Source organism: Mesorhizobium sp. B1-1-6 (assembly GCF_006443035.1).
In the GTDB taxonomy this organism is placed as follows: domain Bacteria; phylum Pseudomonadota; class Alphaproteobacteria; order Rhizobiales; family Rhizobiaceae; genus Mesorhizobium.
Map to the genome: position 1 here is coordinate 112,098 of NZ_VFWR01000012.1, position 54,568 is coordinate 166,665.

The following is a 54,568-nucleotide window of genomic DNA, read 5'->3' on the forward strand; positions in this document are numbered from 1 at the left end:
GCCGAGCTCGCCGGCGCGCGCCTGGAGCGCCTTGTTGGCCGGCGTCGCATAGGCATGCGAATCCGCGGCCGTGACGTAGCAGACCGTCTTTGCACTGGCCCAGCCCGTCGAGGCCAGTATTACCGCCATGGCGGTAATGTGGAGCATGCTTTTCTTGCCAACCATAGGTTTCCTCCCGATCATGTATTTCCTCCTTGAGTGATTGGATTGTCGCGAATGAGCGCGGGGCCTGTGCCCGGCGCCCTCCCCTTGGTAGTCACGGCCCGATCGAGCACGACGAGCAGGATCAGGATAAGCCCCGACACGACCTGCTGGACGTATGCGGGAACGGATTGGAACTCCATCGCGATGGTCAGCGAGCCGATCGTCAGCACGCCGCCAAGCGTGCCGAGCGCGGATCCCTTGCCGCCTTCGAGGCGGGTTCCGCCGACCACGACCGCGGCAATGACGGCGACCGTCAGTTCCGAGCCGAAGACGGGCGAACCGGTGTTGGTGACGAGGCTCTGGAGAACGCCTGCGAGACCGGCGAGCGTCCCGGCGAAGACGAAGCCCAGAAAAACGATGCGATCGGAAGCGATGCCGCTCTCCTTGGCTGCCGCCGGATTGGACCCCACCGCAAAGACATTTCGGCCCGGTATTGTACGCGTCAGCCAGACATGCAGCAGCACGATCAGAACGATGAACAGCGCACTGCGGATGGTGAAGATTTCGAGATGGATCTTGGCGAACGCCAGCGAACGCATGATGTCGGTGCCGGTCACCGGCTGGCTGTTGGTGATCCAATGCGCGAGCGAGCGGAAGATCAGCATCGTCGCCAGCGTCAGCACCAGCGAGTTCACCTTCAGCCCGACGACCAGCGCGCCGTTGATGGCGCCTGCCAGCATGCCGACCAGGATACCGACAAGTGCGGCAGGCAGGATGCCGATCTCGCGCTGCAGGATTACCGACATGATCCCCGCCAGCGCGAACACGGCGCCGCCGGAGAGGTCGATCTGGCCGGCGACCAGAAGTACCGTAAGTCCAATGGCGATCAGGCCGATCGTCGCCGCCCGGTCGAGGCCGAGTCCGAGGGTCGATGCGGAGAAATAACCCGGAACCACCAGGGCGGAAATGATCAGCGTCAGGCCGAGGATGATCACCACCCTGTGCCGCGAGGCAAGCGCCAGGAAGCGCATCACGCCACGCCCCGCTTGCGCAATGCCACATCCATGCCGACGGCGCCGACGATCAGGATGCCGAGGACAAAACCCTGGATCGGCGTGCGCACGCCGTCGAGCACCATGACGTTGGTCAGAAGCTGCACGAAGATCAGGCCCGCGATCGCCCTCGGCACCGAGCCGAAACCGCCGATGATCGACACGCCGCCGACCACGACCGCGGTGATGGCGCTGAACTCGTAGCCGGCGCCGATCAGCGGCCGCGCGCTTTGCAAGGTCAGGCCCAGCAGGCCGCCGCTGACGCCCGAAGCCAACGCCGTGATCACGAACGCACCGGCCTTCACTGCCTCCACCGGCACCGCGCTCGCCTCGGCGGCGCTGTAATTGCCGCCCGTGGCGAGCGTCCACCTGCCCCAGAAGGAGCGCGAGAGGACGAAATGGCCTATGAGAGCGATCAGCAGGAAAATCAGCACCACGACCGGGACGCCGAAGAGCCGGCCCTTGGCGAATTCGGCCGAAGCGGGATTGTTGCCATAGACGATGACGCCGCCGACGGCCGCCTGCACGATGCCCAACCCGATGGTGCCGATGCCGAGCGTAGCGATGATGGGATTGATACCGACATAGCCGACCAGCACGCCGTTGAGCAGGCCGATAAGGCCCGCAAGCGCCACCGCCAGGACGAAGGCAGGAACCGGCCCGATCATTGGCTGCAGCCCGAGCGAAAGGATGGCCCCGCAGGCGATGGTGGCCGGCACCGACAGGTCGGCCAAGCCGCCTGCCACAAGCACGAAAGTCATGCCGACGACGACGATGCCGACAATGGACATCGAGGTCAGGACGTTGAGCAGATTGCCCGTGGTGAAGAAGGCGGGGCTGACGAATGAGCCGTAGAGCATCACTGCAAGGATGGCAAAGCCAAGCCCCGCCTTGGACAGGACATCGGCAAGCCTGCTGCCGCGCGTGAAGCGGTCATTGCGGTTCGCCCCGCTGGTCTCCATGGCCGCATCAGTCATGCCGCCTCCCCCGTCGCCAGCGCCATGATGCGCTCCTCGCTCAGTTCGGCGCGGGCGAGCGGCTCCGATGCGCGGCCGTCGCGCATCACAACGACGCGATCGCAGACGCCGAGGATTTCGGGGAGTTCCGACGAGATCATCACCACCGCCATGCCGTCGGCGACAAGCCGGCCGATGATGCTGTGGATTTCGGCCTTGGCGCCGACGTCGACGCCGCGCGTCGGCTCGTCGAGGACGAGCACAGAGGGCTTGGCCGCGAGCCATTTGGCGATGACCGCCTTCTGCTGGTTGCCTCCCGACAACAGGTTGATGCGCCGCTCCCCGTCGGGCGGCGAAATGGAAAACTGCTTCACATAGGTCGCCGCCAGCGAACGGTCGGCGCTGCGCCTGATGCGGCCGAAGCTGGTCAGACGCCGCAATATCGGCAGGCTGATGTTCTCGCGGACCGACATGCCCGGAACGATGCCGTCGCCCTTGCGGTCCTCGGGGACGTAGGCGATCCCGGCTCGCACCGCCTCGGAAGGAGAGTTGATGGCGACCTTGCGCCCGTTGACGCTGACCGTTCCCTCCACCAGCCGCGACAGGCCGAAGATGGCGCGCGCTACCTCGGTGCGCCCCGCCCCGACCAGTCCGGTCAAGCCCAGTATCTCGCCGGCGCGCACATCGAAGCTGACATCGCGGAAATGCGCCCCGTCGCCGATGCGTTCGACACGCAGCACGGACTTGCCGATCGCGGCCGGGCTTTTCGGGAACACGTTGGCGACCTCGCGGCCGACCATCAGCCTGATCATCTCGGCCGCGGTTATGCCGTCGATCGGACGGGTCTCGATCATTGAGCCGTCGCGCAGCACGGTCACCTCGTCGGCGATCTCGAGAACCTCCTTCAGCCTATGGCTGATGTAGACGATGGCGATGCCGTCATCGCGCATCTTGCGAAGGATCCGGAACAGCGCCGCGGTTTCGTGCTCGCTCAGGCTCGATGTCGGCTCGTCCAGCACGATGATCCTGGGCTGCGCCGCGTAGGCCTTGGCGATCTCGACCAGTTGCTGCTGGCTGATCGACAGGTCGCCGAGCCGCGCGCGCGGGTTGATGGCCGCGCCCAACTCGTGGAGGACGGCGGCGGCCTTCCTGACCATTTCGCCCTTGTGCAGCCAGCTCCATTTGCCGGGCATGCGGCCGAGATAGACGTTCTCCGCGACGGTCAGGTCGGGAACAAGATTGATCTCCTGGTGCACCATGCGGATGCCGAGCGCCTGGGCGTCGGCGGGACGCCGCATGCGCACTTCGGCGCCGCCGACGAGGATCGTGCCGGCGGTCGGAGCGTAGGATCCGTTGAGCACCTTCATCAGCGTCGACTTGCCGGCGCCATTCTCGCCAACGACCGCATGGACGGTGCCGAACCGGACGGCGAAATTGACGTTCGACAGGGCCTTCACGCCGGGAAAAGTCTTGGAGATGCCTCTCATGTCCAGGGCACAATCGGCGGCGGCACTCATCTAGGCTTGGTCCTCCCTGGTAGCACGCGGCTGGCAACGTTATGTTAGTATAATGCATTTCCAGGCACGGTTCGGCCCACCTCGAGCCCGCCCGAAGGCCCCTTTCAGCGCATCCGCACCAGGCACTTCACCATAGGCGGAAAATCACGCAACGGGCGGCACTATTGCACTAATATAATAGTTCTGGCAAGCTGGATCTGACCGCTCCCGTCACTGGCGTCGGATCGCAACGAACCCCGCGTCGCAAGCAGGTGCATTCCGTTTGACATTCGAATAATTTTGCCATTTCAGGTGGACGAACGATGGGATTTTCCATGGATCTAGATCCTTCGACCCTCAATCGAGCCCTCCCGCTGCGCGACCAGATCTACAACAAGATCCGCAACATGATCGTCGTCGGACGGCTGAAACCGGGTGAGGTCATCAATGAGATCGCAATTGCCGAAGCGCTGGGCGTCTCGCGCACGCCCGTGCGCGAAGCGGTCAAACGCATCAGCGACGAAGGGCTCGTCAAGATCCTGGCGCAGACCGGCACCTACGTTGCTCCCATCAGCCGGGCCGACCTCGAGGAAGCCTATGTCATCCGGCGTGCATTGGAGATGGAGAGCGCCAGGCGCGCCGCCGCCAAGCTGACGCCGGCTGCCTGTGAATTGCTGGAAGACAACATGGCCGCGCATAAGCTCGCCATTGCGCGCGGCAGGTACGCCACAGCGATTCAGCTCGACGACGTCTTTCACCGCACCATTGCTGAAATATGCGGCTTGCCGATGATCTGGCGCGCCGTCGACATCTCAAAGGCGCAGATGGATCGCGGCCGCTATCTCGCCATTCCGAAGCCCGGCTATGGCGAGCAGACGATCGAGCAGCACGAGGCCATTCTGGACGCGCTGAAGCGTCACGACGCCGAGGGCGCCGCACAGGCAATGGAGCATCACCTCGAGACGTCATTTCGCAACACGCTCGAAGTCGCCGCCGAGCTTCTCGACTGACGACCTCGACTGAGCGCTGAGACGGGCGGCGCAGGTTTGAAGTCCCGAACCTGGCATCCGACCGGCTTGCCGATGCCCGGCGAGCAATGTTCGCAGCTTGACCGTTGACGTTCTATTATATTAGTATTCCGATCCATTCGGCGGCATTGTGCCGGCGGGGCTTTTTCAGAGTTCGTAATGGCGCGGTTCATCCAGCTTTCGCATGCCGACAACATCCTTCTGGCGGTCGATCCGTTGATGATCGGCGACAAGGCAGGCGACATCCCCGCGAAGGCGCGCATACCGCGCGGCCACAAGATGGCGATCCGCGACATCGCTTCGGACGAGCCGGTCGTGAAATACGGACAGACCATCGGATTCGCCCGCGGGCCGATCGCCGCCGGCGATTGGGTTCACGAGCACAATGTATATCTGCGCAATTTCGAACGCGACTATCTGTTCGGCACCAACGCCAGCCAAACGCCTGTCGTCCCTGAAGCCGAGCGCGCGACCTTCATGGGTTACCGCAGGCCGAGCGGCAAGGTCGGGACGCGCAACTTCATCGCTGTCCTGACCTCGGTGAATTGTTCGGCCAGTGTCGCCCGCTTCATCGTGGAAGAGGTCAACCGCTGCGGCATCCTGCGCGACTATCCCAATGTCGACGGCGTGATCTCACTCGTCCATGGCACTGGCTGCGGCATCGGCACCAAAGGCCTCGCTTACGACCTCTTGAAGCGCACGCAGTGGGGTTTTGCCACGAACCCCAATGTCGGCGGCGTGCTGATGGTTGGGCTCGGCTGCGAGGCGTTCCAGATTCCGCGCTGGATGCAGTCCTATAATATCGAGGAGAGCACGACCTTCCGCACGATGACGATCCAGGAGACTGGCGGCACACGCAAGACGGTCGAGGCCGGGGTCAAGGCGATCGTCGATATGCTGCCCATGGTCAACGCCGCGCAAAGGACGCCACAACCGGCCTCCGAACTGGTGCTCGCGCTGCAATGCGGCGGGTCGGACGGCTATTCCGGCATCAGCGCCAATCCGGCGCTTGGCGCCGCCGTGGACCTGCTTGTCGCGCAAGGCGGCACGGCGGTGCTGTCCGAGACGCCGGAGATCTACGGCGCCGAACATCTGCTGACCATGCGCGCGGAAAACCGCGCGGTCGGCGAGAAGCTGATCGAGCGCATCCGCTGGTGGGAGGACTACACAGCCAAGCACGACATGGAGATGAACAACAACCCGTCTCCCGGCAACAAGCTCGGCGGGTTGACGACGATCCTGGAGAAGTCGCTCGGCGCGTCCGCCAAGGGCGGGACGACCAATCTGCGCGCGGTGCTGGAATATGCCGAACCGATCAACGAACGCGGCCTCGTCTTCATGGACACGCCCGGCTACGATCCGGTTTCGGCAACCGGCCAGGTCGCCGGCGGCGCGAACATATTGTGCTTCACCACCGGGCGCGGTTCGGCCTTCGGCTGCAAGCCGACGCCCTCGATCAAGCTTGCCTCCAATTCCTTCATTTTCGAGCAGATGCGCGAGGACATGGACATCAATTGCGGGGACATCCTCGACGGCGTCACGCTGGACGACAAAGGCCAGGAGATCTTCGCAGAGATCCTGCGCGTGGCATCGGGCGCGCGTACCAAATCGGAATCGCTGGGCTACGGCGACAATGAGTTCGTGCCCTGGAACCTCGGCGCTACCATGTAGCGACATCGCCCGCCCGCAACGGGCAACGTCAATTCACTCAACCAGAAAGAACGCTCGGCATGAACAGGATCGATCTTGACGGCCAACACGCCGTGGTCACCGGAGGCGCGCAAGGCCTCGGCTTCGCGATGGCCAAACGTTTCGTCGCCTCCGGCGCGACGGTCACCTTATGGGACGTCGACGAGGCGCGCCTCGAAGCGGCCAAGCGCGACCTTGGCAAGGCCGCCAAGACCCTGGTCGTCGACATTGCGGATTGGGAGACGGTGGACGCCGCGCGGGCAAAAACCGAGGAGAGCGCCGGCAAAATCTCCATCCTGGTCAATTCCGCCGGCATTGCCGGTCCCGCCGCCCCGCTTGACAGCTACGATGTAGAGACGTGGAAGAAGATCATCGACATCAACGTCAACGGCACCTTCTACGTCAACCGCGCCGTCGTGCCCGGGATGAAAGCGCGCAATTACGGGCGCATCGTCAACATCGCTTCCGTCGCCGGCAAGGAAGGCAATCCCAACGCCGCCGCCTATTCCGCTTCGAAGGCGGCGGTCATCGGCATGACCAAGTCGCTCGGCAAGGAACTCGCGCAGTATGACATTGCGGTCAACTGCATCTCGCCGGCCACCGCGCAGACCCGAATCCTCGAACAGCTCACGCCCGAGCACATCGAATACATGCGCTCGCGCATTCCACGCGGCCGTCTGCTGGAGGTCGACGAGGCCGCCGCCATGGTCGCCTGGCTCGTCTCAAAGGAAAACAGCTTCACCACCGCCTCGACCTTCGACCTGTCGGGCGGGCGCACGACCTATTAGTCGAATACCGGCGCGCCGCGAAGCGTCTGCGCCGCGGCACCCCGGTACACCGGCACTTGCTGCGTCACGGAGATGCGGCCGTGTCGCCTGCGAAGACTCGAGCTGCCTGGAACTGGGGGCGCAGCATCAGGTAGAACGCGACGGCGTGCGTGATCAGCAGCAGCGGGACATAGATTACGGGGATCGCGTATGCAGCGCCCAACTGCCCCGCCAGCTCAGGAAGACCGGCTTGGCTGCCGTGATAGTAGTCGACGGCGATATCGATCGTCCCCACGAGATTGAACGCGACGACGAACAACCAGAACAGCGGACGTATCCTCGTCGTCAAAAGCGCCAGCATGGCCAACACTCCAGTTGCGAAGTCGCCATAGGCGGCGAAGGTGGCGAAATCAGCCGGCAAATCGCGCCCGACGACGCCTGGAACGATGAAGACAAGCCCGAAGAAGCGGAAGCTGTGCAGCGTGGCGATGGCACGTTGCGCCTCGACCAGGTTGACGGATCTGAGCCGGGGCAAGACATACACGCCGACGCAGAGCAGCCAAGGCACGTAGCCTAGAGCGAGATGTAACAGGAAAATGGTTGCAGGCGACATATGGCCTCCCAAGAGATGTAAGGCGCAATTTACGCCCGCTTCCAGCGGTCGACTATTCGCGATAATGTTGACGGGGCATGAAGCAGAACTTCACAATCCGGAAAGGTGCGCTCGACGGCGTGGAGGCGTTCCTCGGCGTCGCGCAACACCGCAGCTTCCGAAAAGCGGCCGCGGAGCTCGGCGTCACGCCATCGGCGATCAGCCAGGCGGTGCGCGCGCTCGAGGTGCGCGTCGGTGCGGCGCTCTTCATGCGCACGACGCGCAGCGTCGGCCTGACCGAAGCCGGCGAACGGTTCCTTTCGCGCGCAAAGCCCGCTTTCGAGGAACTGGTCGCAGCAAGCGAAGTCGCACGTGAACTTGGGCAGCGGCCGACCGGGCTGTTGCGCCTCTCTGTGCCGCGCGCCGTGGTGCCGATCCTGCTGGAGCCGCTGGTGGCATCCTTTTGCCAGGCCTATCCCGAAGTAGAGGTGGAGATCGCCGCAAGCGGTGAACTGGTCGACCTGGCGGCCGAGGGGTTCGACGCCGGCATCCGGCTCGGCCAGTTCATCGCCGCCGACATGGTCGCGGTTCGGCTGACGCCGCCGTTCCCGCTCGTGGTCGTCGGCAGCCCTGGCTATCTGCGCCGGCAGAAGCGGCCGGAGCGCATCGACGATCTGCGCGGCCATGCCTGCCTGCGCATGCGCCGCTCCAACGGATCGATCGCGCCCTGGCCCTTCATCGACGGCAACAAGACGGTCGAGGCAATCGTCTCCGGGCCGCTGGTCGCGCATGATTACCCGACACTGCTTGGCGCGGCGATCCAAGGTGTCGGACTTGCACAGGTGCCCGGCCCTCTCACCGAAGCCCCGATTGCCGATGGCCGGTTGCAAGCGTTGCTCACGCCCTTCGCCGTCACGACGCCTGGCGTTTTTCTGTATTATCCCGACAGACGCCAGGTCTTGCCCAAGCTGCGCGCGTTCATAAAGCATGTGAAATATCGGGGGACGGACGCCGAAGGCGCGCGAACTCCCTGAGGCCACGCCCTCGATGACATGCTTGCCTGCTCGTGCCGCGCTATCTCTTTGTTGCGCAATTCCACAGGGAAAGCGCTACGCGCTTTTCCCGGGAAAACCGTACACACTTTTCCTGGAATTACTCTAATTGGCGCGAAGGGCCGCGATCACCGCGGCGGTAACCTCGGCGGTGCTCGCGGTGCCGCCGAGATCGGGGCTGAGATATTCCGCCCGGTCCGTGACAAGCTCGATCGCAACCATGAGGCGCCGCGCGGCGGCCTGCTCGCCGAGATGCTCAAGCATCAGGCTCGCCGTCCAGAACGATCCGAGCGGATTGGCGACGCCCTTGCCGGTAATGTCGAAGGCCGAACCGTGGATGGGTTCGAACATGGACGGCCGGCTGCGCGAGGGATCGATGTTCGACGTCGAGCCGATGCCGAGTGATCCACCCAGTGCGGCGGCCAGGTCGGAGAGGATGTCGGCATGCAGGTTGGTCGCCAAAACCGTGTCGATGCTGCCGGGCTTGTTGACCATGCGCTGGGTCATGGCGTCCACCAGCATCCAGTCGACGCTGAGACCGGGATAGTCGCGAAGCACGCCGCGCACGACTTCGTCCCACAGAACCATGCCGTGACGCTGCGCATTCGACTTGGTGACAACCGTCAGAAGCTTGCGGGGGCGCGACAGCGCAAGCTCGCAAGCGAAACGTGCGATGCGTTCTATCCCGGCGCGGGTAAAGACGGCGACATCCATGCCGACCTCGATAGGCAGTCCGCGATGGGCGCGACCACCGACGCCGGCATATTCGCCTTCGCTGTTTTCGCGCACGATCACCCAGTCAATCTGCTTGCCGAGATCGGGCCGCAACGGGCCGGTCAGCCCGGGCAAGAGGCGCGTCGGCCGCACGTTGGCGTATTGGTCGAACCCCTGGCAGATGGCCAGGCGCAGCCCCCAGAGGGTGACGTCGTCGGGAAGGTTCGGATCGCCGACCGAGCCGAAATAGATCGCATCGAAACCCTCCAATTGCCCGAGGCCGTCCTGCGGCATCATGCGGCCGTTGCGGCGGTAATAATCGGAACCCCAGTCGAAGCGCTTGAAGTCGAAGGCCAGACCCGGCTCGACAGCGGTCAGGGCTTCCAGAACCTTCACGCCGGCCTCGACGACCTCCGGCCCGATACCGTCACCACCGATGACGGCGATCCTATGCGAGGACATTTTCAGTCTCCTTCTCGATGGCAGCGACGATGGCGCCGCGGTTGTGGCCAAGCCATTGCAGCAGCATGCGGGTGGATTCGATCATCGCGTAGGGATTGACGATACCCTTGCCGGCGATATCGGGCGCGGACCCGTGCGCCGCCTGCGCCATGGCTATGTCGCCTTCGCCGATGCACAGGTCCTACCGCTGATAATGCCCGGCGGTTCTTCAGCCTAGCCGCGCGGCGTGCCACTTCAGGTGATCGTCCATGAAGGTCGAGATGAAGTTGTAGGAATGATCGTAGCCTTCCTGCATGCGCAAGGTGAGGTCGATGCCGGCCTTCTTGCAGGCTTCATCGAGCAGCCACGGACGGAGGCCTTCGTCAAGGAACCCATCGGCCGTGCCTTGATCAACCAGGAACTCGCCAAAACGGCGGCCGTCCTCGATAAGCAGCGTGGCGTCATAGGCGCGCCAGTCCCTGTCGTCGGCGCCGAGATATTTCTCGAGCGCAGGCCGCGACCAGCCAGCAGTCGTCGGCTGAACGATCGGCGCGAAGGCCGAGCAACTCCTGAAGCGGTCGGGGTTCTTCAGCGCGATCGTCAACGCGCCGTGTCCGCCCATCGAATGCCCCGATATGCCCTGGCGCGCCATGTCGGCAGGAAAGTTCGCGGCGATTAATCCCGGCAGCTCGTCGAGGACGTAGGAATACATACGGTAGTTCCTGGCGTAAGGCTGCTGCGTCGCATCGACATAGAAACCGGCGCCGCAGCCGAACTGCCAATTATCCTTCTCGTCCGGCACATCGGCACCGCGCGGGCTGGTGTCGGGGCAGACCACGATGAGACCAAGCTCGGCCGCCAGGCGCCGGTACTCGCCCTTGTCCATGACATTGGCATGAGTGCAGGTGAGACCCGAAAGATACCACAGCACCGGCACCGGCCTATCGTTGACCTGCGGCGGCACGAAGACGGCAAAGGTCATGTCGCAGGCGCAGACCTCTGAAGCGTGCGAATAAACACCCTGGACGCCGCCATGCGACTTGGACGTGGAAACGACTTTCATCAACTCTGCCTTTTCGTCATGACCTTTCCGTCCGACATAGCTGCCGGCCGCCGCACCCGCAACCTTCAGCCCTGCAAACAGCACCGGCGGCGTAACCGAGGTGCACCTTGGTCACGCCGCCGGTCGACGCCGGACTTTGGGAACACGCTGACCTGGCCGGGAGGCTGGAGGTAGCGAAAAGTCCGGGCATTTCTGTGGCCCGCCTTCTCAAGCCGACAGGGCTCCTGTCGGTCCAAGCGGGGATGTCCTCGGGCCCGCGGCGTGTGGCCGCCCTCAATAAACCACGACACTCCTGATCGACTTGCCCTCATGCATGAGGTCGAAACCCTTGTTGATGTCCTCGAGTTTCAGCGTGTGGGTGATCATCGGGTCGATCTCGATCTTGCCGTCCATGTACCAGTCGACGATCCTGGGCACGTCGGTGCGGCCGCGCGCGCCGCCGAAGGCGGTGCCTATCCAGGTCCGCCCGGTGACCAGCTGGAAGGGCCGCGTCGAGATCTCCTGGCCGGCGCCCGCGACGCCGATGACCACCGACTTGCCCCAGCCGCGATGCGAAGCCTCCAGCGCCTGGCGCATCACCTTGGTGTTGCCGGTGCAGTCGAACGTGTAGTCGGCGCCGCCGATCTGGTCGGCGCCGCGCTTGGTCATGTTGACGAGATGGGGAACGATGTCGCCGTCGATCTCCTTCGGATTGACGAAATGCGTCATGCCGAAGCGCTCGCCCCAGGCTCGTCTGTCGTTGTTGAGATCGACACCGATGATCATGTCGGCGCCGGCAAGTCTCAGGCCCTGGATGACGTTGAGCCCGATGCCGCCGAGGCCGAAGACCACCGCGGTCGCGCCTTGCTCGACCTTGGCGGTGTTGATGACCGCGCCCACGCCGGTGGTCACCCCGCAGCCGATGTAGCAGATCTTGTCGAAGGGCGCGTCGGGATTGACTTTGGCCACGGCGATCTCCGGCAGCACCGTAAAGTTGGAGAAGGTCGAGCAGCCCATATAGTGAAACAGTTTTTCGCCCCCGATCGAGAAGCGCGAGGTGCCGTCCGGCATCAGGCCTTGCCCCTGCGTGGCGCGGATGGCGGTGCACAGATTGGTCTTGCGCGACAAACACGACGGGCACTGCCGGCATTCGGGCGTATAGAGCGGGATCACATGGTCGCCCTTTTTGACCGAGGTGACGCCCTTGCCGACATCGACTACCACGCCGGCGCCCTCATGGCCGAGAATGGCGGGAAACAGGCCCTCGGGATCGGCACCCGACAGCGTGAACTCGTCGGTGTGGCAGATGCCGGTCGCCTTGATCTCGACCAGCACCTCGCCCTCGCGCGGGCCGTCGAGGTCGACCTCCATGATCTCAAGCGGCTTTCCGGCAGCAACGGCAACAGCGGCGCGGGTTTTCATTTCTTTCTCCCAAACTTGCTTGCCGGGACGATCGATCGCCCGGCGTTGCGGTAGAAATCATGCGGCCTTGGCCGGCCCCGCCGGGAACACGCCCGACATCACGGTAAAGCCTTTGATGCGTTTGACGCGATCGCACCAGCGCCGGACGGCGGGATAGTCCTGGCGCGCGATGCCGCCCTCCTCCGACAGCATGATATAGGGAAAGCAGGCAATATCGGCGATGGTCGGATGATCGGCCGAGCAGATCCAGCCGCGGCCCTGCTGCTCGCCGAACCACAGATGCTCGTCGAGGATACGGAACAGCCGGTGCGCGCCGGCGCGCGCGGCATCGATGTCGAAATCGTAGAACAGCGCGTCGTGCAAGCGGGCGGCCGACGCCGTCGAAGTGATGCCGTCGGCGAAGGCCAGCCACTGGCTGATCTCGCCGAGCAGGGCCGGTCTGTTCCGGGGATACCATGTGCCCGACGGATCGTATTTCGACGCGAGGTAGACCAGGATCGCCTGGGCGTCGCGCAGGATCAGCCCTTCATCCTCGATGACCGGCAGCTGGCCAAGCGGATTGAGCTTCAGGAACCATTCCGACTTGTGTTCGCGGCCGGGGTAGAAGTCGACCGGCACTGTCTTGTAGTCGATGCCGAGAAAACTCATCAGCAGCCGCAGCTTGTAGCAATTGCCCGAAAGTTCGTAATCGTAAAGCGTGATCATCGGGAGTTCCTAAACGTCGAGCACGAGGCGTGCCGATTTGGCGCGCGAGACGCAGGTCATGATCCTGGTTCCGGCCTTGCGCTCGGCATCGTTGAGGTAGACGTCCTGATGGTCCGGCTCGCCTTCGATCACGGTGGCGACGCAGGTGCCGCATGCGCCCTGCTCGCAGGACGACGGAACATCGATGCCATTCTCGCGCATGACCTGCATGATCGTCTTGCCGGCCGGCACCTGCAGCGTGACGCAGGAGCGGGCCAGCGCTACTTCGAAGCTCGAACTGTCGTCGATCTTGTTGGTGTTCTTGAAATATTCGAAATGGATGGCGGTATCCGGCCAGCCCTGCTCGGCGGCGATCTTGCGCGCGGCTTCCAGCATCGGTCCGGGACCGCAGATATAGAGATGCATGCCGTCCCGGTAACCGGCGAGAATCCCTCGAAGCTCGGCGCCGGTCGCGTCCGGCGACAGCCCGAGATGCGGCTTCAGCGCATCGCCGAGATGCTTCAGCCGATCGGCGAAAGCGAGGTGTTCCTGCCCTTGCGCAAAATAGTGCAGTTCGTGCGCCAGTTCCTGGTTCTTCAGCGCCTGCGCCATTGCGAGCAGCGGCGTGATGCCGATGCCGCCGGCGACGAACAGCGTCTTGATCGCGTCACGGCGCAGCGGGAAATTGTTGCGCGGCTCGGAAATCGCCAGCACGTCCCCCTCGCGCACAGTCTCGTGCATGCATTTCGAACCGCCCTTGGAATCGCGCTCCAGCTTGACGCCGATGATGAAGCTGTCGGTTTCACCAGGGCCGTTGGTGATCGAATACTGCCTGATCTCGCTATTGGGCATATGGACGTCGATATGGGCTCCAGGCTGGAACGTCGGCAGGATGCCCTTGATCGGGCGGAGCTCGAAACCGGCAACGCCGTCGGCCGCCTGCCATTTCCTGGCCACGCTGACGCGCAGCGCCGCCTTGCGGCCATGCGCGGTCACTTCGGGCATTTCGGCGAGTTCGGCCGACACCCTTTCGTAGACCGGCTCGATCGGTGCGGGCGCCGGTGCGTTCGCGACGTCGCGCTCGACCTTGTCGCGCAGCTTGGAAAGCCGCTCATTGTGGTGGCGCAGGATGGCGATGCGGGTGGCCCCTTCGGCCTCCTGATCGAGCACGCCACGGATCACCGAACGGTTTGAATCAACCGGCTGCACGAAGAACACGCCGCGCGTCTCGGCACCACCATCGCGCGAGTGCAGCGCTACGGCAAAATCCTGCGCGGCCTCGATGATGGTTTCCGCGCCCTCGCCTTCGATCGCTGCGTTGGGCTGAAAGCGATAGGCCTTCAGCCTTTCGACGACCTTGTCGGCCGGCGCGTTGACCGCGATGCCGCGCAAGGCGAGCAGCTTGCCTTCGATCAGCGCGGCAACATCCGGCACCTCGCCGCGAGGCTCCTCGGAGGACCAGACCAAGCCGTAGCGCTCGACCCCGGGGAAGGTGCGGTTGGTGATGGTGCGGGCCGGCGCGTCGGCAGGATGCGCTGGAATGTAGGTGCAGCCGGCGGTGCGGTTCGAATAACGCCAGCCGTGATATTGGCACTTCAGCTCGCGCCCGTCATTGATGCCTATCGACAGCCTGACGCCGCGATGCAGGCAGCGGTTTTCCCAGATGTTGATGTAGCCGTCATCGGCCCGCCAGACGGCGAATTCCCGGCCGAGCAATTGACCATGGAAAACGTGGCGGTACGGCAAATCATGGGAAGCGGCGATCGGATGCCACTGGCTTCTGGCTTCTTCCAACATCAATCGTCTCCAAGAATCTCGTCAGGCCGCAACCGGAATGACACCGTAGGTCACGCCCTTCTGGCTGAGCCAGCGCCGGTAGGCGATGGCCGACTTGTCGGCCCGGATGGGCGTTTCGGCGCGCGGATCGAGCGGCAGGCGTTTGGGCACTTGGTTTTCCAGGATCGGCTTGTCCTGGCCGAAGATCGTCTGCTGGAAGCGCTTGATCACCTTGTCTTCATTGTCTTCGTCGAGCACGCAAAGCAGCATGTGGGCGCGCACGTGCTCCTGGTCGACCGGCTGCAGGAAGATGGCGATGACGTCGCGCCGTGCCTCGTCGACCGGGCTCGATTTATAGAGCACGGAGCAATAGGGGTGCGGCACGCGATAGACATAGTCCACGTCGGCGCCGCCACCGGAAGCGGTCGAAGCCATCGGCTGGAAGAAGCGGCAGCGCGTGGCCAGGATCTCGTCACGATCTACCGAGATCTCGACGTCGTATTCCTTGACCTCGGTGTGCGGCTCGACACCCAATATGTCGGTATGGACATAGGGAAAGTGGCCCATGTCGAGAAAGTTCTCGATGGCGCGCGGTGCCGAGACATTGACGCCAAACGTGGCCGCGTTGAGCTTGCGGCGGTCCGGCTCTTCATATTCCGGGATCGGGAACAGCTCGGCCGGTGGCGAGCCGAGCGAAGTCCAGACATAGCCGTAGGCGCTTCTTGCCGGCAGTCTGCCGGCGCCTGGAACACGATCCACCCCTTCTACATCGGGACGTGAGCGCCAGACGACGGGCTCACCATCCATATCGACCGCAAAACTGAGGCGCTCCTCGAGCAGAATGGTGTCCTGGACAGCGCCGGGAATGGTCTCGGTGATCGCCCCTACGGGATGCCAGAGATTGAGGATCACAGGATCCGAGCATTTTGTCATCGTTTTATCCTCTGGAAGCCCTCAGACGTCATCAGGCTTGTGCCGGTATCGCGCCATAGGTGACGGCCCGATCACGCAACCAGCGCCGGTAGGAAACCGACACGGCATCGGCACGGATCGGGGTCTCGGCACGTGGATCGAGCGGCAGGCGCTTGGGTACCTGGTTCTCCAGGATCGGTTTGTCCTGGGCGAAGATCAATTGCATGAAGCTGCGCACCGTTGCCGCCTCCATGCCTTCCTTAAGATAGCAGAGGTAAGGATGCGCGATGCAGTTTTCCTCGTCCACCGGCTGCACGAACAGGGTAATGACGTCGAGCCGGTCCTTCTGGATCGGGTTGCTCTTGTAGAGAGCCACCGTGTAGGGCCGAATCACCTTGTAGATGTAGTCGACGACAAAGCCTTCCTTGGCGGTCGGCGAAGCCACCGGCTGATAGAATTTGCATTCGGTCGCCAGCACCTCGTCCTGCGCTGTGATCTCAACCTTGTAGGGCGCGACCTCGGTATGCGGCTCCTCGCCGAGCCAGCCGGTATGAATGAAGGGGAAATGCCCCATATCGAGAAAATTCTCGACCGCGCGGAGGCCCGACACCTTGACCGCGATCGAACCGCCGCTGACAAGATGCCGGTCTGCCTCATTGGCCTCGGGGATATAGATGATGTCGCGCCAGGGCTTTTCCAGACACGTCCAGATGAAGCCATAACGCTCGGCGCTTTTCAGCGTGGCGCCCGTATCGCTGCGAACGACTTCGATCTTGTTTGAACACTTGTGAACGGTGAGAGCGACCCCAAGCAGGCATGTGGCAAACCGCGTATCCTGGCTTAGCGATTCCTGATCCGCGACGATGTGCCAATCGTTCAAAAGCTCGCGGTCAACGCAACGGGTTGCCATCGGCTTCCCTCCCAACTCGGCTAGCCCTTCACCATGAACCTAGCCCGACGTTTCGGGATGACGAAACCACAAGATTGGATACCAATCAACATTTTTTTGTCGTCCAAAATCCTTTTTTGTGTTGACAGATTATGATGATTGAATTCCGATATGAGAAAGCTGAACCTGGGATATGTCGTGTCCTGACGAGGCATGTCGCCATCACGAAAGCCCGCTGATCATGTCGTCGAAATGGCGGAGAACCATGCCTTGAGCAGCCGTTCCCAGACCATCGCGGATACGCTGACCCGCGCCATCATCGACCATCGCCTCGTGCCCGGCTGCAAGCTCGGCGAACGCGAACTCTCCGAAATATTCAACGTGAGCCGCATCGTGGTGCGCCAGGCCCTGATCCGGCTCGCCGATGACGGGCTGGCCCAGATCGAACGCAACCGCGGTGCCTTCGTCGCCAAGCCGAGCATGCAGGAGGCGATGGAGATCTACGACGCGTTGACGCTCGTCGAACAGGGCGTCGCAGCACAGCTCAGCGATCGCCTCGGGCCGGCCGGCTGGGCCGAGCTGCGCCAGCATGTCGAGCGCCAGCGCCAAGCTGTTGCCGCGGGAAACGATGCGCTGGCCGACGTGCTTGGCCAAGAGTTCCATACCGTATTCGTACGCCTCAGCCGCAACAAGGTCATGCAGGAAATCCACGCGCAGCTGGTGCGCCGCACGACGCTGCTGCGCTCCCTCATTTCAGCCGATTTCGACTATTGCAATCTACTGGACGACCACTCGCGGGTCGTCGACCTGCTGGAGAAGGGCCGGCTGAAACCGGCCATGGACCTGATCGACACCCACCACCGCGCGGTGGTGCGCGGGTACATCATGGATCGCGCAGTGTTTCCAGAGATGACGCCTGCCGAAGCGCTGGCACCCTATCTCGACGGCAAGGCCGACGGCGCGACTGTGCCGCTGCGAAGATTGTCGAATGCATCCGGCGGCGGCGACGCGGCAACGCATCTCCACCTCCATATCCCCAGAACAGACCGGGCACCGACAAGCCGGGCATCAACAAAAAAGACCAACAGAGGGCTACCATCATGAAGAAACTGACGAGACGTGAATTCCTGAAACACAGCGGCGCGGCCGGCGCGGCTCTTGGCGCGGGAGCGCTGAGCACCATCGCACAGGCGCAGGAGGTGCTGAAGATCGGTGCCGTCTACGTCTCGCCGGTCGCCGAGATCGGCTGGACCAAGCAGCACAGCCTCGGCGTCGAGGCCATCAAGGCCGAATTCGGCGACAAGGTCGAGCTCACCGTCATCGACAACATCTTCATGCCGCAGGACGCCGAGCGGGTCTTCCGCGAACTGGCCAGCGCCGGCAACAGGCTGATCTTCGGCACAAGCTTTTCGCATGGAACGCCGATGCAGAAGGTGGCGCCGCGCTTTCCCAAGGTGGCGTTCGAACACTGCTCAGGCATCGTCCACCTAGCCAATCTGGGAACCTTCGAAGCGAAATATTACGAAGGCACCTTCGTCGCCGGCGCGGCGGGCGGCTACATGTCCAAATCGGGCAAGATCGGTTTCATCGGCGGCTTTCCGATCCCCGACATCGTCGGTCCGGCAAATGCGCTGCTGCTTGGCGCGCAGAGCGTCAATCCAAACGCGACCTGCAACACCATCTTCCTGAATTCCTGGTTCGACCCGGGCAAGGAGAAGGAGGCGGCCAAGACGCTGATCTCTCAAGGCTGCGACGTGGTCTGCTCGATGACGGACACCGCGACCGGCGTACAGGTCGCCGGCGAAGGTGGCGCCTGGTCGATCGGCTATGCCAGCGACATGTCGAAATTCGCCTCGGGCAAGCAGCTGACCTCTTTCGTTCTCGATTGGACCAGCGACTATGTCGGCGCAGCCAAGGCCGTGGCCGCCGGTACCTGGAAGCCGGAAGTACGCTGGGACGGATTGGCGGCCGGGGTGGTGAAAATGGCCCCCTACAATGAGGGTATCCCCGCCGATGCGCGCGCCAAGCTCAAGCAGCTCGAGGCCGACATCGGCAGCGGCAAGCTTCATCCCTACGCCGGGGAGCTGAAGGATCAGGACGGCAACGTCAAGGTTGCCGCCGGTTCGGTTCTGGCCGATGACGACATTCGCGGCATGAACTGGTTCGTGAAGGGGATGATCGGCAGGCTGAGCTGATCGCCGTAAAAGTGCCGGGAGACGCCCAAGTCCATATCTTCGGCGTCTCCTTGCCTGGTTCCCGTCCAACCTCGCTTCACGCCACGGCAGGACCCGCCATGCATCCGCGACTAGAACTGCGCAACATCTGCAAGCGTTATCCCGGCGTCGTCGCCAATGACGATGTGTCGCTGTCGATTCAACCCGGCGAGATCCATGCCGTGCTGGGCGAAAACGGCGCCGGCAAATCCACCCTGATGAAAATCATCTATGGGGCGACGCAAGCCGATTCCGGCGAGATCTTTTGCGATGGCAATCCGATCGCCACGCACACCCCGGCGATGTCGCGCGCGCTCGGCATCGAAATGGTCTACCAGCATTTCGCGCTGTTCGAATCCGTTTCGGTGGTCGAGAATATAGCGCTCTCGGCCAGCAGCGCGTACGACCTGCCCTCGCTCGCCGAGAAGATCCGCGATCTGTCACGCCGCTACGGCATGCCCATCGACCCGCATCGCCAGGTGCACGACCTGTCGGTCGGCGAGCGCCAGCGGGTCGAGATCGTGCGCTGCCTGCTCCAGTCGCCGAAACTGCTGATCCTCGACGAGCCGACCTCGGTGCTGACGCCGCAGGCGGTGGTGAAGCTGTTCGAGACGCTCCGCCAACTTGCCGCCGAGGGCTGCAGCATCGTCTATATCAGCCACAAGCTCGACGAGGTCCAGGAGCTCTGCGACACCGCCACCGTGCTGCGCAACGGCAAGGTCACCGGTACCGCGCGTCCGAAGGAGACGACGTCGCTGGAGCTTGCCCGCATGATGGTGGGTTCGAAGCTGCCTGAAATGCATGTCGGCCCGCCGACGCCAAGCGACAGACCGGTGCTCGAGGTCAACAGACTTACGGTGAAGTCCCGGGATCATTTCGGCGTCGACCTGAAGGACATTTCTTTCAAGGTGCATGGCGGCGAGATTGTCGGCCTGGCCGGGGTTTCCGGCAATGGCCAGGCCGAGCTGATCGCCTTGCTCAGCGGCGAGCGCACGCATGAGCGCAGCGACGCCATCCGGATTTGCGGAACCGGCGCAGCCCGCCTTCGCCCGCACGAGCGCCGCAAGCTCGGCGTCGCCTTCGTTCCCGAAGAGCGGCTCGGGCGCGGCGCCGTGCCCTCGCACACGCTGTGGGAGAATGCGGTGCTGACCGCGCACCGCTTCGGCACGGTGCGCAACGGGCTGGTCGACCGGCGCCGGGCCAAGGCGTTCGCCGCCGGCATAATCGATAGGTTCAAGGTCAAGGCCAACGGGCCGCAGGCGACCGCGCAAAGCCTGTCCGGCGGCAATCTGCAGAAATTCATCGTCGGGCGTGAGATCGCGCTCCAGCCGAAGCTCCTCCTGGTGTCTCAGCCGACCTGGGGGGTTGACGTCGGCGCGAGCGCCTTCATCCGGCAGACCATCGTCGATCTCAGCCGCGCCGGCGCGGCGGTGCTCGTCGTCTCCGAGGAACTCGACGAGTTGTTCGAGATCTGCGACCGGCTGCTGGTCATTTGCCAAGGGAAGGTTTCCCCACCGCTGGAGCGCAAGACGACCGATCGCGAGGAGATCGGACTTCTGATGACGGGCCGCGGCATGGGCGACGGCGCATTGGCGAACGGAGGTGGCAACAATGCGCTTCAGGATTGAACAAAGGCCGGAGCCCTCCTCGCTGATGCGCGTCGCCGCGCCGGCACTGGCGACGCTGTTGACCGTCGTCGTCGGATCGATTTTCTTCGCCTCCCTCGGACATGATCCGCTGGCGACCCTCCATGCCTTCTTCATCGAGCCGCTCTCTTCCATGAACGGCCTGTCCGAATGGCTGCTCAAGGCCTCGCCGCTGATCCTCATCGCTTGCGGGCTGGCGGTCGGCTTCCGCGCCAATGTCTGGAATATCGGCGCCGAGGGCCAGTTCACCATGGGGGCAATCGCGGCCAGCGGCGTGGGGCTTTTCTGGCCGAACCCCGAAAGCGTGCTGCTGTTGCCGCTGATGTTCATCGCCGGCATGGGCGCCGGCATGGCCTGGGCGGCAATCCCCGCCTTTCTGCGCGCCCGCATGAACACCAACGAGATCCTCGTCACGCTGATGATGACCTATATCGCGACGCTGTTCCTGTCCTATCTCGTGCACGGACCGTGGCGCGATCCGGCCGGCTTCAACTATCCGCAGACGGCACTTCTGCCGACGGCGGCCCTGTTCGAATCCTTTGACCCCGCCTATCGCCTCAACCCGTCGATATTCATCACGGTCGTCGCCGTGCTCCTGATATGGCTGTTCACCGACCGCAGCTTTCTCGGCTACAAGATGTCGGTGAGCGGGGCTGCACCGCTTGCCGCCCGCTATGCCGGCTTTCGCGAATCGGCTGCGGTCTGGATCGGACTGCTGGCGGGAGGTGCCGCGGCCGGCATCGCCGGAATGGCGGAAGCCGCCGGGCCGCTCGGGCAGCTCTCGCCGCAGATTTCGCCAGGCTACGGCTTCGCGGCCATCATCGTTGCCTTCGTCGGACGGCTGAACGCCTTCGGCATCGTGCTTGGCGGGCTGTTGATGTCGCTGCTTTTCCTCGGCGGCGAAGGTGTGCAGATGACGCTCGGCCTGCCTTCGGCCCTGACGCGGATCTTCCAGGGCATCCTGCTGTTCTTCCTGCTCGCCGCCGACTTCTTCATCTTCTATCGCGTTCGCCTGGTGCGACCCGTCCGGGACACGCATGCGCTGGAGACGGCACGATGAGCGGGTTTCGGATCGTGCGGGAGACAGCCTGATGGATCTGTTCATCGCCATCTTCACCGGCACCGTCATTGCCGCCACACCGCTGATATTCGCCGCGCTCGGCGAGCTCGTGGTAGAGAAGTCGGGTGTCCTCAATCTCGGCATCGAAGGCATGATGCTGATGGGCGCCGCATTGGCATTCTGGGCCGTCACCGCGGGCTATCCGATGCCTGTGGCGATCCTGGCCGGCGCGTTGGCGGGTGCGGCCGCCTCGCTGCTGTTCGGCGTTCTGGCGCTGACGTTCCTGACCAACCAATATGCAGCCGGCCTGGCGCTGGCGATCTTCGGTTCGGGCGTCTCCGCCTTCCTCGGGCGCGGCTTCGGCAGCGAGCCGATCGAGGCACTGCGCCGCCTCGACATCCCCGTTCTGTCCGATCTGCCGCTGATCGGTCCGCTACTGTTCCGCTTCGATCCGATGGTCTATCTGGCCCTGCTGATGTTCGTCGCCATCAGTTGGTTTCTCTACCGCACGAAAGCTGGCCTGGTGCTGCGCACGATCGGCGAGTCGCCGCAGACGTCGCATGCGATCGGCTATCCCGTGATCAGGATCCGCTACATGGCCGTGCTGTTCGGCGGGCTGATGGCAGGCCTGGCAGGCGCCTATTTGTCGGTCGCCTACACGCCGCTCTGGGTCGAGAACATGACTGCCGGCAAGGGTTGGATCGCGCTTGCGCTGGTGGTCTTCGCCACCTGGCGGCCGCTGCGCATCCTGCTTGGCGCGTGGCTGTTCGGCGGGATGACGATCCTTCAGTTGCAAGGTCAGGCGCTGGGGCTGGACGTGCCATCCGAACTGCTCTCGGCCCTGCCTTATCTCGCCACCATCATCGTTCTGGTGCTGATCTCACGAAACCGCCAGATGCTGGCCCTGCACTTCCCGGCCTCGCTGGCAAAACCCTTTCGCCCGACGAGTTGACCTTCTGCGAAATGCTACTTCCCTTGCTGGAGAAGGCTCAAGTCGATCTCGGTAATATGCCAGCGACCCAGATTGGCGGTATAGAGCTTGTCGCCCTTGAAGGCGATGTTGGTGGGGTGCGCCAGCGTGGTTGCGGCGGGATCCTCGATCAGCACTTCGAGACCTTTGTCCTTTTGCCAGCGATAAATACGGCTGGGCTCATAACATGAGATGAACAATGAGCCGTCAGGCGCAAAGGCCACTCCGTCCGGAACATTGTGCACGCCCTCGACGACGATCTCACGAGGCCCCGCCGATCCGTCAGCAAGGATCGGCACATAGCTGATGCAGGGTGCGTCGCTTTCCACGACATAGAGGCCGTTGCCGTCCGGCGCCATCGCCATGCCGTTGGCGAACGACATCGCCTCCCGGCACCACAGGCCGCCCTCGCCCGTCTTGAGATCGTAGCGGAAGATGCCCGAGCGATTGTCCTGGCCAACGCTGTCCGAAACGAGGAGCCAACCCCTCGCCTCGTCGACGATCGGGTAGTTCGGCACGCGAATGCCGGCCGACGCGAAGCGCTCCATGCGCGCTGTCGCGGCATCCCAGCGGAAAATCGCGGCATGCCTGAGGTCGCAGGCAAAGCAGTTTCCCGCGCTGTCGAAAGCGATGCCGAGCAGAAAACCGTCGGTGCCGCCCATGCGCTCGACCGAGCCGCCATCGGCGGCCAGCCGCAGCAGGTCGCCGGTTTCGGTGCCACACCAGATCGAGCCATCGCGGTGAACGGCCACGCCCTCCGGATGCGCGACGCGCGGGCTGGTGAAGATGCCGTCGAAGAAAACGCGCGCGGCTGACATGTCGAGCAACGGCTTGGCCATGGGATCTCAGCTTTCGACAAGCGCCGTCTGCGCGGCGATGCAGCGTTCGACCATCGCGCGGTCGGCTTCAAGAATCTCGGCGATCAGCGCGCCGCGCTCCTTGGCGCTGACGAACTCCAGACGGCGCAGACCGAGCGGGTCGATGCGGTTTCGCAAGATGGCGAGCGTGCTGTCGGAAGGCAGCGAGACCTCGCGGCAACAGGCGTCGAACGACACCGCAAATCCGGTGGCGTCACGGATCTGCTGCTGCGTAACGCCCGGCATGGTTTCGATGACGATCAATTCCCTCGAAGTCTCGTCGAGCCGGAAGACGCAGAGATCGGTGAAGACCAGCGCCCTGCCGGTGCGATAGCCCATCGGCTCGCGTTCGGCCGCCGTCAGCAACCCCCGGGCGGAACTGACGATCTCGACCTCGTCCACCAGCGACTGGATCGAGTGGCGGGGGATGTAGAGCAGGTAATCGCGGTGCATGTTGGCGACATCGGCCATGCCGCCTTGCCCCGGCAACCGGATGAGGCCGCCGCTTGGTTTGCGCAGTGCGATCGTGTTGACGCGGCCGCGCCGGTCGACCTGTGCCGCGCCGACGATCTCGTGCGTCACCGCGCCGGCCTGGTAATAGGTCGAGTAGGTATCGTCGCCGCCGGCATGCGCGACGGCCGTTTCGCAATCGAGGCTTTCGATCAGCGACAGGATCATCGGGCTCGGCGCGATGTCGAGATGGCCGCAGCTCATCGTCGCGATGATCATGTCCGGCGCGTGCGTTGCCTTGGCCAGCCGGTAGGCGACGTTGGCCAGCGGCGAGACCGCACCCGCGCTGGCGAAGCTCTCATTGGTGAGTTCGGCGGCGATGCGGGCGGCGATGATCTCGTCGACGGATGCTTTCTCTTCGGCGCGCGCAAGCGCCGGCATGGCAAGCACTGTGTCAGCTCGAACCTTCGCAGCTCTTTGCAACGGCTTCGGCACGCCCTCGGAAGGCGGGCGCAGATTGTCCGCCAAAGGCGTTTGCCGGTCGGCGAACGCCTCCGACAATCGCTGATAATCCGTGACGTAAAACGGCAGGCACGAGGCCGGATAGGCGCCGGCCGGCGCCAGCGCAATCGCCGAAACCTGGTTGCGGGTCAGCACGCTCTGGCGGCCGTCCTGGCGCAGCGTCCCGCCCGGCACGATTTCCTCGACCGTGACCAGCACCTTGCGCGCCGCACCCGCCATGGCGAAGTCCAGCGCGCGGGGCCCGATGATCTGCACATTGCCGCTTTCATCGGCGCGCTGGGCATGGACGACGAATGTGTCGAGCCGCAGCGGCGGGACGAATCCGTTTTCGGTACCGGCAATCGGATCAGGTCTGGCGCTCGCACCCGGCACGCGCGCCAGCATGCCCGATCCCAGCGGAAGCTGGAACGGCATCGAGGGCAGGTTCTGCTGCGCCGCCCGCAGCGCCTGGATCATGGCCAGCGCCGTCCAATCGCGAACCGGTATCGCGCCGCTTTCGGCGGCTGCGCGGAATTTTGGCGGCAAGCCGAAAATGTCGAGGCTGGAGAAACAGAGGTCGATCTCAGCCACGGCATGCGCTTCGAGCAGCAGTTCGAGGGGCAAGCCGCCGGCCCAGCAGATGTAATGCAGATCCTTGACGCCCGACCGGGCTATCGCACGCAGCAATGCGATCGGCAGCCGGGCGAAATGGTGGCCGCCGACACCAAACGATTCGCCATGGCCGACCATCGCGGCCAGTCCTTCGACATCCGTGAAGCGCGGCCGGTTCGGCTTGACCAGGGACATTGCGGCACGGTTCGTCACAGCGCGGATGCCTCGATGCGATAGCGGGTCACGAACTGTTTTTCAGGCGAGAATTCCTGCGCCGTCGCAATGCCGGATTGCGCGATCGGATTGTCGGCCAACGCTGTCGCCGGGCCGAGCCCGAAGGGCGAGCAGATCGGCTCGATGCCGATGGCGACATGGCGCCCGCTCCAGGGTGCTGCTTTGCGGCCACGATTGGAGTACCAGAGCAAAAGGCTCGGGAAATGCTCCTTCTGCCAGGAAAGTTTCACGCGGTACCCGTCCGCATGATTGGCGAGCGCCACCGTGCCATCCAGGCCCTCGATCTGCAACAATTCCTCCGTGTCGGCCACCAGCGGCGGTCGCGAAGCATCAGCCATGCCGCCCGCGCGGGCCGGTACGCTCGACAAGTCAGTGAAGGACGCGTTCCGGGCGAACAGTTCAGCGCTAGTTTCGACATCGTGTGGATAGGTGCGACCGTGATCGAAGGAACCAAGTTCCAGCGCGGCGGCGCCGATCTCCGCTGGCAGCCGGAACACCGGATGCAAGCCGATCGGCAATCGGCAGGCATGGCGAACGACGATCTTGAATTCAACGTCGACGGCTGGCATCGACGGATCGGGCGTCACCGTCCGCTCGACGCGCCCGACCGGGCTTCCGGCTGGATAGGCGAGTGTCAGTGACAACGACCCTTTGGCGCTCTCGCGCCATCGCCAGTCATGGTTGGAGCTATGGCCATGGGCTTCCTCGCCCTCCTCCGGCGAGCCCATCACCCGCGCCCAGTCCTCCGGCCACCCTTCGGCAGGCACAGAATAGCCGAAGGGCACGCAGGGCCATTCGCCGCGCAGCTTGCGCAGGATGCCTGGCAGCGCTTGCGCCTGCGGGTCGTTCGACCACGGCGCAATGTGCATCGGCGAAACCTGCCGACCGTCCTCCAGAATGAACGTAACCGGCGCCAGCATCGCGCCAAGCCGCTGGACAGTCAGCGCGCCATGCGCCCAGCCCAATCCGCGATAATCGTCGCCCGCGTTCACGGCCCGCCCTTCTTTGCCTTTGTCGTGCTCCGCTCGGCGAACTCCTTGACGCGCTGCTGGCCGATCTCGCTGCGATAGAGCTCACCCAATATGTCGCGCTCCATGGTGAGCCCATCGTCCAGATCACCGGACACGGCATGCGCCGTCAGCGCCTTCAGTCCCTCGATTGCGGCAGCAGGCTCGGCGGCGATCATTTCTGCCAGTTCCAGCGCGCGCGGCATCAGCCGGTCGACCTCGACGATCTCGTTGACCAGACCGGCAGCGACGAATTCCGAGGCCGGGACGATGGCGCCGGTCATCAGCAGGAAATTGGCGCGGTTGCGGCCGAGCTTGGCCACGCTGCGTTGCGTGCCGCCGCCGCCGGGGATCAGCCCGAGCTTGATTTCCGGCAGGCCGAGCTTGGCGAATTGGTTGGCGATGACGAGGTCGCAGCACAGCACCAGCTCCATGCCGCCGCCCAGCGCGAAGCCGTTGACCGCCGCGATCACCGGTTTGCGGTTGTTCTCGATGGCCGCGTACATGCGCATGCCGGCAGCTTGGAAAATGTCGAATTCCGGTCCGGTCTGGGCGGCGTATTCCTTGATGTCGGCGCCGGCCATGAAGCCGCGCCCTTCCCCTGTCACCACGATCGCCCCGATGCTTGCATCGCCGGATAGCGACTCGAAGGTTTCAGTGATCTCGCCTTGCATCAGCCGGTTCATGGCGTTGAGCTGATCGGCGCGGCGGAAGGTGACGATCGCGACGCGGCCCGCGGTTTCGACCGTGAGTGTCTGGTAGGCGCGCATCGTCAGGCGGCGTCCACGGTCATGTCACCGGACGCCTCCAATGCGGCGATCTCGTCCTTGGAGAGGCCGAACTCGGCCAGGATCTCGCGGCCGTGCTGGCCGACCAGCGGCGCCGGCCGTTCTATGGTCGCGGGCGTCTCGCTCATCTTGACCGCCGGGGCGACCACCTGCACCTTGCCGCCGCGCGGATGGTCGTAGCTGGTGATCATGCCCATGTGCTTGACCTGCGGGTCCTCAGCGGCGCGGCGGATATCCTTCACCTCGGCGCACCAGATGTCGGCTGCCAGCAGCCGCGCCAACAAATCCTGCGTGGCGAATTTCCTGGTCTCGGCATTCACCTTCTCGAAGACTTCATCGCGCTTGTCGAACAAAGTCTTGAGATCGTCGTAGACGGCAAGCTGCGGCGCCTCCAGCACCTCGTAGAGCGTCTTGAACGGGCTCATGGCGATCGACACGTAGCCGCCGTCGCTGGTCTCGTAGATGCCAAACGGCGCCTGCATGCCGGGATGGCCGATCCCGGAATTCGGCCGCACGAAGTCCTCACCAAGGTTGAGCACCGCGACATATTCCTGGTTGAGGTGCGCCAAGAGGCCGGCCAGCAGGTTGACCTCGATCTTCTGGCCCCTGCCGGTCTTCTCGCGATAATAGAGCGCCGACAGGATGCCGTAGACCATGTTCATGGCGCCGATCTGGTCAGCGAGGCCGGCGCCGGCGGGAACCGGGGCTTGATCGCCGCGGCCGGTGTTGGCGATCAGCCCTGCGAGCCCCTGGATCAGCATGTCCTGGCCGGGGCGCTCGACATAAGGCCCTTCCTCGCCATAGCCCGAGCCCGAGCAATAGATGATGCGCGGATTGACGGTCTTGAAATCCTCATAACCATAGCCGAGCTTGGCCAGCACGCCTGGGCGGAAGTTCTGCACCACCACGTCGGCGCTTTTCGCCATTTCCATGATGATGGCATGCACCTTGCGGCTCTTCAGGTTGAGCGCGATCGAACGCTTGTTGCGGTTCCAGGCGAGGAAGTTCGGGCTCTCCGAGCCGCCGACCCATTTGGCGAAGAAGGTCATGCCACGGAACATGTCGCCGGCGCCGGCGCGCTCGATCTTGATGACATCGGCGCCCATGTCGCCGAGCAGCTGGGTAGCGAACGGCCCCTGCAGCAGATGGCTGAAATCGAGGATGCGGACGCCTTCGAGGGCCTTGTTCATGTCATGTCTCGTTTCAAAATTTTCAAAGCAGTTCGGGAACGTAGCGCGGCGCCGCCGTCAGCCCGCCATCGACGCGCAGGTCGGTGCCGGTGGTGAAGCCGGCGGCATCGGAGGCAAGATAGACGGCGGCCTCGGCCACTTCCGAAGGCTCGCCGATACGGCCGAGCGGATGCATCTTGACCCAGGCCTTGGCAAGATTGCCGCCGATCTCCTTGATGAGTTTGTCGTTCATCGGCGTGTTGATGGTGCCCGGCGAGATCGAATTGACGCGGATGTTCAGCGGCCCGAATTCAACCGCCATCTGGCGTGTCATCGCCATGACCGCGCCCTTGGCACCGGCATAGGCGGTCCAGCCATCAAGCCCGATGTGGCCTTGCGCGGAGGCCATGTTGATGATCGAGCCCGATTTCTGCGCGATCATGTGCGGCAGCGCGTATTTACAGCCGCGAAACACGCTGGTCAGGTTGACTGCTATCAGCCGGTGCCACTGCTCGTCGGTCATCTCGTGCACCGGCATGCCGCCAATGGCAATGGCCGCGTTGTTGACGAGGATGTCGAGGCGTCCCGTCTTTTTGACGGCACTGTCGATGAGGCCTGAAATGTCGGCCTCCTGCGAAACGTCGCAATGCAGATAGTCGGCGCGGTGGCCGGCGGCGCGAAGTGCGGCCGCGAAATCCTCACCAGCGCTGTCGGCGATGTCGCCCAGGAAGACATGCGCCCCTTCGCGCGCCATCGCTTGCGTGATCGCGTGGCCGATCCCGTCGGCCGCACCAGTGATGACGGCGATTTTTGCTTCAAGACGAGCCATCTTCAGCCTCCATTCGCAAGCCGGCGTTTCGCTTCATCAAGGGCGACCGCGGCAATGATGATCATGCCGGTGATGACCAACTGCCACTCGGTCGGCAGGCCAAGTCCGCGCAGGCCGTTGGACAGGAATTGCAGGATCAGCACGCCCAGCGCCATGCCGGTCAGGCTGCCGATGCCCCCCGCAAGGCTGACCCCGCCGAGCACGGTGGCGGCAACCACCTGGAATTCGAAATTGAGCCCCGCCGTATGCTGTGCCGAGCCGACCCGCGCGGCCAGGATGATGCCGGCGACCGTCGCCAGCAGCGCGCTGATGATGAAGCAGATGAACTTGACCCGCCGCACGTCGTAGCCTGCAAGACGGGCCACTTCCTGATTGCCGCCGACGGCATAGATTTGCCGTCCGAACGGCCGGTGCTGCATCATGTAGGCGAAGGCGGCGAGCAGGACGATGGCGATGACGGCCGAATAGGGGATGACGTTGAACAGGCGGCCATCCGACAGCGCGATGAAGCTGTCGAGGCTGGCATCGTCAGGGATCGCCCGCTGACCAGTGTAGAGATAGACGCCGCCGCGCATGATGAACATCGTGCCCAGCGTCACGATCAGCGAGTTGATGCCGGCATAGGCGGTGAGATAGCCGTTGACGACACCGATGATCAGCCCGAACAACAGCGCGCCGCCGACGCCGAGCAGCAGCGAATTGGTGTCGTTCATGATGATGATCAGCGGCAGTGCAATGGTCGCCAGCAGCGATCCGATCGAAATATCGACCTCGCCGGAAATGAAGACGATGGCGCAGCCAATGCCGGCGGTGAGCGCGAGCGAGGCCTGGCCGAGCACATTGGTCATGTTGCGCACGGAGAAGAAATTCTCGACGGTAACGGAGAAGAAAGCCAGCACCAGCACGAGGCAGACCAGCAGCGCCAATTCCTGCCGGGCAAAGAGCCGCGCCAGCATGGACGGCCGGGCTTTCGCGGAGACTGTATTCACAACGCTCATGTCTTATCCGATCGCCGCATTGAGGATCTTCTCCTGCGTGGCTTCGTCGCGCGGCATGATCGCGGTCAGGCGGCCTTCGCACATCACCGCGACCCGGTCGGCAAGACCGAGCAGTTCCGGCATTTCCGACGTCATCATGATGACCGCCAGGCCTTCGCCGGCGAGCCGGTCGATCAAGGCGAATATCTCCGACTTGGCGCCGACATCGATGCCGCGGGTCGGCTCGTCGACGACGATGACCTTGAGGCCACGCATCAGCCAGCGCGAGATCAGCACCTTCTGCTGGTTACCGCCTGAGAGGTTTTTCACCTCTTGGAACAGGCTGGGCGTCTTGATGCGGAAGCGGTCGACGTAATCCTGCACTGCTTTGTGTTCCCTGGCCTTATCGACGAAGCCCATGCGGGCGAAGGCGCCGAGCGAGGCGAGGCTGGCATTCTGGTAGACAGGCAGCTCGCCCATCAGCCCTTCGCTCTTGCGGTCCTCGGTGAGCAGACCGATGCCTAACCTGACGCCGGTGCGCGTATCGTGCGGCGAGAGGCGCTGGCCGTCGACGGTGATCGTGCCCGAAGTAATCGGATCGTAACCGACGATCGCCTTGGCGAGCTCGGTGCGACCGGCGCCCATCAGCCCGAAGAAGCCGAGCACCTCGCCGGCGCGCGCCTCGAAGGACACGCCGTTGAGCTTCTTCGCCGTGCTGAGCTTGTCCACTGACAGGGCTACCTTGCTAGCCGGTGCGCCACGCTTGCGGGGAAACAGATTTTCGATGCGCCGGCCGATCATGTCCTGGATCAGCGTGTCGTTGGTGTGCTCGCCGATCGGCTTGGTCGAGATGTGGCGCCCGTCGCGCAGCACCGTCACCGTGTCGGCGATCTCGAACACTTCGTCGAGCTTGTGGCTGACATAGACCACCGCGATGCCGAGGCCGGCAAGCCGGCGGATGACGGTGAACAGCAGCGAAACCTCGTTCGGCGTCAGCGAGGATGTCGGCTCGTCCATCACCACCACACGGGCTTCATGAGCGAGCGCGCGGGCGATCTCGACCATCTGCTGCTGGCTGACCGGCAGCGAGCCGGTGCGCGCCGCCGGATCGACGTTGAAGCCGATGCGGTCGAAGAGCGCGGCTGAATCGGCGCGGATCTTCTTCCAGTCGATGGAGCCCGTCCTGCCGGTCGGATAGCCTTCCAGGAAGATGTTCTCGGCAACGGTGAATTCGGAGATCAGCGCGATCTCCTGGAACACGACCTTGATGCCTTGCTTCAAGCTGTCGCGCGGCGACTTGATGTCGACCTCGCGTCCGCGCATGCGAATGGAGCCGGCGTCCTTGCCGTAGACGCCGGCCATGATCTTGATCAGCGTTGACTTGCCGGCGCCGTTCTCGCCCATCAGCGCATGGATCTTGCCGGGCTCCAAGGTGAAGTCGACATTGTCGAGCGCCACGACGCCGGGAAAGCGCTTGCCGATGCCGCGCAGTTCCAGCGCCGGCACATCGGTATCGATGGCCGCGCCTTCGCCGGGATGCAGGAAATCAACGGACATTGGCTCTGTTCCGGATGATGTCGAGATAGGTTGCCAGGATGATGACGATGCCCGGCACCACCATCTGCAAATCCTGGTTCCAGCCGAGGATGATGATGCCGTTGTCGATCACCTTCAGCACCAGAACGCCAAGCAAGGTACCGAACAGCGAACCGCGGCCACCAAGCAGGCTGGTGCCGCCGAGGATGACGGCGGCAATCACCGTCAGCTCGAAGCCACGGCCGGCGGTAGGCTGGCCGGCATTCATCAGCGACGACAGGATCATGCCGGCAACACCGACGCACAGGCCGGTGACGACGAAGGCCAACAGCTTGAGCCGTTCCGAGCGAATGCCTGACAGGCGCACCGCCTTTTCGTTGGCGCCGACCGCGTAGAGGTAGCGGCCGAGCGTGGTGAAGCGCAGCGTCACATAGGCAACCACGAAGATCAGCGCCGCCAGGATTACGGGAACCGGCACGGGGCCGACATAACCGGCGCCGAGATCGGTGAAGTTTGCCAATTGGTTGTGGTTCTGCACCGCCTCGCGCGTGAAGAGATAGACGCCGCCCTGCAGCATCATCATCGTGCCGATGGTGGCGATCAGCGAATTCACCCTGAGCCTGGTGACGACCAGCCCGTTGAACAGGCCGACCCCGCCGGCAAAGGCGAGCGCCGCCAGCATGCCGAGCGTAAGACTATGGGTGGAATTGAGCACTGCCATGCCGATGCAGCCGACGAAGGCGAGCGACGCGCCGACCGACAAGTCGACCTCGGCGGTGATGATGAGCATGGTCATGCCCGAGGCGACGATCAGCACCAGAGCGCATTGGCGCAGGATGGCGATGATGTTGGCCTCCGAATAGAATTGCGGCGCCGCGATCGAGATGGCGATGCACAGCACGGCCAGGATTGCGCCCAGCACGAGCTGGCTGCTGCCCAGAAGGTTGCCGCCGATGAAACGCTTCGACGCGGAGGCCTGTGTAAGCTCGCTCATTTCAGTCCATTCCCGGCCGTTTGCCTGGTCCCTCTGGAACCTGTCGTGTCGAACCCGGCATTTGTCTTGGCCACCGAAAGGTCCTGGCCGCCTGCCCTTCCCGCAACACGGGAAGGGCGATATCGGCCGGCCTTATTTCTTCAGGTCGGCGGAGGTCTTCATGCACTTTGCCGGCGGCTGCAGCGCGTTGACGGCATCCCATTTGATGGTGCGGGTGGTGCCGTCATAGTCATAGAACTTCTTCCAATCGTCGCCGTTCATCGGCGCGGTCGGGCTGACGATGTGCTCCGGCACTTCCTCATTGTTGAAAAGCTTCACCGCGGCATCGATGGCGGTAAAGCCTTCCTTCTCGGGGAACATCGCGGCTTCGATGCGGTAGGAAGGCTCGTTCTGCATCGCGTTGATGAAGGCAAGCCCTTCGCCGCCCGTGCCGACCGTCAACAGGCCATCCTGCGACTTGCCCGCCGCTTTCCAGGCCTGCAGGCCACCCAACGAAGACGAATCATTGATGCCGTAGATGATGTTGATATCGGCGTTCTTGGCCAGTGCCGCGGAGGACACTTCGAGAGCGCGGTCCGGATTGCCGCCGCCGTCGAGATCGTGGACCATGACCGCATCGGGGATGATGGTCTTCAGCCCGTCCATGAAGCCGTGCGAGCGCAGCACGGTGGCGGAAAGCAGCGGCAGGCCGACATTCATCACCTTGGCAACGCCGCCGAGCTTTTCCTTCGCGTATTTGCCGGCCTCGACGCCGGAGAAATAGCCGGTGTCGTAGTCGCAGATGGCGACCATGGTCGTCATGCCCTTGACCGGATTGCCTTCCAGCACGACCGGCACGTTGGCGGCCTTGGCCTGGCGCAGCAGCGGCACCACGCCTTCTTCGTTCACCGGGGTGATGATCAGCACGTCGACGCCCTTGGCGATGAAGTCTTCGGCCGCGGCGACCTGCTTGGCTATGTCGAGATTGGCATCCTGCACCTCGACCTCGATGCCGAGTTCCTTGCCGTGAGCCTTCATGCCCTTGATGACGTTCTGATACCACTCATGGGTGGCGTAGTTGGTGACGTAGCCGATGCGCTTGGGCATGTTCTCGGCATGCGCGGCGGCGGCGCCGAGCGCCAGCACGGCGGCGGACGCAAACAGGATTGACTTGGACCAGAGCATTTTCTTCTCCCAGATTTATCGCTTTTGTTAGTCGCTGAACGGATAGTCCCGCCGTTCCGGGTCGGCACGTAAGGAGTTGGTGGCTTCGCCCCAGCCGAGTGCCGCCGATATCTTCTCGGCGGCGGCGCGGGTGCGTTCGAAGACGGTTTCGCTGTCGAACCGCGCCGCCTTCTGCGGCAGCAGCGGCACGGTTAGCGCGGCGATGACGGCACCGGTGTGATCGTGCACAGGCATGGAGATGTTGGTGCAGGCCGCAACGGCCAAGGAAGCGCGCATCTCGTAGCCGAGCCTGGCGACCTCGTTCAGCCGCGCCTCGATTTCGGCCCGCGTGCCCTGGCCCTCACCGGCGGCCACGATGCGCTCGACGATGCGGTCGCGCTCGGCCCGGTTCGAATGGGCGAGCAGCACGGCACCCGAACTTGTTTCGAGGATCGGGAAATGCGACCCAAGTGCTACCGAGTAGCGCATCGGCAGCGGCGAATCGATCTGCAAAACCACCAGTGCGTTCTGGCCCTCGCGCACCACGAGATGGCAGCTCTGGTCGGCATTGGCGGTCAATTCGCGCATCACCGGCAGAGCGCATTCCACCAGCCGGTTTACCGGCGGATGCATGTGCGCCAGTTCGAACAGCTTCAGCGACAGCCGGAAACGGTCCGATTGCGTGCGAAAGATATAGCCCCGTTTCTCCAGCAGAAGCAGGATGCGGTAGATCTCGTGAATGGAGCGGCCGAGGCCGGTCGCGATCTCGGTCTGGGTCAGCGTTTCGGCGCTGGAGGCCATGAATTCCAGAACGTCGAGCGCCTTCTCCACCGCCGGCACGCGATAGCCGTTGCGGCCGCTTTCGCCCTCATCGAGCGTCTCGGCAACGCTGGCGGCCATCAGGCGACGCTCCGTTCCGGCTGCACTTGCCTGGTTTCGCGGTAGAGGCTGTTGACGTGGCCTGCGAGTTCGGTCGCCGACATGTCACCGGCTATGGCTGCGGCGGCATGCGGCGCGCATTCGCGGAAGAAGGCGATGAAGCCCGGATGGGTCGGACGCAGATAGGACGAGGCGATCGTCCGCAGCGTCGAGCCGAAGAAATCGCCGGAAAGACCATTGACCCCGCCATCCTTCCAGGCAGCCAGCGAACCCGGTTGTCCGCCAGATTTCACATAGTCGCCGCGCTGGTATTCGGGCGAGCACAGGAACAGTGCGTAGTCGATCGCGGCCTGCTTGTGCTTCGATTGGGCGCTGACGCCGATGCCGGCACCGCCGAGCAAGGCGCCGGCGGCTTGCGGGGTGGGCACGTCGGCGAAGCGCAGATGGGGCCTGTCGGGTTTCGAGGCGTAATTCACATAGCCGAAGGCGAACGGCACGTAGACAACGTCGTCATGCGCGATCATGTGGTCGTAGCAGCGGATCGGATTCCACTTCGACGAGTCCGGGTGCGAAAGCGCGACAAGCTCGCGCAATTGCGCAATCGCCTGCTCGACCATTTCCTTCGCGATGAATTGCTCGCCATCTTCCTGGGGACGGCCAAGCGTCAGAAGCAGACACATGGCGTCGGTCGGCACGAAGGGCAGGCCGAGCCACTTGCCGTCGCTGCGCGCGCGCCGGCCAAGCTCCAGCACGTCCTGGTGCGTGCTGGGCACCGGCCCGTAGCGCTCCAGCAAATCCGGCCGATAGGAGGCGACCTGGCAGGCGGCATCGATCGGCAGCGCCCACTGACGGCTGTTCTTCTGGTAGGAGCGCCAGGACGCCCCGACTGAGTCACGTTCGAAGAAATGGATCTGTTCGGCCGACAGATAAGCGTCGAACGGGACCATCAGTTCATCCTGGGCGATATCGCCGATGAAGGGATGGTCGAACACGACCAGATCGTAAGTGCCGAGCACCGGACCGAGGGCGCCCTCACCGAATTCATAGAGGCTGCGGCGGTCCCATTGGATCTCCAGGCCGGGATGCGCGGCGCAATAGGACTCGATGCTGGCGTCCAGCGGACCCCAGCATCGTCTATGATCCCACGCCAGTCCGCGCAGCTTCGTCATGCCACTCAAATCCTCCCGGCACCGGCAATAGCCGGCTCGCCATCGACACTAGCACCATTTTTCATATGCGCAACTTGTTTTCATTCGCGCAAGCGCACACATCCTCCCGACTGGCCGATGCAGGGTTCAAGCCAGATCGAAACGCTCCACGGCGCGCATGATGCCGCGCAGTTCAGCCAACCCCTTGAGCCGTCCGATAAGCGAATAGCCGGGGTTGATCTTTTTCTTGCCGATGTCGTCGGCAAGCAGATGCCCATGGTCCGGCCGCATCGGGATTTGCCAGTCGGCCCGGCCTTGCTCGCGACGGCGCTTTTCTTCCTGCATCAGAGCGAGGATGACGTTCGCCATGTCGGTGCCGCCTTCGAGATGCTCGGCTTCATAGAACGAGCCGTCCTCCTCGATGGTGATGTTGCGCAGGTGGACGAAATGGATGCGGTCGGCGAATTCCTTGACCATGGCGACGATGTCGTTGTCGGCGCGCGTGCCATAGGAGCCGGTGCAGAAGGTCAGTCCATTGGCGGGACTGTCGACGGCGTTGAGGATGAAACGCGCGTCCTGTGCCGTCGAAACCACGCGCGGCAGGCCGTAGAGCGAGAATGGCGGGTCGTCGGGATGGATGCACATGCGCACCCCCTCCTCTTCGGCCGCCGGAATGATCTGGCGCAGGAACCAGGCGAGGTTGTCGCGCAACTCCTTCGGCCCGATCGAATCGTATTCAGCCAGGGCTTCGCGAAAACTGTCCCTGTTATAGCTGCGTTCGGTCGCCGGTAGGCCGGCAATGAGGTTGCGCTCGATCCGGTCGATCTGCTCTGGCGTCAGCATCTTCAGCCGCTTCTCGGCCTCGGCGATACGCGCCGGCGTATAGCTTGCCGCACCGTTCTTGCGCTGCAGCACGAAAAGATCGTAGGCCGCGAAATCGATCGCATCGAAGCGCAGCGCATAGCCGGTTGTCGGCAGGCGATACATTAGGTCGGTGCGGGTCCAGTCCACCACCGGCATGAAATTGTAGCAGATCGTCTCGATGCCGGCCTTGGCGAGCGCCCGGATGCTGTCGCGGTAGTAGCCGGCATAGCGCTCGCGCTCGGGCGCGCCGATCTTGAAGGAATTGTGGACCGGAATACTCTCGACGACCGACCATTTCAGGCCAGCCGCCTCGATGATCCGCTTGCGCTCGAGCACATCGGCCTCAGGCCAGGCGCGGCCGTCATAGATCTGGTGCAACGCGGAGACAACGCCGGTGGCGCCGGCCTGCCTGACATGTTCAAGCGTCACCGGATCATCGGGACCATACCAGCGCCAGCACTGTTCCATGAAGCCTCCTCAGGGTTGGCGGCGACCATATTGTCGGACCACAAGCCTGTCAACAGAACCTTTCCGTCGCCATACAGTTGATTTCCTGTGGATCGAGCCCTAGGGTGGTCCAACAAATAGCAAGGAGTTCTGCGGTGGAACAGGCGAGCCACGATTCGATGGAGGCGGCAGACGAAGCCGGGATCAGCAGTTCCGCCGTCGACCAGACCGTGCGGCAGATCCTCGACCTCATCCGCAATCGCGCCATGTCCATCGGCGATGTGCTGCCCACCGAACGGGAGCTTGGCGAACTGTTCGGCGCCAGCCGCAACACGATACGCGAGGCGCTGCGCACCATCCGAACCTATGGGCTGATCGATCCCAAGCCGCGCGTCGGCGCGGTGCTCGCCGATCGCCAGAATGTCGCGATCCAGAATTTTTTCGCCGCGCAAATGGACATATCGAAAACGTCCTTTCACGACATACAAGGATTTCGCCGCATCATCGAAGTGAGCGTCGGCGACCACATCATCCTCAATGCCAGCGCCGCCGAACTTGAAGCCCTGGACGAGGTCAATGGCCTGATCGAGACCAGCAAGGATGTCCAGGAAGCCGCGCAACGCGATTTCGATTTCCATCTGGCGCTGATGAAGCTCGCCGGCAACCGCATGCTGGTGCAGACTTATCAGTTCCTGTCGCCGGTCATCCTGCACATCATGACCGTCGGCAAATCCATCCGGCCGGTGCTGAGCGAAACACGCCACGCGCATGGCGAGATCATCGCGGCGCTGCGCGCGCGCGACCGCATTGCCTACTGCTACCTGATGAGCCGGCATCTCGATTTCGGCTTGCGCTTCGTTCCCGACGACCTCGAAAACGCCCGTATGTCGGCGGCAAACCCGGTGCATCCGGGTCCGGCATCTTCCAAGGATTTGCATCATGTCTGATTTTGAGAACAAGGTGGCGCTGATCACCGGCACGACCGGCATCGCGCTCGCCACTGCGAGTCGCCTGGCGCGAGGCGGCGCTGCGATCATCGCCTGCGGCATCGACCGGGCGGCCAATGCCGCCATGCAGGAGAGCCTCGCCAAGGCCGGAGCGAATGCGCTGGTGCAAACGGTGGATGTCTCCGTTTCCGACCAGGTGCGCGACGCGGTCGCAGCGGGCGTCGCGAGGTTCGGCGGCATCGACATCATCGTCAATTCGGCGGCGGTCCACCCCTACGGCACGGCGACCACCACCGACTGGGAAACCTGGAACCGGGCGATGACGGTCAATGTCGGGTCGATCTACCTGACCGCGCATTTCGGCATTCCCGAAATGATCCGCCGAGGCGGCGGTGCCATCGTCAATGTCGCCTCGGTGCAGGGGTTCGCCTGCCAGCAGAACGTCGCAGCCTATGCCACGACCAAGGGCGCCATCCACACGTTGACGCGTTCGCTGGCGCTCGACTATGCCGCGGCCGGCATCCGAGTCAATTCGGTCAGCCCGGGCTCGATCCGCACGCCAATCCTCGAGAAGGCAGCGCGTGGCGACAATGGCAGCGACGCCGATGTCGAAGAAGCCTACAGGCGCTTCGGCGCCGCCCATCCGCTCGGCCGTATCGGCGAGCCGGAGGAAGTGGCGGAACTCATCGCTTTCCTGTGTTCATCGAAAGCCGGCTTCTGCACCGGCGCTGATTACAAGATCGATGGCGGCCTCACCGCTGGCATCGGCGTCAAGTAGGGCGACGCGGATGAAGATCGGACTTGGCCTCTATCGCGATTCGCTGACGCCGGAGAATTTCCGTTTTGCCCGGCAGGCCGGCGCAACGCATGTCGTTGCGCATCTCACCAACTATTTTCGCGGCCGCGATCCCTCGCTGTCGGCCGGCACCGAAACGGATGGCTGGGGCGATTGTTCGACGGATGGATTGTGGAGCTACGAGGATTTCACCGGACTGGTGAAAACCGTACGCGACAACGGCCTGGAGATCGCCGGCATCGAAAACCTGTCGCCGCGCTTCTGGTCCGACGTGCTGCTCGGCGGCCCCGATCGGTCGAGGCAGCTCGACGGCCTCAAGCGCCTGGTGCGTGACGCCGGCCGGGCCGGCATTCCCTGCATAGGCTACAACTTCTCGATCGCGGGCGTGTGGGGCTGGCAGCGCGGGCCATTCGCGCGCGGCGACGCCATGTCCGTGGGGCTCGATTTGTCCAATATCGATCCCGACCTGCCGCTGCCCGACGGAGTGGTCTGGAATATGCGCTACCGGCCGGGCCGAGCCGGCGCCGCGCCTGTCAGGGTCTCGCAAGAAGAACTGTGGGAACGGCTTGGCGTCTTTCTGCGCGAAATCGTACCGGTGGCCGAAGAGGCCGGCGTCGTGATGGCTGCGCATCCGGACGATCCACCCGCCGAGGCGCTGCGCGGCACGGCGCGCCTCGTCAACCGGCCGCAGAAATATGATCGGCTGATGGATATCGTCGACTCGCCCGCCAACGGGCTGGAGCTCTGCCTCGGCTCGCTGCAGGAGATGCCGCAGACCGAGGAGATCTACAGCCATGTGCGCCGTTTCGCGCGGCGTGGCCGCATCGGCTATATCCATTTCCGCAATGTGCGGGGCAAAGTGCCGAAATATCACGAAACCTTCGTCGACGACGGCGACATCGACATGGCCGAGATCGTGCGCATTCTGCGCGACGAGAATTATCAAGGCGTCATGATACCCGATCACACGCCTGAGATGGCCTGCGACGCGCCATGGCACGCCGGCAAGGCCTTCGCATTGGGCTACATGCGCGCACTGGTGCAGAACGCCGACGCGCTAGGCCCGGTACGAAGCCGGCACCCGACATGGCAGCGGAGTGAATAGGGGACGCACGACTGACATTTTTCGAGCCCGAAGGCGCCGCAAAAGCCCGCTTTCGATGGAGAGCGGGCTTTTGTTAGTCGGCTCGGTTCCTAACTCAGGATAGCGACGATCTCATATGAGTTCGGATCGACAATAACAATCCTGCCATCGGCCAGGAGGAAATATTCATAGCTCTCATAGGCAGGAACGATTTCGACGATCCGGTGCGGAAGTCGATGCAGCCGCACCTTCTGCTTCGGCACTTTCACGCCGACCGAAATGTCCACGTCGAGGTTCGAGACCGGTTCCACCTTCGTCTCGCGGATGACGTTGGTGATTTCGGTCTTCTGCTCGACGGATATATTGTTGATTGAAGCGGTTGAACTCTGGTCGGTAGTCGTACCGGCCTTGCCCTGCGCTTGCTGGTCGGTCGTCATACCGGCCTTGCCCTGCGCTTGCTGATCGGTCGTCGTACCGGCCTTGCCCTGCGCTTGCTGACCGGTAGTCGTACCGGCCTTGCCCTGCGCCTGCTCGTCGGTCTTCATGCGGGGCTTGCCTTGCGCCTGCTGATCGGTCTTCACGCCCGCCTTGCCTTGCGCCTGCTCGTCGGTCTTCGCTCCGGCTTTGCCTTGCGCCTGCTCGTCGGTCTTCTTTCCGGCCTTGCCTTGCGCCTGCTCGTCGGTCTTCATGCCGGCCTTGCCTTGCGCCTGCTCATCGGTCTTCATGCCGGCCTTACCTTGCGCCTGCTCGTCGGTCTTTACGCCCGCCTTGCCCTGCGCCTGCTCATCGGTCTTCGCTCCGGCTTTGCCTTGCGCCTGCTCGTCGGTCTTCATGCCGGCCTTGCCTTGCGTCTGCTGCTCGGTGCTGCCGCCCTTCTGGCAATTGGCCGAGCCGGCTGCGCAAGTGTCTGCCCCACCCGATTGGGCCGCTTCGCCCGACTGCTGCTGGGTCTGCGCGATTGCCGCCCCACATCCGAGGGTAAGCGCTAACATGCTGGTGATCAGAGTGGTTCTCATGGGAAATCTCCTAGGATGGCAGTCCCTTCGCGGCAAAACTTTGCCACCCCGTGATTGTTCCACCGAAGGCTAATATATTCCGGAGCGGATGGAACTGCCGGCATTTTGCGAAGTTCGGCGCATAGGGCGCACCTGCCGAAACGCCGGTGGCGTCGTCGGCTTGGCGCCCTGCCCAACATCTGATGGAGACAGAAGTGGAAAAATATCTACTGGGAACGGCAGTGGGCATCCTGTTTCTTGCGGGGGCCGGAGCGGCCGCGGCGCAAGATGTGGTCATCCAGCCGGAGCAAGAAACCGTTATCAAGGAGTATGTGAAGAAGCAGCCGCTGGCCTCGGTCCAACTGCCCGGCGTGGAACTCAATGTCGGATCCACCGTGCCTGATACGGTCGAACTTCATGAAGTTCCCGATGTGAAATACCGCTACGTCGTGGTCGACAATCGAACAGTTCTGGTCGACCCGGAAACCCGGAAAATCGTCCAGGTCCTTCAATGACCGCATGTTCCAAAGCGCCCGCCCCGGCATGCGTCGAGGCGGGCGACCTGTGTCAGGTTTCTGTTTTCATGCATGTCTTTGTTCCAAACCGAGGCGTTTTGGGCGACATGCATGAGCATGGCTACGACTGCAGGTCAAATGCGATGTTGCGATGCTTTTGAATTGCTGAGCTGGCAACAATGTCCGCCAGTTCTTTGTCGGAGAGAGTGCATTCTGGCAGTTCGTAACGGATGGCTGACACCGCCTGCGCCGTGGAAATTGGCCATTCGAGATTTCTGCGGGAATTGATGTAGTGATCGATGGCCCGGATCAGTTCCTTCGAGGTCATATCGATCACAGGCATCGGTTCCTCCTCCTTATTTCCCCGTTTTTCTCACTGTGTTGACGGACACCGAAACCTGCCATCACAATTGTTAAAACGGCAGACGAAAAAGATGTCGATTCAGGAAAATAGGGGCTGGCGGTGGCTTTGGAGTTCACCTCCGCTGCATCGGTGGAAATATAACTGGGAGTGCAGCGGGTTGCGGTGTAGTGTCCCAAGTGATGGCCGCTGCAAAGGGAGAGCTCTTGCACCATGGACGGGGAAGCGGCGAAATCAGCCTTTCTGGGCGGGATTCGCGTTTTGATCGTGGAAGACGAATATTTTCTCGCCGATGACCTGCGTAAGGCTCTCGTCACACAAGGGGCGATAGTGCTCGGCCCGGTCGCCACGGTCGAGCCCGCAATCGAATTGCTGAACAGCGGTCAATGCGATTTTGCGATTCTCGATATCAACTTGCGCGGCGAGCAGACATTCGAGATTGCCCGCGAGTCGTTGGCGAAAGGCGTTCCGATCGCCTTCGCCACCGGCTATGATCAGACGGCCATTCCAGCAGAGCTCGGCGGGATCAGGCGATTTGAAAAGCCTCTGGAATTCGGCAGCATTGTCGAGTTCGTTGCCGCGACGGCACATGACACGCGATGAACGAGAGAAGCGAGCCGGCGGTTGGCCTGAGAGCGAAGACCGCGCGGCACCCGCTTATCCGCAAGCTGTCCAATTTCACGGTCCTGTCCGTGGAAGAATGCGACGCCATCGAGAGCGCGACAACAAAGGTCGCCGAATTCGCCGCCGGCGATGACGTCATCCAAAGGGGCGACCGGACAGGCGGGGTCAACCTGCTGCTCGAAGGATTTGCCTGCCGCTACAAGATTCTCGAAGACGGTCGGCGACAGATCCTTGCCTATTTGGTGCCGGGCGACCTTTGCGATCTTCACGTGTTCCTGCTGCGGCGCATGGACCACTCGATCGGTGCTCTCAGCCGCTCCAAGGTTGCGGCGATCCCGCAGAGCGCCATCCTCGGCTTCACCAACAGCTATCCCAATCTTACGCGTGCGCTCTGGTGGACCACGCTGCTCGACGAGGCGATCACCCGCGAATGGGTCGTCAACATCGGCCAGCGGACTGCTTATGAGCGGATGGCTCACCTTTTTTGCGAGCTGTTCCACAGGCTTCACGCAATTGGTGAAACGGCCGGCAAGAGCTATCCCCTACCGGTAACCCAGGCGACCCTGGGCGATACGCTCGGTCTTTCGAACGTGCACATCAACCGTACGCTTCAGGATCTCAGGCGCGATGGCCTCATTTCGTTCAACAACGGCACTGTAACGATCAAGAACCTGGCGAAACTGGAGGCGGCGGCCTTTTTCAATCCTGATTACCTTCATCTGTTGGACGTCAGGGAGCCTTTTGCATGATCAGGCACGGCCTCATCGAGTGGAGCGCAAAAATGAAACATCATAGGGAACCTGGCCTGCTTCTGCCGGTTCGGCGTGACCGGAGGCGGTAGCGAGCGATGGCCAAGCGCGATTTGATCGGCGGATCGGCAGGTACGATCGATCCGCTGGGCCGCTGCTATCGCCCTCCATATTTCCGCCGACAGCGGCGGCATTAATGCTCCTGCCGGCTCGACGGTATCATTTTCGCCGGCTGAAAACCGCGCGCGGCGGCACGAAAGCCAATCCTGGGCGCGTGAACGCGAGCCAAAGGCCGACGAGACGATGCGCTTGGCACCGCGCATGATCGATGAACGGTTGAAAGACTGACAGGTGGCTGGAAAAAGACCTCCCAAGAAAGACGTCACGGGTACATTCTCCCGTCCGCAAAGTGTGTCCGCCGAAGAACGCGATGCTTCCGCGTCGATGCGGCTCAGCCATGTCGATGAACAGATGGACGAACGTGACGATCATATCGCCCGGCTCGAAGCCGAACTCCAGGTCACACGCGACCGCCTCCAGGCGACGAAGGCATTTGCCGCCGAATTGCAGCACCGCGTTCGCAACACGTTGAGCATTGTCCGTTCGATCGCTCGCCGGTCGGTTGAAAACAGCAACAATGTCGAGGACTATGCCTTTCACCTCGAGGGCCGCATCAATGCGCTTGCACGCACGCACAATGTGCTGATGCGATCGGCCTCGGCCACCGTGCAGCTTGACATGCTTGTCCTTGACGAGCTTGCGTCCCAAGGCGGCCGGACGGAAGATCAGTTCACCATAGATGGCCCGGATATTTCCTTGTCCGGAAAGACGGCGGAGACCTTGGGCCTGGCGTTCCACGAACTCGCCACCAACTCGATGAAATATGGCGCGCTGTCGGCAGCCGACAAATCAATCAGCGTAAGCTGGAAAGTGGGTGGCACGCCCGCCAGACAGGAGCTGAAGATCCGCTGGATCGAGGACCTGCATGGTCCGGCAGCAATACCTGCGCGACGCGGCTTCGGATCCGAGCTGATCGAAAAGGTGGTGCCCTATGAGATCGGCGGAGCTGGCTCGCTGCGCTTCACCGATGCCGAGGTGATCTGCACGATGGATATCCCCCTCTCGAACGAAATTCACCCCAGCAGGAGCCTGGAGGACCCGCCCGACGATCTCCAGCATTGAACACCGACACTCCTGCGCCGAAAGGCGGCCGGGGCCAGGAGCGTGGAGTTGGAAGGGGCTGACCCAGCACCGACCGAGGTGGCGCAACGGCCCTGGGGTTTGCCGAGTTGCCGCCGCACCAGCCTTCAAATTCTCAAAATGATGGAACTTCAGCGACAACAAAGAGTTCGGAGCGCGGCGACGGCGAGCGCGCTGTCGTGATCTCGCGACTCACCTTGAAGCGGGAGGAACCTGGATCAACAGGAGCTGACCATGAAGTCCCATACACTCGAACAACTACACGCAATCGCGGAAGTTGATACGGTGTGCCCGACAATGACGCGGAACCAACGCCTGGAGCGCTGGGCAAGTCTTCTTGAGCGTCATCCTGAACGGCGCCTCGGAGCGCTTCCGGGCACCGAATATATGAGCCCCGACATGCGCGAAAACGCCTACTGCGTGCAATCCCCCATCAGCGTAGCGTTCGAAGATCCGATACTGCGGGCGCAGGGTCTGGAAGGCGACACCTATGGCGAGGCAAAGCGCTTTTTCGAACTGTCCAACTGGCAGTTGCACAACATCGTCTGCGATTGCCACGTCGGTGCGACCATGAAAGCCGGGTGGGTCGCCGTTCGCGTGCGCGCCGCCATGGGCGAAGGTTTCAATATCTTCGCCAGGCTCAGGGCGCTGCTCGGACGTTGACCGAGACGCCATCTCGAATGCGTCGACGGAATGAACAGTCGGTCGACGCATTTTTCCTCCTTGGCGGCAAGTGACGTCGCTTCAGGAGCTTCGAGGCTCCGACCCGCTGCCGATGGTCGGATCGGGCACCACCGGACCGCGCTCGGCTTCCGATCCTTCCGCCTCTATTTCCTGCACGGCCTGGTCCCAATGCTCCTGCTCTCGGCCCGGCGGGCGGCCTTCGCGCTCCCAGATCTCGTAGGCTCGTCGCTTTATGAGTTCTTCCTTGTCCATTGGAAACTCCTCCTGCGTGCCCCAATCTCCGGCAGGCCGCTTTGTTCCCTCCGGAAACAAAGGCAACGCTTTTGGAGCGATCCGGACTAGCCGCACCGGAGCGACACGGAACCCTTGGGGGATTAGGCCGTTTCCGAGCATCGGCGCAGTGGGGGATGGCTTGGGAATGCCCGCCGCTCGAACTCTTGGCGACGAACACGCCAATGATGTGCCTGCGCCACGCCTTGCCGCCCCGTGTGGCCTCGGCCAATCAAAGCCTTGCAGCGGGACCCCAAAGGGTGGGCGCGACGCAAATATTGGGCTTGAGATCATGACTATTGTCTTTTCGGATCGTCGCGAGGCAGGACGCGTTCTCGCTGATAAGCTCGGCCACTTCGCAGCGCGCGATGATGTCACCGTGCTGGCGCTGCCGCGCGGCGGCGTGCCTGTCGCCTACGAAGTCGCACAGGCATTGAAGGCACCGCTCGACGTTTTCGTCGTGCGCAAGCTCGGCGTTCCCGGTTACGAAGAGTTGGCCATGGGCGCAATCGCGACCTCCGGCGTACGCGTCCTGAACGACGAGATCGTGGAAGGCCTCGCTGTGCCGGCCCACGTCATCGATGCGGTCACTGCCAGCGAGGAGAGGGAGCTTTTACGCCGCGAGCACCTCTATCGCGGCGAGCGGGTACCGCTCCTTGTGGAGGATCGAATCGTCATTCTCGTGGACGATGGGCTCGCCACTGGGTCGACCATGCGCGCGGCGGTCAGGGCGCTGCGCGAAAAGCGGCCTGCCCGTATAGTTGCGGCCGTTCCGGTCGGCAGTCCCGACACCTGCGAGGCGATGGAGAGCGAGGCAGACGAGGTCGTCTGTGCGACGACGCCGCAGCCGCTCATCGGCGTCGGGCGCTGGTATGAAGACTTCTCCCAAACCAGCGACGACGAGGTCCGCGCCCTTCTCGCCAAGGCGGGGCGACCAACCGCACCGTCCGGCCGCGATGCGCCGCAGAATACGGCAAACCGATTGCACAAGCACGTCGTTCGGCTCTCCGGAGACGCGCGAGACTACGACGAGCTCTTGGCGGCGATCGGCGAGGCGCGCTTTGTGTTGCTCGGTGAAGCTTCGCACGGCACACACGAATTCTATGAGGAGCGCGCGCGGATCACGCGGCGGCTGATCGAGGAGCAGGGTTTTGCCGCCGTCGCTGTCGAAGCCGACTGGCCCGACACATACCGGGTCAACCGCTATGTTCAGGGAACAGGCGGGGATATCGACGCCGAAGAGGCGCTCGCCGATTTCCGACGCTTCCCGACCTGGATGTGGCGGAACAGGGTCGTCGTCGATTTTGTCGAATGGCTGCGCCGGCACAATGAAGCGCCCGGCAAGGGCAATCCGAAAGTCGGGTTCTATGGGCTCGACCTCTATGCCCTGCATGGCGCGATGAAGGCGGTGCTGCGCTATCTCGAAAAGGCCGACCCGGCCGCGGCGGAGATCGCGCGTCGCCGCTATGCCTGTTTCGATCATTTCGGCCCTGACCCGCAGGCTTATGGCTTCATAGCCGGCAATGAGGTCGACAAATCCTGCCAGGAGGCTGTGGTCGCACAGCTGGTCGAGATGCTGAAGCGGCGCCCGGCGAAGGCCGAGCCACGCGAAGGCGCCATCGCGGACGAACTCTTCGCGGCGCAGCAAAACGCCCGCCTGGTGAAGAATGCGGAGGCCTATTATCGCGCCATGTTCCTGGCGCCCGAATCGACCTGGAACCTGCGTGATCGGCACATGGCCGAGACGTTCGACGCTCTCACCGCTCATCTCGGCCGGCTCGGGCGATCGCCGAAGATCGTGGTTTGGGCGCATAACTCCCATCTCGGCGACGCCAGGGCGACAGACAGGAGCCTGCATGGCGAGATCAACCTCGGACAGCTTATCCGCGAAAAGCATCAGCGCGACGCCTTTCTCGTCGGCTTCACGACGTATCAAGGAACGGTGACGGCGGCATCGAACTGGGACGGCCCCGCGGAGCGCAAGGTTGTCCGGCCTGCCCTAGCGCGCAGCTATGAGGCGCTGCTGCATGCAGTCCCGGCTGATCGCTTCCAGCTGGATCTGCGCGGCGACGGCGAAGCCCTGCCGCGACGGCTCCTGGAGCGCGCGATCGGCGTCATCTACCGCCCTGAGACCGAACGGGCCAGCCACTACTTCCATGCCGACCTTGCCGCGCAATTCGACATGCTGCTGCATTTCGACGAGACGCGGGCGGTTGAGCCGCTGGAGCGCAGCTCGCAATGGGACGCCGGCGAGCTCGCGGAGACCTATCCGTTCGGGGTTTAGGGCCCGATCCAATTGAATTGGAGATCGCCATGGTCTCAGTCCTGAAGACAAACGAGAAGGCCGTGCAGGTTCCCGCCGGCGGCGCAATGCTCGCAGGCAACCTGTCGCTGCCGCAGGAAGCCCGTGGGCTCGTCCTCTTCGCTCACGGCAGCGGCAGCAGCCGGCACAGCCCACGCAACCGCTATGTGGCCGGACGGCTGAACGAGGCGGAACTCGCCACGTTGCTCATCGACCTGTTGACGACCGAAGAGGAGCGTATCGACCAGATTACCGCCGAGTTGCGGTTCGACATTCGCTTGCTCGCCGATCGCCTGGTTCAGGTCACCGATTGGCTGCACATGTCCGAGGAAACGTCGGCGCTGCGCGTCGGTTATTTCGGCGCGAGCACAGGGGCTGCCGCGGCGCTGATGGCTGCGGCAGAGCGCCCGGATCGAGCGGTCGCCGTCGTCTCGCGCGGCGGGCGTCCGGATCTTGCGGCACCTGCCCTGCCCCACGTCCGGGCACCAACGCTGCTCGTGGTCGGCGGCGCAGACACGCAGGTGATCGCGCTCAACCGTTCGGCGTTCGCGGCGCTGCGGTGTGAAAAGGAGCTGGCCATCGTGCCGGCTGCGACGCACCTGTTCGAGGAGCCCGGCGCGCTGGAAGACGTCGCGGACTTCGCGATCCAATGGTTCCTGCGCCAACTGCCGGCGTGAGGCCAAAGCCATCGCCCTCGACTCATCCGAGAGCCAGATCGATTGGGCCGTCGGCGCATTAAGCGTCATTCCGCGGAGACGTTTCCATGACAGTCAAGGTTCTGCAATTTCTCGCCATTGTCATTTCGGCCCTCGCGCTCATCCCGGCAGGGGCCCATCTCGCCGCTCTTCCCAACAAGATATCTCTGCCGCAGCCGGAATATTTCACCGTCCAAGGCATCTATTACGGATGGGCGATTCTCGGTTTTCTCTGGCCTGCCGCGCTGATCGTGAATGCACTGCTGGCGATCTCCGTGCGCGCACAGGCTTGGCCGTTTTGGCTCGCCCTGCTTGCGGCGCTGTGTTTCGCGATCATGCTTGCGATCTTCGTTGTCTGGACGCTCCCCGCCAACCAGGCGACGCAGAACTGGACGACAGTTCCTGCAAACTGGGAAGCGCTCAGGCAGCAATGGGAATATTCTCATGCGGTAAATACCGCGATTGTATTTGCAGCACTCTGCCTCGCGACGCTGTCGGCGCTCTCGTGGCGTCCGGCCGGCCCATAGATCCTCGCGGAGAAAGTCTCTTTTCCTCCGGATCATTTGCGCCATCGACGCGTTAGGTTTTCTGGAGGTCGCGACGTCGCACCGCCACCAGTCCCGCTGTATCCAACGAGGAGAAAGCGATGCCGGATAAGAAAACCATCGAGAAAGCGAAAAAAGACAAGCGCGAAGGTAAATCGCCCACCACGCAGGCCGGCGAATTCGTGCATGACAAGATCGAGAAGGTCCGTCGCGGCAAGCACGGCGCGCGCTCGACCAAGCAGGCGATCGCCATCGGCCTTTCGGAGGCGCGCCGCGCAGGCGTCGACCTGCCTCCGCCCAAGAAACGAAGCGTCAAGGAGAGCACCCGCAAGAGCGCCGAATACGCCTATGAAGTTGGCCAGGGCGAACGTAAGCCAAAACGCAGCCCCAAGGTCTCGAAGGCCGTTTCCGAGGTTCTCGAGCACGAGCCGAAGAACACGGCATCCCATGAGGCGCTTTCAAGACAGACCAAGCAGGCGGCGTCGCGCCGGACGGCCGAGGAGCGCTCGGCCGCAGCCAAGAAAGCCTCGGAGACGAAGGGCACTGCAGGCCGGTCCGCCGCCGCACGCAAGGCGGTCCGCACCAAGGGTGCTGCCGGAAGAAAGAAAGCAGCGCAGAAGGCCGCCAGCACGCGTGCGGGCCGAACCTAGAAGGTCGAAAACCCGCTACGCACTCTCTCCAGCCGGCTGGTGAGAGGTAGCTGGACCGCAGCCAGCGTCAAGCGATGCGCACTATGGCGGCTGGGACAGTGCGATCGTGTGAGATACGGCCGTCCTTGTCTTTGTCTCGATCCGGCGGGAACAACGGCCCGTGTTCAAGGTTATGGAAAGCTACACCGGTGGTGGAGCTTTCATGACAACCTTAGGGAGACGAAAACATGGCGACTGCGAAGAAGGCGGCGACGAAAGGGCTGGAAGCCCTGTTCCTCGACGGGCTGAAGGATATTTATTACGCCGAAAAGAAAATACTAAAGGCGCTGCCCAAGATGGCCAAGGGTGCCGAGTCCGAGGAGGTCGCGGCGGCGTTCGAGAAACATCGCGTGGAAACCGAAGGCCAGGTCGACCGCCTCGAACAGGTGTTCGATCTGATGGACAAGCCAGCCCGCGGCAAGACCTGTCCGGCAATCGACGGCATTCTCGAAGAGGGGTCGGAGATTCTCGACGACTATAAGGGCGACCCAGCATTGGATGCAGGACTGGTCGGAGCGGCACAGGCGGTCGAGCACTATGAAATCGCACGTTACGGCACGTTGATCGCGTGGGCTGAACAGCTTGGCAAAAGCGACGCGGTCAAGCTCCTGAACGAGACGCTCAAAGAGGAAGTGGCAACCGATGAAGCGCTTACAGGCTTAGGCGAAGGCGGGGTCAATGAGCGCGCTCTTGAGAAAGCCGCTTAGCCGCGGGGCGGCGCGGCGCTAGGCGCCCGGCAGCCTTCCTGTCCAGAGCGGGGTGCGTTCGAGTTGAACTGCGGGTCCTGCTCTGGATTTGGCTGCCGGGAACCTGCCTCGACAAAACAGGTTGTCAAATCATCGAACCTTACAGGAGGATCCGCGAAATGCCGGAAGACCTGTCTCGCGAGGAAGAGCAACGCGGTACCGGAAAGCTCATCACCTGGAGTGTCGTGATCGCCGCCGTGTTTTTTATTGGCCTCTTGGCCATATTCGTCCTCAAGCCGCTTATGACGGGATCTTAGGATCCTTTCGAGCCGCAGCGCGCTTGAGCCGCGCCGGAACGTGCTCGCAAGCAATTCGATGACCGCAAACAATTCCGGCACGCTTTGCGATGCGGCGGTGATGCGATCGAATGTTCCTCGAAAGGAGTGCGAACCATGCCCCTGACGCTCAGTAGCCCCGCCTTTGCCGACGGCGGAGAGATCCCCGAAGCCTATACTCGTGACGGCAAGAACGTATCTCCGCCTCTGAAGTGGGCCGGGGTACCGGACGGCACAAAGAGCCTCGTCCTTGTCGTCCAGGATCCCGACGCGCCGAGCGGAATGTTCGGCCATTGGGGGGTGTTCAATATTTCGCCGGAGGTGCAGGAGTTGCCCGAAGCGGAAAGCGGCAGACCGGGTCCACAGGCCCTCAGGCAAGCGCGGAACGATTTCGGTAACGCCTATTACGACGGCCCTGAACCGCCTGCGGGCCACGGTGTCCATCACTACCACTTCCGGCTGGCGGCGCTCGACACGCCGAACCTTGCTATCCCCGCAAGCACGGGCGTGGAGCGTATCTGGCAGGAGGCGCAAAAACATTTGCTGGAGCAGGCAGAACTCGTCGGAACCTACGAACGTGGCCGGTAATTGAAGGCAGATTGATCCGGGCGCCGTCGTCCACGCGCGGAACGGTTCTTCTCCTTGCCGGTTGTGAGGGAAAGGAGACGTCCCATGTTTGAAAGCGTCATGTGGTTGATCGTCGTCGCCGGCGGGCCATTGTTGCTGCTCGTATTGCTGGCCTACGTCATTGTCACTCGACGTCGCCGCGGTCCCGCAGAACGCAGAGAAAGCGATCGAGCCACCGATCGGCTCTATCATCAGGACAAGGATTGATTGTAGCTACTGTGGCCCACAGCAAACTCGATCAGCGGTCCAAACATCCCTCGCACATGTCCCGAAGATCAAATTTCGGGCGAGGCACCCACGCCGGCCTGGCTGCAAAGTGCCCCGCCGCCCTGGCAGGCTTGTTCTTCAGGGCCGGTTTATTGCCCTGCCGCCGTCGCGCTCAGGGACATAGTCGCCCGCGTTGACGTCAAAGCCGGTCCAGCCATCCGCCTCGTAAGCCCTGCGGCGTTCCATCACGTCAACCGAGCTGGACTGACCCAGAATGTCCTCGGCTTCCGGAACAAGCCCATCGTCCACCTTGGCCGTCACCAGCGTACCGCCACGACGTACGCCCTCTGCATAGACATTTGCATCGTTTTCGGAAACGCCCGAATCCGTCAGAGCGCCAATGATACCGCCCGCCGCACCACCAGCCACCGCGCCGGCAACCGCCCCGGTGGCGGTAGCGGCAAGCCATCCGGCCGCAACCACAGGTCCGACGCCCGGAACGGCCATGACGCCCAACCCTGTCAGCAAACCGCCGGCGCCACCGACCACGGCCCCTATCCCTGCACCGCTCGCGGCATCTTCAGCGGCTTCGGAACGATCTCTCTCGTACCAGCCATCCGAGTTGTTGGCGATGATGCTGATATCGGAATGTGGCACTCCGGACGCTTCCAGTTCGCCGACCGCGTCGGCTGCGTCGTCATAGTTGTCGAACAGTGCAGTTACGGTTTTCATTTTGATATCTCCTGATCGGGCTCATTTGCTGTCGGCGACGACGTTGCCCTGATAGTCGAGCCCGACGGCGACACTTTGGCCTGACTTGGTCGCCTGGCCGCGCCAGATGCCTTGATCGTCCTTGGCAAGCTTCGACACATTGGAATAGCCGGCATCCTCGATGCGGCTCTTTGCCTGGGTCTCGGTGAAACTGTTTGCGCCGGGCACCAGGGCCGCGGCATTGGGCGTGTTCGTGGTTTTCACAGCGGGCGTTGTCGCTCCCGTGATGGAGTCCTGGCCGGCGGCGATCTTTTCGATCATCTGCCGATGCATCTTCAACGTATCGACCGTCTGCTGGGCGAACGTCTTGAGGGCCGCGTTGTCGCCGTCGCGGGCGTAGCTTTCAAACAGATTGACGGCATCGGCGTGCGCCTTGCGCTGCATGTCCACATAGGCCGGATCGATTGGCGGCTGTGCGTTCTGGAGCTTATCCAGATCGGCCTGATGCTGCGCATCGAGCGCCGTCGGCATCTTCAACTTCTGTTCGCCGGCAATCGTTTCCAGCTTGGCGTTGGCCGCGCCGTGGTCCCGGATCATCGTCTGCGCGAAATTCTTGATGCTTTGATCCTGGGCCTTGTCCTGGGCAATCTTGCTTGAGTCGACTTCGAACTTGCCGCCGACGGCGGCCTTGTCGACGAAATCCTGGGCGCTGTCGGCAGCAGCCAAAGCAGGCATTGCGATAAGCATGGAAGCAGCGGCGAGCGAGGCAAGAAGGTGTCGCGTTTTCATTGGCTTTGTCCTTGTCGATGCGCGAACTTACGATGCGCCCTAACAAGCCAGGATGGGCTTTGTTCCGGCGCCGTGCGATGCGCTGCAAGCGCCTTCGGACAGGCCCCACAGCCGGCCAGGAGACCTTCAACATCGGGACCGCGGCGCGGAACAAATCGGCGGCTGCGAGATTTGATTTTAAATGCGACCCATGAGCGTCAATCTGTCGACCGAGCGAACTTGCCGAATTGGGTTCCGAGGAGAGTTCATGGCCAAGATTTCAAATTCCACACCTGCCGCAGCCAGGGGAGAAGTTCAGGCCGGAGCCACACGGGACAAAACGCCCGGATTCGATCCTGCAGTTGCCCCGTTCGAGACCGACGCCGAGGCGGCGGACACGCAGAACCCGGTCACTGAAGCAGGTCCGCAGCGTTCTCTCCGGCCAAAATTCGAAAACGATGCCAGCTTCGCCAACGCGATGCGGCCGGTGGAGAACGAGCCCGAACTGCAGCCCCGCAGCAACTGGCCGCTAATGGTGATTGCGGCCGTCGTACTGATAGCGGCCGCGGTGTTCCTGGCAGCCAGCCTGCTGCGGTAAGGCGCATCATCCTGAGTGCAGACAGCATCAGATAACCCTTGGCTGAGTTCGAGCACTTTTCGCGCGGCCGTCCGCCTGGGTCGTCATCGATCCTGCCTCGCTCGTGGATGAAATTCGGGCGCGCCCTTCATGCCGGAAAGTTCCGTTGTCGAACACAGCAGCCTCGGCCGTGCAGGATCGGAGATGTCGAGCTTGTCCCAGGGAATACGGTACAGGCCGTCGCGACGGCGCAGCCGGAAGAAATCCAGCACCGCCGTACCGATGGTCGAGGCCGAGAGACGCTCGAAAGCGGCGTAGATACCGACATGGAATTCGGTAACGACGAAGTCGTCGCCGGCCGGTTCGGCTCGTATCTCCTCGATATAGCCGATGCTTTCGCCTTGCCGCGAGAGAACGCGTCGTCCGGCCAGATGTTCGAGGTTGACGGTGGACATCATCAAGCTCCCGGAATGCGTCCGATGACATGGTCGCGCAGCCAGTCCTGCCAGGCGAAGATCGAGGTTTCGCGCACATCGATATCGAACTGGATGTCGACGCCTATGTCCTGGACCTTCTTCCAGGCGATCCGGTGCGGCTTGCGATGGCGTTTGCCGCCCCACGCTGCCGCGAGCTGCGTCATCCAACGCCCTGGCCGTACGCCGAGGCGACGCGCCAAGGTGACGGAGCCGAGCTCGACCGCGATGATCCTCGGCGGCTTGCCCGGCCGCAACTCCGCCACCAGCCCGTCGATCTTGCCGATCTTGACCTGTTCGCGGTCGACGATCTGCTTGTCGAGGATGTCGCGCAGCAAATCCATCACGTGCCTCCGAATATCTGCAGGGGAATGGTCACCACGGCGAGCACGAAACCAAGCCCGATGATGAAGATCACCGCGGCATTCGAGACAATGCCGTTGCGGTGCTCGCCGACATAGCGCTTGTCGTTCAGCAGGAAAAGGAAAGGAATTACCGTCAGCGGCAGGCTGGCGGCGGTCAGCGCCATGGAAAAAATGGTGAGCTTCAGCGGATCGAGCCCAAGCATGATGGGGATGGCGGCCAGAAACAATGATACCGTGTAGACGGCACTGAAGCCAGGATCGTCGCGTGGCTTGAGGTTTTCGCCCCAGTTCCATCCAAACCCTTGCGCCACCAGATAAGCCTGTTGCAGCCCAACCTCGAGTGCGGCGCCGAAGCAAGCGATGGCGAGCGAGGCAACGAACAG

At 63.1% G+C, this 54,568-nt stretch carries 60 protein-coding genes and 1 pseudogene (2 of these 61 only partly in view); 26 read left to right on the plus strand and 35 right to left on the minus strand.

Annotation, left to right across the window (positions count from 1 at the left end):
* The 4 genes in view from FJ979_RS23270 to FJ979_RS23285 are tightly spaced (at most 14 nt apart) and all read right to left on the minus strand, a layout consistent with a single transcriptional unit that may run on beyond the window.
* Positions 1-165, minus strand: partial view of a sugar ABC transporter substrate-binding protein gene (locus FJ979_RS23270; protein WP_140514469.1) — the 5' portion only. The gene continues 774 nt to the left of window position 1, outside the view; only the first 165 of its 939 coding nucleotides appear in the window; it begins with the start codon at positions 163-165; its stop codon lies beyond the left edge, outside the window.
* A 14-nt stretch (positions 166-179) separates the two neighbouring features.
* On the minus strand, positions 180-1,175 hold the full coding sequence (locus tag FJ979_RS23275; RefSeq protein ID WP_140584012.1) for an ABC transporter permease: 996 nt from the start codon (positions 1,173-1,175) through the stop codon (positions 180-182).
* On the minus strand, positions 1,175-2,173 hold the full coding sequence (locus FJ979_RS23280) for an ABC transporter permease (RefSeq protein ID WP_246679368.1): 999 nt from the start codon (positions 2,171-2,173) through the stop codon (positions 1,175-1,177). Before FJ979_RS23280 ends, FJ979_RS23275 begins: the two co-directional genes overlap by 1 nt.
* Positions 2,170-3,669, minus strand: a complete 1,500-nt coding sequence (locus FJ979_RS23285; RefSeq protein WP_140583917.1) for a sugar ABC transporter ATP-binding protein — start codon at positions 3,667-3,669, stop codon at positions 2,170-2,172. The genes FJ979_RS23280 and FJ979_RS23285 overlap by 4 nt, the downstream gene beginning before the upstream one ends.
* A gap of 314 nt (positions 3,670-3,983) precedes the next feature.
* Between FJ979_RS23285 and FJ979_RS23290 the strand changes: the two genes are divergently transcribed.
* From FJ979_RS23290 to FJ979_RS23300, 3 genes are all read left to right on the plus strand, one after another.
* Positions 3,984-4,658, plus strand: a complete 675-nt coding sequence (locus FJ979_RS23290) for a GntR family transcriptional regulator (RefSeq protein WP_140497544.1) — start codon at positions 3,984-3,986, stop codon at positions 4,656-4,658.
* A 177-nt stretch (positions 4,659-4,835) separates the two neighbouring features.
* Complete coding sequence (locus tag FJ979_RS23295) at positions 4,836-6,347, plus strand: altronate dehydratase family protein (RefSeq protein WP_140583919.1); 1,512 nt, start codon at positions 4,836-4,838, stop codon at positions 6,345-6,347.
* Positions 6,348-6,406: 59 nt separating this feature from the next.
* A complete protein-coding gene (locus FJ979_RS23300) occupies positions 6,407-7,153 on the plus strand; it encodes an SDR family NAD(P)-dependent oxidoreductase (protein ID WP_140583921.1) in 747 nt (248 codons plus the stop codon).
* Positions 7,154-7,217: 64 nt separating this feature from the next.
* Here FJ979_RS23300 and FJ979_RS23305 read toward each other — a convergent pair whose 3' ends face one another.
* Positions 7,218-7,745 (minus strand): hypothetical protein, encoded by a 528-nt coding sequence (locus FJ979_RS23305; RefSeq protein WP_140583922.1) that lies wholly within the window; start codon positions 7,743-7,745, stop codon positions 7,218-7,220.
* 77 nt (positions 7,746-7,822) lie between these two features.
* Between FJ979_RS23305 and FJ979_RS23310 the strand changes: the two genes are divergently transcribed.
* A complete protein-coding gene (locus FJ979_RS23310; protein ID WP_140583924.1) occupies positions 7,823-8,758 on the plus strand; it encodes a LysR family transcriptional regulator in 936 nt (311 codons plus the stop codon).
* A 123-nt stretch (positions 8,759-8,881) separates the two neighbouring features.
* Here the strand turns inward: FJ979_RS23310 and FJ979_RS23315 are convergent, their stop codons facing one another.
* From FJ979_RS23315 to FJ979_RS23350, 8 genes and pseudogenes are all read right to left on the minus strand, one after another.
* Positions 8,882-9,952, minus strand: coding sequence for a tartrate dehydrogenase (locus FJ979_RS23315; RefSeq protein ID WP_140583925.1), 1,071 nt, complete (start codon positions 9,950-9,952; stop codon positions 8,882-8,884).
* 34 nt (positions 9,953-9,986) lie between these two features.
* Positions 9,987-10,130, minus strand: a pseudogene (locus FJ979_RS23320) (isocitrate/isopropylmalate family dehydrogenase); the annotation flags it as partial.
* Positions 10,131-10,160: 30 nt separating this feature from the next.
* Positions 10,161-10,994: an S-formylglutathione hydrolase gene (gene fghA, locus FJ979_RS23325; RefSeq protein WP_140583927.1), complete on the minus strand. Its 834-nt coding sequence runs from the start codon at positions 10,992-10,994 to the stop codon at positions 10,161-10,163.
* Between the two features lie 273 nt (positions 10,995-11,267).
* A complete protein-coding gene (locus tag FJ979_RS23330) occupies positions 11,268-12,395 on the minus strand; it encodes an S-(hydroxymethyl)glutathione dehydrogenase/class III alcohol dehydrogenase (RefSeq protein ID WP_140583929.1) in 1,128 nt (375 codons plus the stop codon).
* A 57-nt stretch (positions 12,396-12,452) separates the two neighbouring features.
* Positions 12,453-13,100 carry a glutathione S-transferase gene (locus FJ979_RS23335; RefSeq protein ID WP_140583930.1) on the minus strand — a complete coding sequence of 216 codons (648 nt, stop codon included), beginning with the start codon at positions 13,098-13,100 and terminating at the stop codon, positions 12,453-12,455.
* Positions 13,101-13,109: 9 nt separating this feature from the next.
* The gene (locus FJ979_RS23340) at positions 13,110-14,876 is read right to left on the minus strand and encodes a Rieske 2Fe-2S domain-containing protein (RefSeq protein WP_140583932.1); all 1,767 of its coding nucleotides are present in this window, start codon (positions 14,874-14,876) and stop codon (positions 13,110-13,112) included.
* A 21-nt stretch (positions 14,877-14,897) separates the two neighbouring features.
* Positions 14,898-15,788 carry an aromatic ring-hydroxylating dioxygenase subunit alpha gene (locus tag FJ979_RS23345; protein WP_140583934.1) on the minus strand — a complete coding sequence of 297 codons (891 nt, stop codon included), beginning with the start codon at positions 15,786-15,788 and terminating at the stop codon, positions 14,898-14,900.
* A gap of 31 nt (positions 15,789-15,819) precedes the next feature.
* The gene (locus FJ979_RS23350) at positions 15,820-16,677 is read right to left on the minus strand and encodes an aromatic ring-hydroxylating dioxygenase subunit alpha (protein WP_140583936.1); all 858 of its coding nucleotides are present in this window, start codon (positions 16,675-16,677) and stop codon (positions 15,820-15,822) included.
* Between the two features lie 249 nt (positions 16,678-16,926).
* Between FJ979_RS23350 and FJ979_RS23355 the strand changes: the two genes are divergently transcribed.
* The 5 genes from FJ979_RS23355 (at position 16,927) to FJ979_RS23375 (ending at position 22,527) form a co-directional block, all read left to right on the plus strand.
* The gene (locus FJ979_RS23355; protein WP_140497518.1) at positions 16,927-17,760 is read left to right on the plus strand and encodes a GntR family transcriptional regulator; all 834 of its coding nucleotides are present in this window, start codon (positions 16,927-16,929) and stop codon (positions 17,758-17,760) included.
* Positions 17,757-18,851, plus strand: coding sequence for a BMP family ABC transporter substrate-binding protein (locus tag FJ979_RS23360; RefSeq protein WP_140555643.1), 1,095 nt, complete (start codon positions 17,757-17,759; stop codon positions 18,849-18,851). The genes FJ979_RS23355 and FJ979_RS23360 overlap by 4 nt, the downstream gene beginning before the upstream one ends.
* Positions 18,852-18,949: 98 nt before the next feature.
* On the plus strand, positions 18,950-20,497 hold the full coding sequence (locus FJ979_RS23365) for an ABC transporter ATP-binding protein (RefSeq protein WP_140583937.1): 1,548 nt from the start codon (positions 18,950-18,952) through the stop codon (positions 20,495-20,497).
* Positions 20,481-21,575 (plus strand): ABC transporter permease, encoded by a 1,095-nt coding sequence (locus FJ979_RS23370; RefSeq protein WP_140583939.1) that lies wholly within the window; start codon positions 20,481-20,483, stop codon positions 21,573-21,575. Before FJ979_RS23365 ends, FJ979_RS23370 begins: the two co-directional genes overlap by 17 nt.
* Positions 21,576-21,606: 31 nt before the next feature.
* On the plus strand, positions 21,607-22,527 hold the full coding sequence (locus FJ979_RS23375; RefSeq protein WP_140515241.1) for an ABC transporter permease: 921 nt from the start codon (positions 21,607-21,609) through the stop codon (positions 22,525-22,527).
* Positions 22,528-22,541: 14 nt separating this feature from the next.
* Here FJ979_RS23375 and FJ979_RS23380 read toward each other — a convergent pair whose 3' ends face one another.
* The 13 genes from FJ979_RS23380 to uxuA all read right to left on the minus strand — a co-directional run bounded on the left by FJ979_RS23380 (position 22,542) and on the right by uxuA (position 37,001).
* Entirely contained in the window at positions 22,542-23,384 is an 843-nt protein-coding gene (locus tag FJ979_RS23380) for an SMP-30/gluconolactonase/LRE family protein (RefSeq protein ID WP_140583941.1), read from the minus strand.
* A 6-nt stretch (positions 23,385-23,390) separates the two neighbouring features.
* Positions 23,391-25,160, minus strand: a complete 1,770-nt coding sequence (locus FJ979_RS23385; RefSeq protein WP_140583943.1) for a CoA-transferase — start codon at positions 25,158-25,160, stop codon at positions 23,391-23,393.
* Between the two features lie 14 nt (positions 25,161-25,174).
* A complete protein-coding gene (locus FJ979_RS23390; RefSeq protein WP_140583945.1) occupies positions 25,175-26,191 on the minus strand; it encodes a hypothetical protein in 1,017 nt (338 codons plus the stop codon).
* A complete protein-coding gene (locus tag FJ979_RS23395) occupies positions 26,188-26,976 on the minus strand; it encodes an enoyl-CoA hydratase/isomerase family protein (RefSeq protein WP_140497502.1) in 789 nt (262 codons plus the stop codon). Before FJ979_RS23395 ends, FJ979_RS23390 begins: the two co-directional genes overlap by 4 nt.
* Before the next feature lie 2 nt (positions 26,977-26,978).
* Entirely contained in the window at positions 26,979-28,184 is a 1,206-nt protein-coding gene (locus FJ979_RS23400) for a CaiB/BaiF CoA-transferase family protein (RefSeq protein WP_140497499.1), read from the minus strand.
* Positions 28,185-28,206: 22 nt separating this feature from the next.
* On the minus strand, positions 28,207-28,992 hold the full coding sequence (locus FJ979_RS23405; protein ID WP_140497497.1) for an SDR family oxidoreductase: 786 nt from the start codon (positions 28,990-28,992) through the stop codon (positions 28,207-28,209).
* Positions 28,993-28,994: 2 nt separating this feature from the next.
* Positions 28,995-29,990, minus strand: coding sequence for an ABC transporter permease (locus FJ979_RS23410; RefSeq protein ID WP_140497495.1), 996 nt, complete (start codon positions 29,988-29,990; stop codon positions 28,995-28,997).
* Between the two features lie 3 nt (positions 29,991-29,993).
* Positions 29,994-31,526, minus strand: coding sequence for a sugar ABC transporter ATP-binding protein (locus FJ979_RS23415; RefSeq protein WP_140583946.1), 1,533 nt, complete (start codon positions 31,524-31,526; stop codon positions 29,994-29,996).
* Entirely contained in the window at positions 31,516-32,499 is a 984-nt protein-coding gene (locus FJ979_RS23420; RefSeq protein WP_140515234.1) for an ABC transporter permease, read from the minus strand. The genes FJ979_RS23415 and FJ979_RS23420 overlap by 11 nt, the downstream gene beginning before the upstream one ends.
* Positions 32,500-32,631: 132 nt before the next feature.
* Positions 32,632-33,663 carry a sugar ABC transporter substrate-binding protein gene (locus FJ979_RS23425; RefSeq protein ID WP_027027652.1) on the minus strand — a complete coding sequence of 344 codons (1,032 nt, stop codon included), beginning with the start codon at positions 33,661-33,663 and terminating at the stop codon, positions 32,632-32,634.
* 27 nt (positions 33,664-33,690) lie between these two features.
* Positions 33,691-34,542, minus strand: a complete 852-nt coding sequence (locus tag FJ979_RS23430) for an IclR family transcriptional regulator (RefSeq protein ID WP_140515233.1) — start codon at positions 34,540-34,542, stop codon at positions 33,691-33,693.
* Positions 34,542-35,690 carry an extracellular solute-binding protein gene (locus FJ979_RS23435; protein ID WP_140583948.1) on the minus strand — a complete coding sequence of 383 codons (1,149 nt, stop codon included), beginning with the start codon at positions 35,688-35,690 and terminating at the stop codon, positions 34,542-34,544. The genes FJ979_RS23430 and FJ979_RS23435 overlap by 1 nt, the downstream gene beginning before the upstream one ends.
* Positions 35,691-35,816: 126 nt before the next feature.
* Positions 35,817-37,001 (minus strand): mannonate dehydratase, encoded by a 1,185-nt coding sequence (gene uxuA, locus FJ979_RS23440; protein ID WP_140583950.1) that lies wholly within the window; start codon positions 36,999-37,001, stop codon positions 35,817-35,819.
* A gap of 134 nt (positions 37,002-37,135) precedes the next feature.
* Between uxuA and FJ979_RS23445 the strand changes: the two genes are divergently transcribed.
* Genes FJ979_RS23445 through FJ979_RS23455 form a run of 3 tightly spaced genes read left to right on the plus strand, consistent with a single transcriptional unit; the run spans position 37,136 to position 39,828 of the window.
* A complete protein-coding gene (locus FJ979_RS23445) occupies positions 37,136-37,927 on the plus strand; it encodes a FadR/GntR family transcriptional regulator (protein ID WP_224671760.1) in 792 nt (263 codons plus the stop codon).
* Positions 37,920-38,705 (plus strand): SDR family oxidoreductase, encoded by a 786-nt coding sequence (locus FJ979_RS23450; protein ID WP_140583951.1) that lies wholly within the window; start codon positions 37,920-37,922, stop codon positions 38,703-38,705. Before FJ979_RS23445 ends, FJ979_RS23450 begins: the two co-directional genes overlap by 8 nt.
* Before the next feature lie 10 nt (positions 38,706-38,715).
* On the plus strand, positions 38,716-39,828 hold the full coding sequence (locus tag FJ979_RS23455) for a mannonate dehydratase (protein WP_140583953.1): 1,113 nt from the start codon (positions 38,716-38,718) through the stop codon (positions 39,826-39,828).
* Between the two features lie 89 nt (positions 39,829-39,917).
* Here FJ979_RS23455 and FJ979_RS23460 read toward each other — a convergent pair whose 3' ends face one another.
* Positions 39,918-40,823, minus strand: a complete 906-nt coding sequence (locus tag FJ979_RS23460) for a DUF1236 domain-containing protein (RefSeq protein ID WP_140583955.1) — start codon at positions 40,821-40,823, stop codon at positions 39,918-39,920.
* A 194-nt stretch (positions 40,824-41,017) separates the two neighbouring features.
* Here FJ979_RS23460 and FJ979_RS23465 point away from each other — a divergent pair, with 194 nt between their 5' ends.
* Entirely contained in the window at positions 41,018-41,317 is a 300-nt protein-coding gene (locus FJ979_RS23465) for a DUF1236 domain-containing protein (protein ID WP_224519082.1), read from the plus strand.
* Between the two features lie 121 nt (positions 41,318-41,438).
* Here FJ979_RS23465 and FJ979_RS23470 read toward each other — a convergent pair whose 3' ends face one another.
* Positions 41,439-41,660: a hypothetical protein gene (locus FJ979_RS23470; protein ID WP_140497477.1), complete on the minus strand. Its 222-nt coding sequence runs from the start codon at positions 41,658-41,660 to the stop codon at positions 41,439-41,441.
* Between the two features lie 231 nt (positions 41,661-41,891).
* Here FJ979_RS23470 and FJ979_RS23475 point away from each other — a divergent pair, with 231 nt between their 5' ends.
* Both FJ979_RS23475 and FJ979_RS23480 read left to right on the plus strand, forming a co-directional pair.
* Positions 41,892-42,281, plus strand: coding sequence for a response regulator (locus tag FJ979_RS23475; protein ID WP_140497475.1), 390 nt, complete (start codon positions 41,892-41,894; stop codon positions 42,279-42,281).
* The gene (locus FJ979_RS23480; protein WP_140497473.1) at positions 42,278-43,051 is read left to right on the plus strand and encodes a Crp/Fnr family transcriptional regulator; all 774 of its coding nucleotides are present in this window, start codon (positions 42,278-42,280) and stop codon (positions 43,049-43,051) included. Before FJ979_RS23475 ends, FJ979_RS23480 begins: the two co-directional genes overlap by 4 nt.
* A gap of 219 nt (positions 43,052-43,270) precedes the next feature.
* Here FJ979_RS23480 and FJ979_RS33140 read toward each other — a convergent pair whose 3' ends face one another.
* Positions 43,271-43,909: a hypothetical protein gene (locus FJ979_RS33140; RefSeq protein WP_246670975.1), complete on the minus strand. Its 639-nt coding sequence runs from the start codon at positions 43,907-43,909 to the stop codon at positions 43,271-43,273.
* Between FJ979_RS33140 and FJ979_RS33145 the strand changes: the two genes are divergently transcribed.
* Together FJ979_RS33145 and FJ979_RS23490 are read left to right on the plus strand one after the other, a co-directional pair.
* Positions 43,892-44,233: a sensor histidine kinase gene (locus FJ979_RS33145; RefSeq protein ID WP_224519092.1), complete on the plus strand. Its 342-nt coding sequence runs from the start codon at positions 43,892-43,894 to the stop codon at positions 44,231-44,233. The two genes, FJ979_RS33140 and FJ979_RS33145, sit on opposite strands and share 18 nt — an antisense overlap.
* 252 nt (positions 44,234-44,485) lie before the next feature.
* Positions 44,486-44,914 carry a hypothetical protein gene (locus FJ979_RS23490; RefSeq protein ID WP_140515225.1) on the plus strand — a complete coding sequence of 143 codons (429 nt, stop codon included), beginning with the start codon at positions 44,486-44,488 and terminating at the stop codon, positions 44,912-44,914.
* 81 nt (positions 44,915-44,995) lie between these two features.
* Here the strand turns inward: FJ979_RS23490 and FJ979_RS23495 are convergent, their stop codons facing one another.
* Entirely contained in the window at positions 44,996-45,187 is a 192-nt protein-coding gene (locus tag FJ979_RS23495; protein WP_140497466.1) for a DUF2934 domain-containing protein, read from the minus strand.
* A 310-nt stretch (positions 45,188-45,497) separates the two neighbouring features.
* On the opposite strand from FJ979_RS23495, the gene FJ979_RS23500 reads away from it, so the two are divergent.
* From FJ979_RS23500 to FJ979_RS23530, 8 genes are all read left to right on the plus strand, one after another.
* On the plus strand, positions 45,498-47,489 hold the full coding sequence (locus tag FJ979_RS23500; RefSeq protein WP_224519081.1) for an erythromycin esterase family protein: 1,992 nt from the start codon (positions 45,498-45,500) through the stop codon (positions 47,487-47,489).
* A 29-nt stretch (positions 47,490-47,518) separates the two neighbouring features.
* Positions 47,519-48,184, plus strand: a complete 666-nt coding sequence (locus FJ979_RS23505) for a dienelactone hydrolase family protein (protein WP_140497464.1) — start codon at positions 47,519-47,521, stop codon at positions 48,182-48,184.
* Between the two features lie 86 nt (positions 48,185-48,270).
* Positions 48,271-48,729, plus strand: a complete 459-nt coding sequence (locus tag FJ979_RS23510) for a DUF1772 domain-containing protein (RefSeq protein ID WP_140497462.1) — start codon at positions 48,271-48,273, stop codon at positions 48,727-48,729.
* A gap of 119 nt (positions 48,730-48,848) precedes the next feature.
* Positions 48,849-49,397, plus strand: a complete 549-nt coding sequence (locus FJ979_RS23515) for a DUF6496 domain-containing protein (RefSeq protein WP_140583958.1) — start codon at positions 48,849-48,851, stop codon at positions 49,395-49,397.
* A gap of 227 nt (positions 49,398-49,624) precedes the next feature.
* Positions 49,625-50,143 carry a ferritin-like domain-containing protein gene (locus tag FJ979_RS23520; RefSeq protein WP_140497458.1) on the plus strand — a complete coding sequence of 173 codons (519 nt, stop codon included), beginning with the start codon at positions 49,625-49,627 and terminating at the stop codon, positions 50,141-50,143.
* 158 nt (positions 50,144-50,301) lie between these two features.
* Positions 50,302-50,439: a hypothetical protein gene (locus FJ979_RS32680; RefSeq protein ID WP_181165407.1), complete on the plus strand. Its 138-nt coding sequence runs from the start codon at positions 50,302-50,304 to the stop codon at positions 50,437-50,439.
* 135 nt (positions 50,440-50,574) lie between these two features.
* A complete protein-coding gene (locus FJ979_RS23525) occupies positions 50,575-51,045 on the plus strand; it encodes a YbhB/YbcL family Raf kinase inhibitor-like protein (RefSeq protein WP_140497456.1) in 471 nt (156 codons plus the stop codon).
* A gap of 84 nt (positions 51,046-51,129) precedes the next feature.
* Entirely contained in the window at positions 51,130-51,291 is a 162-nt protein-coding gene (locus tag FJ979_RS23530; RefSeq protein WP_140497454.1) for a hypothetical protein, read from the plus strand.
* A gap of 138 nt (positions 51,292-51,429) precedes the next feature.
* Here the strand turns inward: FJ979_RS23530 and FJ979_RS23535 are convergent, their stop codons facing one another.
* Together FJ979_RS23535 and FJ979_RS23540 are read right to left on the minus strand one after the other, a co-directional pair.
* Complete coding sequence (locus FJ979_RS23535) at positions 51,430-52,023, minus strand: general stress protein (protein WP_140497452.1); 594 nt, start codon at positions 52,021-52,023, stop codon at positions 51,430-51,432.
* Between the two features lie 21 nt (positions 52,024-52,044).
* Positions 52,045-52,791: a DUF4142 domain-containing protein gene (locus FJ979_RS23540; RefSeq protein ID WP_140525119.1), complete on the minus strand. Its 747-nt coding sequence runs from the start codon at positions 52,789-52,791 to the stop codon at positions 52,045-52,047.
* A 247-nt stretch (positions 52,792-53,038) separates the two neighbouring features.
* Between FJ979_RS23540 and FJ979_RS23545 the strand changes: the two genes are divergently transcribed.
* Complete coding sequence (locus FJ979_RS23545) at positions 53,039-53,368, plus strand: hypothetical protein (RefSeq protein WP_140525120.1); 330 nt, start codon at positions 53,039-53,041, stop codon at positions 53,366-53,368.
* Positions 53,369-53,451: 83 nt separating this feature from the next.
* Here FJ979_RS23545 and FJ979_RS23550 read toward each other — a convergent pair whose 3' ends face one another.
* The 3 genes in view from FJ979_RS23550 to FJ979_RS23560 are tightly spaced (at most 2 nt apart) and all read right to left on the minus strand, a layout consistent with a single transcriptional unit that may run on beyond the window.
* Positions 53,452-53,802 (minus strand): hypothetical protein, encoded by a 351-nt coding sequence (locus tag FJ979_RS23550; protein ID WP_140525121.1) that lies wholly within the window; start codon positions 53,800-53,802, stop codon positions 53,452-53,454.
* A gap of 2 nt (positions 53,803-53,804) precedes the next feature.
* On the minus strand, positions 53,805-54,164 hold the full coding sequence (locus FJ979_RS23555) for a hypothetical protein (RefSeq protein ID WP_140515218.1): 360 nt from the start codon (positions 54,162-54,164) through the stop codon (positions 53,805-53,807).
* Positions 54,164-54,568, minus strand: partial view of an Nramp family divalent metal transporter gene (locus FJ979_RS23560; RefSeq protein ID WP_140525122.1) — the 3' end only. The gene runs 816 nt beyond the window's last position; 405 of the gene's 1,221 nt are visible here — the last part of the coding sequence; the start codon falls outside the window, past its right edge; it ends in the stop codon at positions 54,164-54,166. Before FJ979_RS23560 ends, FJ979_RS23555 begins: the two co-directional genes overlap by 1 nt.

What these genes read in the sequence shown, in the direction of transcription:
- FJ979_RS23540 (WP_140525119.1), bottom strand. Translation starts at nt 52,791, where the DNA reads ATGAAAACGCGACACCTTCTTGCCTCGCTCGCCGCTGCTTCCATGCTT.
- FJ979_RS23380 (WP_140583941.1), bottom strand. Translation starts at nt 23,384, where the DNA reads ATGGCCAAGCCGTTGCTCGACATGTCAGCCGCGCGCGTTTTCTTCGAC.
- FJ979_RS23525 (WP_140497456.1), top strand. Translation starts at nt 50,575, where the DNA reads ATGCCCCTGACGCTCAGTAGCCCCGCCTTTGCCGACGGCGGAGAGATC.
- FJ979_RS23515 (WP_140583958.1), top strand. Translation starts at nt 48,849, where the DNA reads ATGCCGGATAAGAAAACCATCGAGAAAGCGAAAAAAGACAAGCGCGAA.
- FJ979_RS23275 (WP_140584012.1), bottom strand. Translation starts at nt 1,175, where the DNA reads ATGCGCTTCCTGGCGCTTGCCTCGCGGCACAGGGTGGTGATCATCCTC.
- FJ979_RS23425 (WP_027027652.1), bottom strand. Translation starts at nt 33,663, where the DNA reads ATGCTCTGGTCCAAGTCAATCCTGTTTGCGTCCGCCGCCGTGCTGGCG.
- FJ979_RS23410 (WP_140497495.1), bottom strand. Translation starts at nt 29,990, where the DNA reads ATGAGCGTTGTGAATACAGTCTCCGCGAAAGCCCGGCCGTCCATGCTG.
- FJ979_RS23305 (WP_140583922.1), bottom strand. Translation starts at nt 7,745, where the DNA reads ATGTCGCCTGCAACCATTTTCCTGTTACATCTCGCTCTAGGCTACGTG.
- FJ979_RS23345 (WP_140583934.1), bottom strand. Translation starts at nt 15,788, where the DNA reads ATGACAAAATGCTCGGATCCTGTGATCCTCAATCTCTGGCATCCCGTA.
- FJ979_RS23395 (WP_140497502.1), bottom strand. Translation starts at nt 26,976, where the DNA reads ATGCGCGCCTACCAGACACTCACGGTCGAAACCGCGGGCCGCGTCGCG.
- FJ979_RS23330 (WP_140583929.1), bottom strand. Translation starts at nt 12,395, where the DNA reads ATGAAAACCCGCGCCGCTGTTGCCGTTGCTGCCGGAAAGCCGCTTGAG.
- FJ979_RS23370 (WP_140583939.1), top strand. Translation starts at nt 20,481, where the DNA reads ATGCGCTTCAGGATTGAACAAAGGCCGGAGCCCTCCTCGCTGATGCGC.
- FJ979_RS23460 (WP_140583955.1), bottom strand. Translation starts at nt 40,823, where the DNA reads ATGAGAACCACTCTGATCACCAGCATGTTAGCGCTTACCCTCGGATGT.
- FJ979_RS23545 (WP_140525120.1), top strand. Translation starts at nt 53,039, where the DNA reads ATGGCCAAGATTTCAAATTCCACACCTGCCGCAGCCAGGGGAGAAGTT.
- FJ979_RS23300 (WP_140583921.1), top strand. Translation starts at nt 6,407, where the DNA reads ATGAACAGGATCGATCTTGACGGCCAACACGCCGTGGTCACCGGAGGC.
- FJ979_RS23315 (WP_140583925.1), bottom strand. Translation starts at nt 9,952, where the DNA reads ATGTCCTCGCATAGGATCGCCGTCATCGGTGGTGACGGTATCGGGCCG.
- FJ979_RS23480 (WP_140497473.1), top strand. Translation starts at nt 42,278, where the DNA reads ATGAACGAGAGAAGCGAGCCGGCGGTTGGCCTGAGAGCGAAGACCGCG.
- FJ979_RS23340 (WP_140583932.1), bottom strand. Translation starts at nt 14,876, where the DNA reads ATGTTGGAAGAAGCCAGAAGCCAGTGGCATCCGATCGCCGCTTCCCAT.
- FJ979_RS23495 (WP_140497466.1), bottom strand. Translation starts at nt 45,187, where the DNA reads ATGGACAAGGAAGAACTCATAAAGCGACGAGCCTACGAGATCTGGGAG.
- FJ979_RS23535 (WP_140497452.1), bottom strand. Translation starts at nt 52,023, where the DNA reads ATGAAAACCGTAACTGCACTGTTCGACAACTATGACGACGCAGCCGAC.
- FJ979_RS23520 (WP_140497458.1), top strand. Translation starts at nt 49,625, where the DNA reads ATGGCGACTGCGAAGAAGGCGGCGACGAAAGGGCTGGAAGCCCTGTTC.
- FJ979_RS23475 (WP_140497475.1), top strand. Translation starts at nt 41,892, where the DNA reads ATGGACGGGGAAGCGGCGAAATCAGCCTTTCTGGGCGGGATTCGCGTT.
- FJ979_RS23350 (WP_140583936.1), bottom strand. Translation starts at nt 16,677, where the DNA reads ATGGCAACCCGTTGCGTTGACCGCGAGCTTTTGAACGATTGGCACATC.
- FJ979_RS23365 (WP_140583937.1), top strand. Translation starts at nt 18,950, where the DNA reads ATGCATCCGCGACTAGAACTGCGCAACATCTGCAAGCGTTATCCCGGC.
- FJ979_RS23405 (WP_140497497.1), bottom strand. Translation starts at nt 28,992, where the DNA reads ATGGCTCGTCTTGAAGCAAAAATCGCCGTCATCACTGGTGCGGCCGAC.
- FJ979_RS32680 (WP_181165407.1), top strand. Translation starts at nt 50,302, where the DNA reads ATGCCGGAAGACCTGTCTCGCGAGGAAGAGCAACGCGGTACCGGAAAG.
- FJ979_RS23360 (WP_140555643.1), top strand. Translation starts at nt 17,757, where the DNA reads ATGAAGAAACTGACGAGACGTGAATTCCTGAAACACAGCGGCGCGGCC.
- FJ979_RS23335 (WP_140583930.1), bottom strand. Translation starts at nt 13,100, where the DNA reads ATGATCACGCTTTACGATTACGAACTTTCGGGCAATTGCTACAAGCTG.
- FJ979_RS23385 (WP_140583943.1), bottom strand. Translation starts at nt 25,160, where the DNA reads ATGTCCCTGGTCAAGCCGAACCGGCCGCGCTTCACGGATGTCGAAGGA.
- FJ979_RS23415 (WP_140583946.1), bottom strand. Translation starts at nt 31,526, where the DNA reads ATGTCCGTTGATTTCCTGCATCCCGGCGAAGGCGCGGCCATCGATACC.
- uxuA (WP_140583950.1), bottom strand. Translation starts at nt 37,001, where the DNA reads ATGGAACAGTGCTGGCGCTGGTATGGTCCCGATGATCCGGTGACGCTT.
- FJ979_RS23310 (WP_140583924.1), top strand. Translation starts at nt 7,823, where the DNA reads ATGAAGCAGAACTTCACAATCCGGAAAGGTGCGCTCGACGGCGTGGAG.
- FJ979_RS23550 (WP_140525121.1), bottom strand. Translation starts at nt 53,802, where the DNA reads ATGTCCACCGTCAACCTCGAACATCTGGCCGGACGACGCGTTCTCTCG.
- FJ979_RS23285 (WP_140583917.1), bottom strand. Translation starts at nt 3,669, where the DNA reads ATGAGTGCCGCCGCCGATTGTGCCCTGGACATGAGAGGCATCTCCAAG.
- FJ979_RS23295 (WP_140583919.1), top strand. Translation starts at nt 4,836, where the DNA reads ATGGCGCGGTTCATCCAGCTTTCGCATGCCGACAACATCCTTCTGGCG.
- FJ979_RS23490 (WP_140515225.1), top strand. Translation starts at nt 44,486, where the DNA reads ATGAAGTCCCATACACTCGAACAACTACACGCAATCGCGGAAGTTGAT.
- FJ979_RS23400 (WP_140497499.1), bottom strand. Translation starts at nt 28,184, where the DNA reads ATGAACAAGGCCCTCGAAGGCGTCCGCATCCTCGATTTCAGCCATCTG.
- fghA (WP_140583927.1), bottom strand. Translation starts at nt 10,994, where the DNA reads ATGAAAGTCGTTTCCACGTCCAAGTCGCATGGCGGCGTCCAGGGTGTT.
- FJ979_RS23455 (WP_140583953.1), top strand. Translation starts at nt 38,716, where the DNA reads ATGAAGATCGGACTTGGCCTCTATCGCGATTCGCTGACGCCGGAGAAT.
- FJ979_RS23290 (WP_140497544.1), top strand. Translation starts at nt 3,984, where the DNA reads ATGGATCTAGATCCTTCGACCCTCAATCGAGCCCTCCCGCTGCGCGAC.
- FJ979_RS23420 (WP_140515234.1), bottom strand. Translation starts at nt 32,499, where the DNA reads ATGAGCGAGCTTACACAGGCCTCCGCGTCGAAGCGTTTCATCGGCGGC.
- FJ979_RS23375 (WP_140515241.1), top strand. Translation starts at nt 21,607, where the DNA reads ATGGATCTGTTCATCGCCATCTTCACCGGCACCGTCATTGCCGCCACA.
- FJ979_RS23470 (WP_140497477.1), bottom strand. Translation starts at nt 41,660, where the DNA reads ATGCCTGTGATCGATATGACCTCGAAGGAACTGATCCGGGCCATCGAT.
- FJ979_RS23450 (WP_140583951.1), top strand. Translation starts at nt 37,920, where the DNA reads ATGTCTGATTTTGAGAACAAGGTGGCGCTGATCACCGGCACGACCGGC.
- FJ979_RS23430 (WP_140515233.1), bottom strand. Translation starts at nt 34,542, where the DNA reads ATGGCCGCCAGCGTTGCCGAGACGCTCGATGAGGGCGAAAGCGGCCGC.
- FJ979_RS23505 (WP_140497464.1), top strand. Translation starts at nt 47,519, where the DNA reads ATGGTCTCAGTCCTGAAGACAAACGAGAAGGCCGTGCAGGTTCCCGCC.
- FJ979_RS23555 (WP_140515218.1), bottom strand. Translation starts at nt 54,164, where the DNA reads ATGGATTTGCTGCGCGACATCCTCGACAAGCAGATCGTCGACCGCGAA.
- FJ979_RS23530 (WP_140497454.1), top strand. Translation starts at nt 51,130, where the DNA reads ATGTTTGAAAGCGTCATGTGGTTGATCGTCGTCGCCGGCGGGCCATTG.
- FJ979_RS23510 (WP_140497462.1), top strand. Translation starts at nt 48,271, where the DNA reads ATGACAGTCAAGGTTCTGCAATTTCTCGCCATTGTCATTTCGGCCCTC.
- FJ979_RS23500 (WP_224519081.1), top strand. Translation starts at nt 45,498, where the DNA reads ATGACTATTGTCTTTTCGGATCGTCGCGAGGCAGGACGCGTTCTCGCT.
- FJ979_RS23280 (WP_246679368.1), bottom strand. Translation starts at nt 2,173, where the DNA reads ATGACTGATGCGGCCATGGAGACCAGCGGGGCGAACCGCAATGACCGC.
- FJ979_RS23435 (WP_140583948.1), bottom strand. Translation starts at nt 35,690, where the DNA reads ATGACGAAGCTGCGCGGACTGGCGTGGGATCATAGACGATGCTGGGGT.